Annotated in this window: 47 protein-coding genes and 4 pseudogenes (2 of these 51 cut by a window edge); 9 read left to right on the top strand and 42 right to left on the bottom strand. The window is 37.1% G+C overall.

All coding sequences use genetic code 11. The annotated features are described in order from the left end of the window. Positions 1 to 350: the 5' portion of an MFS transporter gene (locus M3225_RS19115; RefSeq protein ID WP_251396279.1), read on the bottom strand. The gene continues 961 nt to the left of window position 1, outside the view; 350 of the gene's 1,311 nt are visible here — the first part of the coding sequence; it begins with the start codon at positions 348 to 350; the stop codon falls past the left edge of the window. A 193-nt stretch (positions 351 to 543) separates the two neighbouring features. Then, positions 544 to 1,101 (bottom strand): YdhK family protein, encoded by a 558-nt coding sequence (locus M3225_RS19110; RefSeq protein WP_251396278.1) that lies wholly within the window; start codon positions 1,099 to 1,101, stop codon positions 544 to 546. A gap of 229 nt (positions 1,102 to 1,330) precedes the next feature. Here M3225_RS19110 and M3225_RS19105 point away from each other — a divergent pair, with 229 nt between their 5' ends. Continuing rightward, positions 1,331 to 1,759, top strand: a complete 429-nt coding sequence (locus tag M3225_RS19105; RefSeq protein ID WP_251396277.1) for a hypothetical protein — start codon at positions 1,331 to 1,333, stop codon at positions 1,757 to 1,759. Between the two features lie 138 nt (positions 1,760 to 1,897). Here M3225_RS19105 and M3225_RS19100 read toward each other — a convergent pair whose 3' ends face one another. From M3225_RS19100 to uxaC, 16 genes and pseudogenes are all read right to left on the bottom strand, one after another. Then, entirely contained in the window at positions 1,898 to 4,315 is a 2,418-nt protein-coding gene (locus M3225_RS19100) for a heavy metal translocating P-type ATPase (RefSeq protein WP_251396275.1), read from the bottom strand. Between the two features lie 85 nt (positions 4,316 to 4,400). Then, the gene (copZ, locus tag M3225_RS19095; protein WP_251396273.1) at positions 4,401 to 4,607 is read right to left on the bottom strand and encodes a copper chaperone CopZ; all 207 of its coding nucleotides are present in this window, start codon (positions 4,605 to 4,607) and stop codon (positions 4,401 to 4,403) included. Positions 4,608 to 4,621: 14 nt separating this feature from the next. Continuing rightward, positions 4,622 to 4,954, bottom strand: a complete 333-nt coding sequence (locus M3225_RS19090) for a metal-sensitive transcriptional regulator (protein WP_013056612.1) — start codon at positions 4,952 to 4,954, stop codon at positions 4,622 to 4,624. Positions 4,955 to 5,072: 118 nt separating this feature from the next. Further along, complete coding sequence (locus tag M3225_RS19085) at positions 5,073 to 5,753, bottom strand: response regulator transcription factor (RefSeq protein WP_251396271.1); 681 nt, start codon at positions 5,751 to 5,753, stop codon at positions 5,073 to 5,075. A gap of 1 nt (position 5,754) precedes the next feature. Continuing rightward, a complete protein-coding gene (locus M3225_RS19080) occupies positions 5,755 to 7,131 on the bottom strand; it encodes a sensor histidine kinase (RefSeq protein WP_251396269.1) in 1,377 nt (458 codons plus the stop codon). 224 nt (positions 7,132 to 7,355) lie between these two features. Beyond that, positions 7,356 to 7,775 carry a universal stress protein gene (locus tag M3225_RS19075; protein WP_251396268.1) on the bottom strand — a complete coding sequence of 140 codons (420 nt, stop codon included), beginning with the start codon at positions 7,773 to 7,775 and terminating at the stop codon, positions 7,356 to 7,358. Between the two features lie 226 nt (positions 7,776 to 8,001). Beyond that, positions 8,002 to 8,199, bottom strand: coding sequence for an IDEAL domain-containing protein (locus M3225_RS19070; protein WP_013082792.1), 198 nt, complete (start codon positions 8,197 to 8,199; stop codon positions 8,002 to 8,004). Positions 8,200 to 8,488: 289 nt separating this feature from the next. Then, positions 8,489 to 8,734 carry a DUF2164 domain-containing protein gene (locus M3225_RS19065; RefSeq protein ID WP_251396267.1) on the bottom strand — a complete coding sequence of 82 codons (246 nt, stop codon included), beginning with the start codon at positions 8,732 to 8,734 and terminating at the stop codon, positions 8,489 to 8,491. Positions 8,735 to 8,851: 117 nt separating this feature from the next. Then, a complete protein-coding gene (locus M3225_RS19060; protein WP_251396266.1) occupies positions 8,852 to 10,216 on the bottom strand; it encodes a glycoside-pentoside-hexuronide (GPH):cation symporter in 1,365 nt (454 codons plus the stop codon). 84 nt (positions 10,217 to 10,300) lie between these two features. Then, a pseudogene (locus M3225_RS19050) lies at positions 10,301 to 11,041 on the bottom strand (beta-galactosidase trimerization domain-containing protein). Positions 11,042 to 11,698: 657 nt separating this feature from the next. Continuing rightward, positions 11,699 to 13,096 (bottom strand): glycoside hydrolase family 28 protein, encoded by a 1,398-nt coding sequence (locus M3225_RS19045; protein ID WP_251396265.1) that lies wholly within the window; start codon positions 13,094 to 13,096, stop codon positions 11,699 to 11,701. 42 nt (positions 13,097 to 13,138) lie between these two features. Beyond that, positions 13,139 to 14,629 (bottom strand): UxaA family hydrolase, encoded by a 1,491-nt coding sequence (locus tag M3225_RS19040; RefSeq protein WP_251396264.1) that lies wholly within the window; start codon positions 14,627 to 14,629, stop codon positions 13,139 to 13,141. Positions 14,630 to 14,641: 12 nt separating this feature from the next. Continuing rightward, positions 14,642 to 16,105, bottom strand: coding sequence for a tagaturonate reductase (locus tag M3225_RS19035; protein WP_251396263.1), 1,464 nt, complete (start codon positions 16,103 to 16,105; stop codon positions 14,642 to 14,644). A 116-nt stretch (positions 16,106 to 16,221) separates the two neighbouring features. After that, positions 16,222 to 17,235 (bottom strand): LacI family DNA-binding transcriptional regulator, encoded by a 1,014-nt coding sequence (locus M3225_RS19030; protein WP_251396262.1) that lies wholly within the window; start codon positions 17,233 to 17,235, stop codon positions 16,222 to 16,224. Positions 17,236 to 17,337: 102 nt separating this feature from the next. Further along, entirely contained in the window at positions 17,338 to 18,720 is a 1,383-nt protein-coding gene (locus M3225_RS19025; protein ID WP_251396261.1) for a glycoside-pentoside-hexuronide (GPH):cation symporter, read from the bottom strand. Positions 18,721 to 18,767: 47 nt separating this feature from the next. Further along, positions 18,768 to 20,189 (bottom strand): glucuronate isomerase, encoded by a 1,422-nt coding sequence (uxaC, locus tag M3225_RS19020; protein ID WP_251396260.1) that lies wholly within the window; start codon positions 20,187 to 20,189, stop codon positions 18,768 to 18,770. Positions 20,190 to 20,718: 529 nt separating this feature from the next. Here uxaC and M3225_RS19015 point away from each other — a divergent pair. Together M3225_RS19015 and M3225_RS19010 are read left to right on the top strand one after the other, a co-directional pair. Further along, complete coding sequence (locus tag M3225_RS19015; protein ID WP_251396259.1) at positions 20,719 to 20,913, top strand: twin-arginine translocase TatA/TatE family subunit; 195 nt, start codon at positions 20,719 to 20,721, stop codon at positions 20,911 to 20,913. 110 nt (positions 20,914 to 21,023) lie between these two features. Next, entirely contained in the window at positions 21,024 to 22,115 is a 1,092-nt protein-coding gene (locus tag M3225_RS19010) for an AI-2E family transporter (protein WP_251396258.1), read from the top strand. Between the two features lie 56 nt (positions 22,116 to 22,171). Here the strand turns inward: M3225_RS19010 and M3225_RS19005 are convergent, their stop codons facing one another. Continuing rightward, complete coding sequence (locus tag M3225_RS19005) at positions 22,172 to 22,522, bottom strand: VOC family protein (protein ID WP_251396257.1); 351 nt, start codon at positions 22,520 to 22,522, stop codon at positions 22,172 to 22,174. A 450-nt stretch (positions 22,523 to 22,972) separates the two neighbouring features. Here M3225_RS19005 and M3225_RS19000 point away from each other — a divergent pair, with 450 nt between their 5' ends. Both M3225_RS19000 and M3225_RS18995 read left to right on the top strand, forming a co-directional pair. Further along, positions 22,973 to 24,403 (top strand): hypothetical protein, encoded by a 1,431-nt coding sequence (locus M3225_RS19000; protein WP_251396256.1) that lies wholly within the window; start codon positions 22,973 to 22,975, stop codon positions 24,401 to 24,403. An 899-nt stretch (positions 24,404 to 25,302) separates the two neighbouring features. Continuing rightward, on the top strand, positions 25,303 to 26,442 hold the full coding sequence (locus M3225_RS18995; protein WP_251396255.1) for a hypothetical protein: 1,140 nt from the start codon (positions 25,303 to 25,305) through the stop codon (positions 26,440 to 26,442). 574 nt (positions 26,443 to 27,016) lie between these two features. Here the strand turns inward: M3225_RS18995 and M3225_RS18990 are convergent. The 6 genes from M3225_RS18990 to M3225_RS18965 form a co-directional block, all read right to left on the bottom strand. Beyond that, the gene (locus M3225_RS18990; protein WP_251396253.1) at positions 27,017 to 27,721 is read right to left on the bottom strand and encodes a FadR/GntR family transcriptional regulator; all 705 of its coding nucleotides are present in this window, start codon (positions 27,719 to 27,721) and stop codon (positions 27,017 to 27,019) included. A 221-nt stretch (positions 27,722 to 27,942) separates the two neighbouring features. Further along, entirely contained in the window at positions 27,943 to 29,316 is a 1,374-nt protein-coding gene (gudD, locus tag M3225_RS18985; RefSeq protein ID WP_251396252.1) for a glucarate dehydratase, read from the bottom strand. A gap of 36 nt (positions 29,317 to 29,352) precedes the next feature. Further along, positions 29,353 to 30,726: an MFS transporter gene (locus tag M3225_RS18980; RefSeq protein ID WP_251396862.1), complete on the bottom strand. Its 1,374-nt coding sequence runs from the start codon at positions 30,724 to 30,726 to the stop codon at positions 29,353 to 29,355. A 119-nt stretch (positions 30,727 to 30,845) separates the two neighbouring features. Beyond that, positions 30,846 to 32,312, bottom strand: a complete 1,467-nt coding sequence (gene gucD, locus M3225_RS18975) for an alpha-ketoglutaric semialdehyde dehydrogenase GucD (RefSeq protein WP_251396251.1) — start codon at positions 32,310 to 32,312, stop codon at positions 30,846 to 30,848. Between the two features lie 40 nt (positions 32,313 to 32,352). Further along, on the bottom strand, positions 32,353 to 33,285 hold the full coding sequence (gene kdgD, locus M3225_RS18970) for a 5-dehydro-4-deoxyglucarate dehydratase (protein ID WP_251396250.1): 933 nt from the start codon (positions 33,283 to 33,285) through the stop codon (positions 32,353 to 32,355). 156 nt (positions 33,286 to 33,441) lie between these two features. Then, positions 33,442 to 35,361 (bottom strand): sigma 54-interacting transcriptional regulator, encoded by a 1,920-nt coding sequence (locus M3225_RS18965; RefSeq protein WP_251396249.1) that lies wholly within the window; start codon positions 35,359 to 35,361, stop codon positions 33,442 to 33,444. A 214-nt stretch (positions 35,362 to 35,575) separates the two neighbouring features. Here M3225_RS18965 and garD point away from each other — a divergent pair, with 214 nt between their 5' ends. Further along, entirely contained in the window at positions 35,576 to 37,120 is a 1,545-nt protein-coding gene (garD, locus tag M3225_RS18960; protein ID WP_374109841.1) for a galactarate dehydratase, read from the top strand. Positions 37,121 to 37,431: 311 nt separating this feature from the next. Here the strand turns inward: garD and M3225_RS18955 are convergent, their stop codons facing one another. The 8 genes and pseudogenes from M3225_RS18955 to M3225_RS18920 form a co-directional block, all read right to left on the bottom strand. Further along, the gene (locus M3225_RS18955; RefSeq protein ID WP_251396248.1) at positions 37,432 to 38,004 is read right to left on the bottom strand and encodes an HTH-type transcriptional regulator Hpr; all 573 of its coding nucleotides are present in this window, start codon (positions 38,002 to 38,004) and stop codon (positions 37,432 to 37,434) included. 149 nt (positions 38,005 to 38,153) lie between these two features. After that, positions 38,154 to 39,355: pseudogene (locus M3225_RS18950) on the bottom strand (cystathionine gamma-synthase family protein). A gap of 159 nt (positions 39,356 to 39,514) precedes the next feature. After that, complete coding sequence (locus tag M3225_RS18945; protein WP_251396247.1) at positions 39,515 to 40,564, bottom strand: 2,3-butanediol dehydrogenase; 1,050 nt, start codon at positions 40,562 to 40,564, stop codon at positions 39,515 to 39,517. 54 nt (positions 40,565 to 40,618) lie between these two features. After that, positions 40,619 to 42,496: a sigma-54-dependent Fis family transcriptional regulator gene (locus M3225_RS18940; RefSeq protein ID WP_251396246.1), complete on the bottom strand. Its 1,878-nt coding sequence runs from the start codon at positions 42,494 to 42,496 to the stop codon at positions 40,619 to 40,621. Positions 42,497 to 42,763: 267 nt separating this feature from the next. Next, positions 42,764 to 44,143, bottom strand: coding sequence for a dihydrolipoyl dehydrogenase (lpdA, locus tag M3225_RS18935; RefSeq protein WP_251396244.1), 1,380 nt, complete (start codon positions 44,141 to 44,143; stop codon positions 42,764 to 42,766). Between the two features lie 16 nt (positions 44,144 to 44,159). Beyond that, a complete protein-coding gene (locus tag M3225_RS18930) occupies positions 44,160 to 45,389 on the bottom strand; it encodes a dihydrolipoamide acetyltransferase family protein (RefSeq protein ID WP_251396242.1) in 1,230 nt (409 codons plus the stop codon). Between the two features lie 25 nt (positions 45,390 to 45,414). Next, entirely contained in the window at positions 45,415 to 46,449 is a 1,035-nt protein-coding gene (locus M3225_RS18925) for an alpha-ketoacid dehydrogenase subunit beta (RefSeq protein ID WP_013082775.1), read from the bottom strand. 18 nt (positions 46,450 to 46,467) lie between these two features. Continuing rightward, entirely contained in the window at positions 46,468 to 47,460 is a 993-nt protein-coding gene (locus M3225_RS18920) for a thiamine pyrophosphate-dependent dehydrogenase E1 component subunit alpha (protein ID WP_374109840.1), read from the bottom strand. 475 nt (positions 47,461 to 47,935) lie between these two features. On the opposite strand from M3225_RS18920, the gene M3225_RS18915 reads away from it, so the two are divergent. Beyond that, entirely contained in the window at positions 47,936 to 49,270 is a 1,335-nt protein-coding gene (locus M3225_RS18915; protein WP_251396853.1) for an ArsB/NhaD family transporter, read from the top strand. An 80-nt stretch (positions 49,271 to 49,350) separates the two neighbouring features. Here the strand turns inward: M3225_RS18915 and M3225_RS18910 are convergent, their stop codons facing one another. From M3225_RS18910 to M3225_RS18900, 3 genes are all read right to left on the bottom strand, one after another. Next, positions 49,351 to 50,727 (bottom strand): NCS2 family permease, encoded by a 1,377-nt coding sequence (locus M3225_RS18910; RefSeq protein WP_251396240.1) that lies wholly within the window; start codon positions 50,725 to 50,727, stop codon positions 49,351 to 49,353. 260 nt (positions 50,728 to 50,987) lie between these two features. Continuing rightward, positions 50,988 to 51,314: a Na-translocating system protein MpsC family protein gene (locus M3225_RS18905; protein WP_013056580.1), complete on the bottom strand. Its 327-nt coding sequence runs from the start codon at positions 51,312 to 51,314 to the stop codon at positions 50,988 to 50,990. Between the two features lie 37 nt (positions 51,315 to 51,351). Further along, complete coding sequence (locus M3225_RS18900; protein WP_251396238.1) at positions 51,352 to 52,788, bottom strand: NAD(P)-binding domain-containing protein; 1,437 nt, start codon at positions 52,786 to 52,788, stop codon at positions 51,352 to 51,354. Between the two features lie 389 nt (positions 52,789 to 53,177). Here M3225_RS18900 and M3225_RS18895 point away from each other — a divergent pair, with 389 nt between their 5' ends. Continuing rightward, positions 53,178 to 54,080 carry a COX15/CtaA family protein gene (locus tag M3225_RS18895; RefSeq protein ID WP_251396237.1) on the top strand — a complete coding sequence of 301 codons (903 nt, stop codon included), beginning with the start codon at positions 53,178 to 53,180 and terminating at the stop codon, positions 54,078 to 54,080. A 59-nt stretch (positions 54,081 to 54,139) separates the two neighbouring features. Here M3225_RS18895 and M3225_RS18890 read toward each other — a convergent pair whose 3' ends face one another. From M3225_RS18890 to M3225_RS18870, 5 genes and pseudogenes are all read right to left on the bottom strand, one after another. Beyond that, positions 54,140 to 55,024, bottom strand: coding sequence for an SDR family oxidoreductase (locus M3225_RS18890; RefSeq protein WP_251396236.1), 885 nt, complete (start codon positions 55,022 to 55,024; stop codon positions 54,140 to 54,142). A gap of 171 nt (positions 55,025 to 55,195) precedes the next feature. After that, positions 55,196 to 55,375, bottom strand: coding sequence for a hypothetical protein (locus M3225_RS18885; protein WP_251396235.1), 180 nt, complete (start codon positions 55,373 to 55,375; stop codon positions 55,196 to 55,198). A 209-nt stretch (positions 55,376 to 55,584) separates the two neighbouring features. Next, complete coding sequence (locus M3225_RS18880; RefSeq protein ID WP_251396234.1) at positions 55,585 to 56,079, bottom strand: universal stress protein; 495 nt, start codon at positions 56,077 to 56,079, stop codon at positions 55,585 to 55,587. A gap of 144 nt (positions 56,080 to 56,223) precedes the next feature. Then, complete coding sequence (gene cyoD, locus M3225_RS18875) at positions 56,224 to 56,520, bottom strand: cytochrome o ubiquinol oxidase subunit IV (protein WP_025751946.1); 297 nt, start codon at positions 56,518 to 56,520, stop codon at positions 56,224 to 56,226. Next, positions 56,521 to 56,853 (bottom strand): annotated as a pseudogene (locus M3225_RS18870) (cytochrome c oxidase subunit 3); the annotation flags it as partial. Between the two features lie 27 nt (positions 56,854 to 56,880). Here M3225_RS18870 and M3225_RS18865 point away from each other — a divergent pair. Beyond that, positions 56,881 to 57,180 (top strand): annotated as a pseudogene (locus M3225_RS18865) (ROK family protein); the annotation flags it as partial. A 268-nt stretch (positions 57,181 to 57,448) separates the two neighbouring features. On the opposite strand, the gene M3225_RS18860 reads toward M3225_RS18865, so the two are convergent. Then, a protein-coding gene (locus M3225_RS18860) for a TetR/AcrR family transcriptional regulator (RefSeq protein ID WP_251396233.1) crosses the window boundary here: on the bottom strand, positions 57,449 to 57,671 show its 3' portion. Its footprint extends 674 nt past the window's final position; the window shows 223 of its 897 coding nt (coding positions 675-897); the start codon falls outside the window, past its right edge; its stop codon occupies positions 57,449 to 57,451.

Genomic DNA, 57,671 nt, shown 5'->3' with positions numbered 1-57,671 from the left:
CTCATTATTCCTATTAAAAACCGGACGATATAGAGAAGAAGTTTTCCTTGCAAAAAAGCCATCGACATCGTTAATAAACTCCAAATCACCATACCAACTCTTGTCACCCATGCTACTCCGAACCGATCAAGCAAGCTTCCGGCAGGTATTTGCATGAGCGTATAAGAATACGTATAAATAGAAAAGACAATTCCGAGCTCTGTTCCCGTTAAGTGAAATGCATCTTGTATTGCAGGAGCGGCCACTGACACCGCTACACGATCAAAATAATTTAAAATAATCATACTGCTTAACAAAGATGAAATGAACCATCGTGTGCGTCCTGTTCGCTTTACTGTATGTTCACTCATAACTAGCTCCTTTCATCAGTAGTTTGGTCGTTTTATTACCGTAGCATTCTACTTAATACCACAACTTCTGTTGAAAGAAACATGAGTTTTCTTCATACATCATGTAAGAAATTCATCATTATAAAACATAAAACAAGAAGCAAACAAAAAAGCCTAAGAATAAATCTATTCCTAGGCTTTTCTCGCTAACAGTCTATTTGGTTGAAAGTTCACTTTCGGTTACCCACTTGTGATTTTTCATTTTCTCTCCGCCTGTAGTCGGTGTATAGTCTACCATATATACCGTTGTTTTTTCGGCTGAATCAATCGTTGCTTTTGCGCCTTTCATACCTTTCATATGATCTGCTTCAAGCGTTACTTCGCTACCTGGCTTTAACTGCTTGTTACCCGCACCTTTTATTTCTTCTTGAATAACCCACTTATGATTTTTTACTTTTTTTCCATCAGTCTTTGGCGTATACGAAACGGTATAAGCCGTAGTGTCGTAAGCACCAACAATCGTTGCTTCAGCCCCGTTCATGCCTTTCATATGATCAGCTTTCATAACGGCTTTATCCCCAACTTTATATGTTGGATTCTCAGCTTTCTTTAATCCTTTTGGAACCTCTCCTGAACTAGAGTGATTCATCTCTGAGTGGTCATGCATGGATTCGTTTTTGTCAGCTGAAGGCTTTTCATGACTAGAATCGTTTCCGCATCCGCTTAGTCCAATAATGACAGATGCACCAAGAATAAATAGCTGTTTTTTCATGACAGTCCCTCTTTTCCACATAATAAATTTTAAAATGAAGAATCATTTAATCCTTAGAAACAACTTATCTTTGCATACTCTTCTTCTTTTCTTTATTGTAGCCACACTTTGTGCAGATTTTGTGAAGATGAGGGTAATTTGGTACGAAGAATTCCTGTGCCTAAAAAAGGCCTTCGTATGAAACACTTACTACAAGGAAAAAGTATAAAAATAAAAGGAGGAAAGAAACATGCCAAAAATACGCTTTGCTCTATCCTCACGCTTACTTGTAGTTAGCTTGGTGATTGGAGCTCCTTTTGCTTCCGCACACTCCCCGCTCTCACCTAACGTACAAAAGATAGAAGTAACGTCCATTAAAATGAAAACGCTCAAAACTTTTATCGATGAACAAGATATGAATGCATTCACCAACAGTATAAAAAAAGCACAGCGCATGAAACTTCTCTTGGATGAAGAATCTGCTGGGAGCATTGATTGCAAAATGACCATTACCTATGGAGACGGTTCTAGCCGTCGTTATTTCATTTGGATTATGGATGATGGACGAGATGTGTTAATTGCTCATCAAAAGCATCCCGAGGACCTTCATCTTAAAGGGTATGAATTAAACCAAAAAAATTCCTTGCACCTAACAAAGCTGCTAAAGAATATTCTTTAGCAGCTTTGTTTTTACATCACTTTCACCGAAAATGGCTTGGTGACTCCAATATTTTTCACTTTATATTTCCCACACAGCATATACTGCTATTACTGTAAGCACGTACAAAATAGCTGAAATGATCCACTTTTTCATACCTTATAGCCTCACTCTCTGCAATCGCAGTGCATTTAATACAACGGATACAGAACTAAAAGCCATCGCTGCTCCAGCAACCCAAGGTGCTAACAGCCCAACTGCTGCAATTGGAATACCGAGCGTGTTGTAACCCATTGCCCAGAATAAGTTTTTTTTGATATTAGAGATCGTTTTTCTACTCATTTCAATTGCATCTGCAATGCTCATCAAGTCTCCTCGCATCAGCGTAATATCAGCGGCTTCCATCGCTACATCCGTTCCTGTTCCGATGGCCATTCCAATATCAGCTAACGCAAGTGCAGGAGCATCATTAATACCGTCTCCTACCATTGCGACTTTTTTACCTTGCTGCTGAAGCTTTTTCACTTCTTCTGCTTTGCCTTCTGGTAATACTTCTGCTATAACGTGCTCAATACCGGCTTGCATCGCAATAGCCTGAGCTGTTTGACGATTATCTCCTGTAATCATCATCACTTCTAAGCCCATCTCTTTCAACCTAGAAACTGCTTCTTTAGAAGTCGCTTTAATGGTGTCTGCAACAGCAAGCATGCCGGCATATTTTCCGTCAAGAGCAACGAGCATAGCCGTTTTTCCTTCTCGTTCTAAATTTGTCATTTCTTCTAAAGCTGCATCAATGTTCACTTTATGTTGGTTCATAAGCTTTCTTGTTCCCACTAACAGCTCTCGTTCTTGTACAGTTGCTTTTACTCCATACCCTGGAATAGCTTCAAAAGATAAAGGATCTTGAACCTCTATACCTTTATTTTTTATACCTGCTACGAGTGCTTGAGCTAGAGGATGCTCTGATAAACGCTCAGCCGATGCAACTAACTGTAATAGCTCATTTTCTTTATACCCTTGTGCAATACGTACATCAGTTAACTCGGGAGTTCCATTTGTAACAGTTCCCGTTTTATCTAAAAGAACCGTATCGATTTTATGCGTTGCTTCTAAATGCTCGCCGCCTTTGAACAAAATACCAAATTCTGCGGCGCGGCCCGACCCGGCCATAATGGAAGTTGGAGTAGCTAAGCCTAACGCGCATGGACATGCAATTACTAATACGGCAATAAGCTTCTCTAAAGCCGGTGTAAATTCGCCAGGCACAATCCAAATATACCAAACAAAGAAAGTAAGAAGAGCAATTCCAACCACAATTGGCACGAATATACCTGAAATATAGTCAGCTAATCGCTGAATAGGCGCTTTAGAACCCTGCGCTTCTTCTACTACTTTAATAATTTGCGCAAGCGCCGTCTCTCTTCCAACGTTCGTAGCTTTTATTTTTAGAAAACCATTTTTATTGAGTGTGGCTCCAATTACTTTATCTCCAATGTTTTTATCTACTGGTACGCTTTCACCTGTCAGCATGGACTCATCTAAAGCCGATTGTCCTTCAATAATCTCTCCATCTACAGGTACTTTTTCACCAGGTTTAATAAAAATAACTTCGCCTTTTTGCACTTCTTCCACTGGAATTTCAACTTCCGCTCCGTCCCTTACTACAACAGCCGTTTTAGCTTGTAAACCCATCATCTTTTTAATTGCTTCTGAAGAACGGCCTTTGGCATTTGCTTCAAATAATTTTCCTAAAAGAATCAGCGTAATTAATATAGCGCTCGTTTCATAGTAAAGCTGATCCGTATGAGCAGATGAGCCAAGCGATTTAAGAGAAGAGTATAAACTATAGAAATAAGCTGCGCTTGTGCCTAGTGCTACTAAAACATCCATGTTGGCACTTTTGTTACGCAGAGCTTTAAATGCACCTACATAAAATTGCTTCCCTACCACGAATTGAACAGGCGTAGCTAAAGCGAGCTGAACCCATGGATTCATCAGCATATGAGGTAAAGGAATAAACGATGTAAACGTAAAATGGCTAACCATTGCCCATAATAACGGTACGCTTAAAATAAACGAAAACCAAAACTTCCCTTTTTGTTTACTCAGTTCTTTTTCTCGGTAGCTTTGCTCTTCTTCTTTTTCTTCCGACTTTAGCTTTGCTCCGTATCCAAGTTTTTCAACTCGCTGCGTTATATCTTGGGAAGCTATTTGAGAAGGGCTGTATTCAACAGAAGCCGTTTCTAAAGCAAGGTTAACTGTTGCCTTTGTCACGCCTTCTAATTTGTTTAACCCTTTTTCAATACGAGTCGAACAAGCGGCGCACGTCATGCCCGTAATAGTAAATTCCGCTTTTTCGCTTACAACTCCGTACCCAAGCTTTTCGATTTTTTCTTCAAAGGCCTGTGGATTTGTTTTAGCCGGATCAAATATGATAGTAGATCTTTCTAAAGCCAAATTCACGCTTGCTTCTTTTACACCTTCTATTTTTTTTAATCCTTTTTCAATTCGGTTAGAACACGCTGCACATGTCATACCCGTAATTTGCAAGGTGGCTTCTTTTTGTTTATCACTCATCACGTTTCGCCTCCTGTTATATACCTGTAAGGGGTATATATTTTTCCTAAATCAAGCGTGCGAAGGTATTCGCACGCGATGCTGTTTATGCTACGTCATAACCTTGGTCATCAATAGCTTCTTTAATATCTTCGACCGTTACTTGACTTGGATCAAATGCAACTGTTACTTTTGCATCTTCTAAGCTTACTTTTACGCTTTTAACGCCATTAAGTTCACCTACGCCTCCTTCAACAGCTTTGACGCAATGACCGCAAGACATTCCTTGTACTGATAATGTTACGTTTTCCATTTCTAGCATCTCCTTTATTTCATTAATCGTTTAATAGTTGTTAATAATTCATCCACTACTTCTTCATCACCATCTTGCACACGTTCTACAATGCAATGCTTCAAGTGACCTTCAAGCAAAATTTTACTTACACTATTTAAAGCAGACTGCGCAGCTGCGATTTGAGTAATCACGTCGTCACAATACGTATCTTTTTCAATTAATCCTTTAATTCCTCGAATTTGTCCTTCAATTCGATTTAATCGGCTTGTTAGATTTTTTTTCACTTCTGGAGAATGGTGACTTTTTCTTTCACTATTTATCGTACAACATTTTTCTTCACTATTCATGTGATTCGCTTCGACCATCTAACATCCTCCCTTCATGACTCCATCATACTATACCCCCCTACCCTATGTAAAGAGAAAAGGTCACTTCTGCTTACTTATCTTTTCACCAATTTCGATAGCTATGCTCATATCATTTTCAACTAACATCAACCCACTTATAGCCTATTCCCCATACGGTTTGCAAGTATTCGTCTACAGGAAAGCCCGCTTTTCTAAGCTTATCCCGAACATTTCGCACATGAGAGTCAATAGTACGGTCTCCAATCTCCGCCTCATATCCCCACACTAACACAAGCAAGTCGTCTCGGCTGAACACACGGTTTAAATGCTGAAGAAGTAACCCCACTAATTCAAACTCTTTAGGCGTCACTTGAATCTGCTGATTTTTATATTGTAATACGTGGTCTGCCTTGCTCCATGCTACCCCTTTGTAGGTGATTTCGTGTTTTTCCTTTAACGAACGTCTAAGAACCGCACTGATGCGTGCAACCAATTCTTCTTCGCTAAACGGTTTAGTAATATAGTCGTCTGCCCCTATATTTAACCCTTTTACTACATCTAATGTTTGGCTGCGGGCTGTGAGCATAATGACCGGTAGATCAGACATTTTCCTTACTTCTTGGCAAATCTCCCACCCATCTCTGCTTGGCATCATAATATCTAATAACATCAAATCTGCTTTGTTACCTTCATAAAGATAGCGTAGCGCTTCTGTGCCTGTTTCAAATTTTATACATGTAAATCCATTTGGCAGTAGATAAAGTTCTAGTAAATCTAGCATCCTTACTTCATCATCCACTAATAAAATGGTTGTCATCCTATCCATCCTCTCTTAATACAATCTCTACAGTCGTTCCTTTTCCGGTCTCGCTTGTGATTGTTATTTCCCCTCCATGAGCTTCTACAATCTCTTTTACAATTGATAAGCCTAATCCGTATCCTCCGCTTTTTCTCGAGCGGGATTTTTCTACTCGATACAGCTTGTCAAATATATAGGGTAGATCTTTTTCTGGAATACCTATCCCTTGATCTTTAAGGGTTATTGTCAATGATCTAGCTGATTTTTTTACAATTAAATCAATTTTGGTCCCTTCTTTTGAATATTTCATTGCATTATCAAGTAAATTGATAATCACTTGCTTAAATCTTTCAGGATCTAGTGGAATGTAAAGGCCTTGAGGGCAGCTTATGTCCAGCTCCATCTCTTTTTCTTTTAAAGCTAAATTAAAGTGCGCGCATATGGTGTGCAAATATGTAGCTAGTTCTACTTTTTGTTTTTGAATAAAAAATGTATGCTGATCCAGCTGCGCCAGCTGAAACAAATCTTTGACTAACTGTGAAATTCTTTCCGCTTCTTCTTCCACAATAGCAAGGTATTTATCACGTTCTTCCGGTCGATTAGAAGGTCGTTTTGCTACGTCCGCATAGCCCTTTAAATACATCAAAGGAGTTTGAAGTTCATGTGAAATGCTGCCTAAAAATTCATTTCTCTCTTTTCTTAACCGCTGCAGCTCATTAGCTAGCAACTGAATGGACATTCCTAATTGTCCGAGTTCATCTCTTGAATGAGCACCCAGTTTCACAGACAAATCTCCTTGACTCAGCTTCTCTGTTGCTTTTTTCATCTTGATCAAAGGAGCGGTTATAAATTTAGACAGGGCAAAAATAGTCACAATCGAAAATAAAATGGAAACAGCTCCCGCTACGTAAAAATGATGCTGAAGCCTCGCAATCATTTCGTGAATATCATTTGTGTTTTTGAACATATAAACCGTTCCGAACTGCTGATGGCCTTTTTTAATAGGTGATGCTGTGGCGATATAAGGTTTACTTTTCCAATCGCCTTGCATAATTTCACCTTTGTATGTAAGAGACTTTCCTTTCCATTCTTCTACTGCTTTTCTTGCACCTCGAATTAAAGGCCTAGACGAACTAATAATTTTCCCTGATTTATCTGTTATGACAACATCAGTTTCTGCTTCAGATTCCATCAGTGCAACATGGTTAAGCGTAGCCGAATCATGATGCTTTTCCAATACTTCACGGTGACTGTTTCCTCTTAGACGCAAGCTTTGTAGTTCCTCTGAAATTCTTGTATTGGCAAGACCGCTATATAAGTAAAAAAAGAGAGCGGCTTCAATTAGTAAAATGAACATTAAAAACAAGAGTCCAAGCTTAATAGAAATTCTATTCATTTATTCACATCCCTTGCTTTAATTATAGAAGTAATAATTGAAGAAACTGTGCAGAATAAAACATACATGATTAAATAACCATTATTCTCTGACAGTTTACCACAGGTATCTGACAGCGTAGCGTATGAAGTACATTTATCACACAGCAAATTTCCAATTTACTAAGCGCGCAGCACTACATGATCCAAAAGCAAAAAGCATGTTCTCGTAGGAGAACATGCTTTTTATTTAACAATAATAACAGGACATTCTGCTGATTGAGCCACTTCGTGACTTACACTGCCTAAAAATGTCTCTTTAACAAAGCCCTTTCCTTGACTTCCTATTACAATGACGTCTTGTTGATTGTCATGTGCGTATTCGATAATTTTCTTTGAAGCTGTGCCTTCTAAACCGTATGCCTCATACGGAATACCTGATTGAGTTAAATGATTGTGAGCTTCAGATAAAATATCGCGGTTTTCTTCTTCTATCAGTGCGTCTAAGTCAACGCTAAAAACAGGCTGCTGCAAGTGAATTCTTTCCTTAATATGTACAATTGTCAGCTTATTAGCATTTACGCTTTTAGCTAGTTTACTTGCATGTTGAAGAGCACGAATAGAAGGTGCGGAACCATCAAAGGCGACTAAGATTTTTTTATACATATAAAGAACCCTCTCTCTTTTTGTTCTTTCATGATGCGTTACCATCTAGATGCTGTAGATGATAAAGCAAAAAATAATAAAGTAAGAGACTTCTTGATTTTTGCTTTATCATCCATACTATACTTTTACCGCTTTCAGAAGAAACAAAACATTTATCCGTTTTTTTCCATATAAAAAGCCTTTGCTCACTAAAAGCAAAGGCTGATTGTTTATTTTGGTAGATTATTTAACAAACTTCTTTTAACTCTTCAGTTAAACGTAAAAAAGTTTCTTTATCTCTTTTTTCTAAAGACTGATCGATCTGCAGTAAAAGCTGTGCTTTTTTAAAGTCACGAAGAGATTTATTTAATACTAATTGAGCTGCTGTCGCATCTGATACTTTTACTTCTTCTCGTGTCATTTTGCGGGACGTATAGTTTTCCATTACAAGTCAACTCCTCATCCTTTTCGTTATTATATAAGAAATCATATAATTATTCAAATATTTTTTCTTATCTTTCATTTTAAATTTGACCCACAAAAAAACGGCAGCCAATCTATAAAGATTGATTGCCGCTTGTCATTATAACCACTCTGGGCGTGAAGAACCTCGAGGGACCAGAACCGTCGTATATCACTTGTGCGAACAAATAATTTGTTTCATAGACGAACAAAAGCGCTTTATGTTTTTTACATAAAACGCTCTTGTCCTACTTCTTATTTTCTTTTTTGAACTACTTTTCGACTGGTTTTTTTAATGCATGTAAATTTTCTTCTGCAGAAAGCATGACTTGGTTCATAATATCTTCTGCATCTTTAATTGCTTGATTATAAAAGTAAGGGCCGATATGCTCTTTAATAAACTCTAATACATTTTCCGCTGCAAATTCACTTATTTCTTCATCTCGTTCGTTATAAAAGAACGTTTGAATTTCATCCAGCATTTTATCTTTGTCTTCTTTTGAAAAATTAATAAACATAACCAAAACTCCTCTTTACATTGATATCTGTCTATCTGACATCATAGCAAGAGGAGCCGAGAAAATGCAGTCTTTTTTTCTCATTGTTTTTGTGTACAATGTTTATGCTAATTTAAATCAGCTAGAAACTCTCATAGCCGTTTTTTCTTTTATACCGCTTGAGCGCTTTTTCATATCCTGTAAAATCTCTAGATATCTCTTCTCAGTTAACTCATATTTTGCGAGTGGAACAAGTGATAACAAGCAGAGAATACCCGGAATCATCGTAAAGATTAAAGCGATCCAAATGAGTGTGCTATGGGACTGGATTTGATTTGGCACATATCCTACTGCTGAAAGAATATACCCACCTACTGCTCCTCCCATTGCTGAAGCAACCTTCGTTTTGAAGATATTCGTAGAAAATACCATTCCTTCTGCTCGGTTCCCGGTTTTCCATTCGCCGTATTCTACACAGTCAGCAAGCATAGATGTTTGAGCAATGTTGCTAACTCCACCGCCGAAAGAAGCTAAAAAGCTTAAAACCATCACCGGCATAACGTGAAAACCAGTTACAAACATTGTGATAGTGGCTACAGCATTTAGCGCAATTCCCCATATCGCTGCGCGTTTCTTTCCAAATTTATTTGAAATAAAAGGAGACGCGATCGCTCCTAAAATTTGTGCTGTAAAAAATAAGGTTAAATAAAGAGACGCGATATTCTCTGCATTTAAATTATATTTAAAATAGTAAATAGAAAAAGTAGTTCGAATCGTTAAAATCGTTTCTACTAAAAGCATCGAGAAGATCAGATAGCGCAGCGGTTTATTTTGAATAAATAAGTTCCAAACTGCTTTTGGCGTCTGCTTTTCCTGTCTTTTTACAGTATAGGTTTCTTTTACTCCTGAAAATGTAATAATCATTGTAATCATTAAGATACACGCATAAATAAGACTAAGTATAAACCAATTTCCGAAATAATGAGCTAATGGAAGAGTTAATAAACTAGCAAACAAAGAGCCTACTGCTGCAATTGTTCTAGGGAAAGCTACTACTTTATTTCGTTCTTTTACATCTTGTGTAATGGTTGCCGAAAGCGACCAATAGGGAATATCCATGATGGCAAAACTTGTTCCCCATGCGATATAGGTGATATAGGCATAAATTAATTTTCCTGTATGAGAAAGATCTGGACTAATAAAACAAGCGACTGTAGCAACGGCTGCAAAAAATCCGCCTATTAAAAGATAAGGCCTAAACTTACCAAATCTCGTTTCTGTATTATCAACAATCATTCCAATAATAATGTCTGCAATTCCATCCCATATCCTAGCGATAAGAAATAAAGTTCCTACAGCTGCGGCATTTAATCCTACACTATCTGTATAAAAAATCATTAAATATGTACTTGTTAATGCATAAATAATATTGTTTCCAAAACTCCCCATTCCGTATGATAATACGGTTTTCAGAGAAACTTTTGACTGTACCCCCATGCTCATATAACCTAACTCCCTTCTCCTATAAAACGCTTTCATATCATTGGTGTCTAGAATCTCAGTATTTCATGAGATTCTAGTCTTCTGTTACTGATGCCTATTTTCCACAACGCGACTTTCGTAAGGCTGCAGGACAATATCTTTAAATACTTTTACTTCTTGGGTATGATTCATTAGAAAGTAGTAACTCTTCTCTCCCAGCTTTCGAGGATATACTTCAATTCCCTCTTCACTTTCTGTATGCTCAATATGCTGTTGTTTCACAATATCAAGCGCAATTTTTTCAAAAGTCTGTTCCTCAATTCCACAGCCTACATAATAAACCGTTCCGCGACCAAACTGATTTTTTGTTACAGCCGCTTGATTATAAAATGGATTATCATATTCATACAGCACTTCAGCTGTTACAGGCGTGATAATATCTCTTCACACGGAGGCACTTGCTTGTTCTCCTTCATACTGTCCTTTTCCTTTAATGGATGCTTTTTGAGTAGAAGACAGTGCTTCCACTTCATGAATTTCAATCTCTGTCTTTTCTTTTACGTATCCCGGCAGCGTCTGTTTAAAATGAATATTATTTTGTTTGTCTTTCATACCGGTTCTGAAAGTAAAAATGATTACGCCGCCGTTTTCTGTAAATTCAGTAAATCTATCACCTAGTTCTTCATCAATTATTTGCAAAGCCGGAAAAGTTGCAGTAGGAGTACCAAATATAACATCAATATTCTGTTTTTTGAGCTTTTTGATAACGCTATCAAAAAAGGAAAAGTCATATTTCCCTTCTTTAGGCTCCATAAGATGCCAAGCGAACTCTCCTATTCTCACCATGTTTGATCCCAACTCTTTAATGCCTTGGATATCTTCTTCTATCATATTCTCTGCCAATGTTCAGGGTAATAATTGACACCGATGTACATTTTTCTCTACTCCTATCTATTCTTTTATTTCATTACATGAACGATTTGCTGCTAATTGTTAAGGTATCCTCGGAAACAGTGATCAAAAGCAAAAAAATCACATTTTCTTTCTTCATAAATAAATCTCTATCTAACTTTCGACATACATATTTCTCAATCTTATAAAACGCTTACAAGTTTATTTTATGAACTTTATTTAAAATATTCAATGGTAAAAAAATAGAGAAAAATATCCTTTTTTTGCTCTTTATTAAAATAAAGAATAAAACGCTTACAAAGATAAATGTTTTTATAATTCTTTTATGTACCTTCCCTCGCACCTCTCATATCCACATTTAGGTAATAAATTGCTAAGAAAAAAATCGTCAAAAGCCATTTTTTCACCCACGTTATCTATCAATTAGTAAGAATCATTTGACTCATCTATAAAATAGCAAAAATTCCAGAGCAGGTTTTTACCATTATTAACACACGGACATATCATTTATGTATATTTTTTGAAGCCTCAACATCAAAAAAAAAGCCCAGTAAGGGCTTTTTTGCTTGCAGCTGATTATGAACACATCTTTTAATGGTTGGTATTCATGCAGCTTCCATTTATACAAAACTCTTCAAACACAGGATTCTTTACATTTTCCATTAACAATGGTGTTGCAACATGTTGAAAATTAGAATGACGAATCGTTAGGTTTGTGACAGGAGAACGTTCGTAGGCTCGGATCCATACACCATATTTGCCTCCATTGCTTTGCAAATTTTCTATGTTGATATTACGAACTACGGGTGTGAAATTCTCAGTGTCTCCCTCTTCATAGTACATGTCTATTTGAATCACTTCGCTACCAACGCTTTTGACCGTATTATCGCTAAAGTCGATATCTTCAATAGTACCGCCGCGAACTGAATTTGTTTTAATCCGCAGCGCTCGGTCTAGATTGGGACTGTCCATGACATTATGCTGAGCAAATACGTTCCGAACGCTGCCTGATATTTCGCTACCGATCACAACACCCCCGTGGCCATCTTTCATTTCGTTTCCTTCAATAATAATATTTTCACTTGGTACGTTGATTCTTCTTCCGTCTGCATTACGCCCCGACTTAATCGCAATACAATCATCTCCATTATCAAAATAAGAATCTTTAATAAGCACATTTTTACTCGATTCAGGATCTACTCCATCATTATTCGGACCGTGACCTATAATTTTTACATCATCAATTAAAATGTTCTCGCTTAAGACTGGATTGATTTGCCACATTGGCGAATTTAAAATGGTTACGCCTTTTATGATGATATTTTTGCTGTGATAAGGCTGAATAAAACTAGGCCGCAAATAGTGCCCTTTGCCAAATACACGCTCTTTAACAGGTATTTTTTCTTCTGCCATTTTAAACAGCAAATCGCGATCTTGCTGTTGATTCGGCTCTCCTTCTTTCCATCCAAATTCCTGTTTTCCTTTCCACGGCCACCAATGTTCGTTATCACCCTGTCCATCTAACGTTCCTTCTCCTGTAATCGCAATATTTTTTTCGTTATAAGCATAGATAAGCGGTGAATAATTATATAGCTCCACACCTTCCCATCTGGTTAAAACAGCAGGCAAGTATTTGTCAGGATTTTGACTAAACTTAATCGTAGCTTTTTTCATTATATGAAGATTTACGTTGCTTTTTAAATAAATCGCACCGGTAACGTAAGTTCCTGGTGGAACAACAACGCGCCCTCCTCCTGCTTTGTTAGCCGCTTCGATTGCTTTTTTAAAAGCAGCGGTTGAGTCAGACTTTCCATTTCCTACTGCTCCATACCGCTTAATATTAAACGTACGGTTTGGAAATGAGGGAGGCTGAAGTTGTTCTTTAATTGCCGTTATTTTTTCATTTGCTGAAAGAGCTTCCCCTTGTGCAGAGAAAGGTAAAACAAGCATAAGAGTCATCACAAACAAAGAAAACACATATTTTTTCACTAGCTTTTCTCCTTTCGCTCAACAATCTAGTAACCGCCTTATTTATAAAGTAACGCCTGTTTTAAAAATGGCCATTTCTCTAAAATCATTTTTCTCGTTATTTACAAGCTCTCCACTAGAAACTCCGATCATGTACTGAATAAAGCTTTCTAACGTAGCTTCTTCTGTGTCACCTTCAACCAGCACTCCTCCATTAAAATCAACCCAGTGGGGCTTCTTGTTATAAAGAGCGGTGTTTGTGGAAATTTTCACAGTGGGCACAAATGTTCCAAATGGCGTGCCTCTTCCCGTTGTAAACAATACAATATGACACCCTGAAGCGGCCAAGGCAGTGGAGGCAACTAAATCATTTCCAGGAGCACTCAGCAAATTTAAACCGCTAATTTGTAAGGGGTCTCCGTACTTCAGCACATCTACGACTGGGGCTGTGCCTGCTTTTTGAGTACAGCCAAGTGATTTATCTTCTAACGTCGTAATGCCGCCTGCTTTATTACCGGGAGAGGGATTTTCATATACCGGCTGGTTATGATTGAGAAAGTACGTTTTAAAGTCATTAACAAGATTAACAATTTTATTAAATGTTTGGTCATCAACTGCTCTTTCCATCAGCAAGGTCTCCGCTCCAAACATTTCAGGCACTTCCGTTAAAACCGTTGTGCCTCCTTGAACAATAAGCCAGTCAGAGAATTTGCCGAGCAGCGGATTTGCTGTAATACCTGATAATCCATCTGAACCCCCGCATTTAAGACCTACTTTCAGCCTGGAAATATCAACGTCCTCTCTTTTATCGTCTTTAGCAGCATCATAAATTTCTTTTAACAAAGTGACTCCTGCCTCAATTTCATCCGTAACATCTTGAGATTGTAAAAACTTCACTCTGCTTTCATCAATTGTACCTAGCGCTTGTTTAAATTCTTCTAAGCTATTATTCTCACACCCAAGGCCTAATACTAATACTCCACCGGCATTGGGATGCTGTACCATTCTCGTAAGCATGGTTCTTGTATTACGGTGATCATCACCGAGCTGAGAACATCCATAATTGTGTTTTAAAACCGTCACATGTTCAAAAGGTGAAAGATCCTCTATTTCTTTTTGAAACTGTTTAATCATTTGTTCGGCTATACCATTCACGCACCCTACCGTTGGAACAATCCAAAGCTCATTTCTAATTCCAACATTTCCATTTTTGCGGCGATATCCTTTAAACGTTAGCGATTGCTTTTTTTCTTTAGGAGCTGCTAACTTTTGGTGAAATTCATATTCGTTAATTCTATTTAAATTTGTTTTTGTGTTATGCGTATGCACCCATTCACCAGGTGAAATAGAGTGAGTCGCATGCCCGATTGGAAAACCATATTTTATAATGTTGTTACCGGCTGAAATTGGCGTAATAGCTATTTTATGGCCCCGTTTCACTTCTTCTTTTAGAGAAACTTCCTTTCCATTAACCATAAAGTTCTCTTGTGCTAAAAAGTCTCGTAAAGCTACTGCTACATTATCTTCCTGATGAATACGAATTACTTCTTTCATATGCTTCACCTCTTACTGTTTAGTTTCGGATACATAGAGAATTTCTTTAATTGCCTGTTTCATTCCGAAAGTTTCAATGGCTAAGACTCCATTTGTTACGGATTTTGTTAAGCTAGGAATCATATTTAAATCCTCTCCCCAATGCTGTTTATATCCGAGCACTTCTTTTACAATGTAAGAAATACTTTTTTCAGTACCGTCATACGTATTCCAAAGAGATTCATACATCTCTAGAACTGCAGAGTCATCTGATAGCCCAATTTTTTCTCCTCCTCTTTTCCCTTTATAAAAAGAAATGAGGGCACTTAGAGAGAATGTAAGTAACTCGGGCAGCGCTCCTTGTTTTTCAACGTATTCTTTAAGGGTTGGGATATTTCGCGTTTTAAACTTTGTCATGCTGTTTAAAGAGATGCTCATTAATTCGTGGTGGATAAATGGATTTTGAAAGCGTTCTAATGCAGATTTAGCAAATGACAAAGACTCTTCTTCCGAAACTGGTAAACTAGGAATAATTTCTTCATACAGACATTTTCGAATAAACGCTCCGATTACTTCATCTTCCACTGCTTCTCTTACCGTATTGAATTCCGCTAAATACGCAACAGGCATCATAGCAGTATGAATACCGTTTAAAATTCTTACTTTCTGCAGCGCATATGGTGCAATGTCGTTCACAAATTTCACATGTAAACCAGCTTCCTCCGCGGGAAACTCCTCTTTCACCCACTCTGGTCCCTCAATAACCCATAAGTAAAATGGCTCTGCGATAACAAAAAAATCATCTTCATAACTCAGTTCATTGAGTTTATTTTCATCGCTTGGATAACCTGGCACAATTCGATCAACAAGCGTGCAGCAAAAAGCGTTTGCTTCGTGTATCCACTCGATAAACTTCTCTTCTAAATTCCATTTGTCGGCATAGCGTAATACCATTTTCTTTAACAAGTCCCCGTTTCGCTCCACTAATTCACACGGAAGGATAATAAGTCCCTTTGTTGGATCTCCTTGAAAAGCTTTAAACCTCTTATATAGAAAGGCCGTGACCTTACCTGGAAAACTCTTTTGCGGAGCATGGTCCAAGCGATCTTCTTCTAAAAATGCGATGCCTGCCTCTGTTGTATTAGAAATGAGAAATCTTAACTCTTCTTTCTCCGCTAATTGAATATACGCTTCATAGTCTTCATATGGATTTAGCCCGCGGCTAATGGATTCAATTACTTCGTGTTCTTTGATTGCTTTACCGTCTTGAATTCCTTGAAGAGAAACCGTAAATAAACCGTCTTGCTTATTCAATTTACCTGCATTTCCTGTGATTCTTGGATTGACGGCTACTATACTGCCTTTAAATGCAGTTCGTTTGTTCATTTGATGAATTTGCCAATCAGCAAACCCTCTTAGAAATACGCCTTCTCCAAACTGCAGAATTTTTTCTGGATATATACGTGTGTTAACTTGCATCTGACGGTTTAACTTCATGTTAGCATCTCCTTTTTGCACACATTAACATTATTATTTATATATTGTTTTATATTAGTTTAATTCAAAAAAATGTTAACGTTAACATTTTTGGGCCGGTTATAGTAAATAACCGGCTACATAGATGAGCGTGACTTTACAGACTGGCGAACCATTAATTCGGTATTAATTAAGACTTTATTTTGCAGCATATTCTTGTCATCTTTGTTCATTAGTGATAAAACCGCTTCTGCTCCAGTCATGCTGATTTTCTCGATTGGTCTTTTAATGGTTGTTAATGAAGGAGTGGTGTATTTGGCTAATTCAATATCATCAAATCCAATAATCGAGATATCATTAGGTACGTGTAGCCCAGACTCGAATGCAGCATTCATAGCACCGATCGCCATATCATCATTTGAACAAAAAACAGCAGTAGGCGGCTGCTTCAAACTTAATAGTGCTTTCATTCCTTCATATCCGCTTTGCATATCATAATTTCCCTGAATCATATACTCTTGTCGAATGGAAACATTATGGTCAATTAACGAGTTAAGAAATCCTTCCTTACGCTGCTGAGTTGATTTAAAGCCTTCTATTCCTTCTATGATCGCAATATGTCTGTGACCTAATTCAATTAAATACTCGCCGGCTTTGTAGGCTCCTTCTTTGTCATTTGACAAAATATTAATAATGGATGAATCGTCAACTTGGCGGTTGAGTACAATCAACGGGATGCCTTTTTCTACTACGTTGTATATAAAGGTGTTATCACGATCGCTTTGACTCATTAAAATAATGGCATCAAAACGTTTATTATTGATGTACGTATAATCATCATAATCGTCAATGCCTCTTACAAATAAATTATACTGAACATCAATCACTTTACTTACCCCTCTAATACTATCTACTAAAAAACTTGGCGACGTACCGTTGGCCATGCTTGTAAAAAATAATCCAATTGTATGAGATTTTTGAAGAACTAAATTTTTAGCATGATAATCAGGAATATAGTTAAGCGTATTTGCAATATCTAAAATTTTCTTTTTTGTTTTTTCTTTAATAAGCGGACTATTGTTTAATGCACGTGAAACCGTTGTATGTGATACGTTTGCTAGTTTTGCAATATCCTTAATTGTAACACCCATTTCATTTACCTTCCTTTAATGAATCAGTATCGATTTTTATTATAAGGATATCACAACTTAGTAGGAATAATAAGCAAATGGTGAATGTTATGACAGTTTTGACTAAGACCTAGCATGAATATCGTGGACAATCTCCGCATGTTTTTTATCCGTTAGCTTATACATAAAACCAATAATCACTGCAGCAATGGATAAAGCAATAGCAGGATATAGTAATAGCAAACTTTTAATCCCAACTAATGTACCTGCCTTTTGTGCCACGTTTGGGATATACCCAACTAACCCTAAACCGATGCCGGATAAGAAGCCGGATAGCGACTGAGCGAGCTTTCGAGAAAAGTTGAACAGAGAATACGTTGTGCCTTCTTTTCTTTCGCCTGTTTTCCATTCACCGTAATCAATAATATCTGATACAAATGCCCATGTAATCCCGTTAGGAATGCTGATACCTATAAAAGCAATACTTGCTAAAATCGTAAAAATGACGACGTTAGAAGGCATAAAGAAATTTACTGTGTCCGCTGCGATACTGATTCCTAAACCAATCATTGCTGCTTGTTTTTTTCCAAATCGGCTAACAAGCTTTGGCAGCATAATAACTCCTAGAAAGGATGAACCAATAATAATAAAGTTCATATAGGCCATCAATTTAACATTTCCTAAATTATATTGTGCAAAGTAAATAAGCATAGCTGATTTAATATTGTAAGCTGAAATGGTAAATACCGTCATAAAAACTAAAATTAAAAGAGGTTTATTGCTTACAAACGTTTTAAAAATAGACTTGACTGATAATTTTTCTTTTGGACTTTCTTTTACGACAATTCGTTCTTTGCAATTGCGATAACACACATAAAAAGCAATGATTCCAATGACAGACATAATTCCCATGACAACGGGATAACCGACTTTTTCATTTGGAAATAACAGAATAAGCGGTACAACAGCAATGCTTGTTACAAACAGTGCACCTAATGATCCTGTTTGACGAAAAGCAGCAAGAGACGTACGATCGGAAGTATTTTGAGTCATGGATGCGCCTAGCGATCCGTACGGAATATTGACGAATGAATAGCCAATTCCCCAAATCATATAAGAAGCGTAAGCATAAATTAATTTACCCGCTGGTGAAAGGTTTGGCGAAATAAACGTGAGTACGGTTAAAATGGCCAACACCATACTTCCGAATAATAAATACGGTCGGAATTTCCCTTTAGCTCCTATATTTTTACGGTAATCAATGGACGAACCAACAATTGGGTCGCAAACTGCCGCAAATAGCTTACTTACTAGAAAAATCCCCCCCGCAGCCGCGGCAGGAATTCCTGCCACATCTGTAAAGAACTTCAACAAATATAACTGCCCTAAATCAAACATGAAACCGTTACCAAAATCACCCATACCATAAGATATTTTTTCTTTTACACTAAGATTTTTCTCTTCTACCTTTATTTCAACCTTTCTTTCTGTTGCCACAACACTCATGGTAATCCCCCTTCTCCCCTTGCAATCTTTTACACTATTTTGCGCCTTTAATTTTGCAGCGTATAGGCTGGGAAGCTAAAGTAGTCTTTAGCATTTTCATAACATATTCCTTTTACAATTCGCTCAAGCAACTGTTGGTCATTAGGTACTTCCCCTTCTTCTACCCACGTACCAATTAAGCTGCATACTAATCTTCGGAAATATTCATGCCTTGTATATGAAAGAAAACTTCGGGAATCTGTCAACATACCGATAAACCTGCTAAACAAACCAATATTTGATAACGCTTTCATTTGTTCTAACATACCTTCTCTTTGATCATTAAACCACCAAGCCGTGCCCAGCTGCAGTTTGCCGGGAATTCCGTCTCCTTGAAAGCTGCCAATTATACTTGCTAATACATAATTATCTTTTGGATTTAACGAATATAAAATCGTCTTTGGCAAACTATTTTGTACATCCATTTGATCAAGAAGCTGTACGAGAGGCTCTGCCACTTGTCCATCATACATCGAGTCATAACCTGTATCCGGACCTAACTGGCGAAACATTTTTGTGTTATTGTTTCTAAGAGCATGAAGGTGAAATTGCATTGTCCAACCTAGCTCATTATATAGCTTCCCTAAAAAGGTTAACGTATATGACTTGTATTTACTTTCTTCTTCAGCACTTACACCTTCACCTTTTAAGGCTTTTAAGAAAATCTCCGAAACTTCTTCTTTTGAAGTCTTAGTATATACCATTTTATTTAGTGCATGATCAGATAAACGCCCTCCCATGGAATGGAAAAAACGAGCTCGACTTTTAAGAGCTTTTAACAAATCATCATAGGTGTGAATGGAGTGATGTGAACAATCTTGCAGCTTTGCAATCCAGCTTTTAAACCCTTCTTGATTGATTTCAAGCCCTTTATCTGGACGAAAGCTTGGGAGTACTTGGGTCTCAAAATCTTGGACATCTCTTAGTTTCATATGATAATCTAATGAATCTGTCGGGTCATCGGTTGTACAAATAACTTTTACGTTAGAACGTGTAATAAGATCTCGTGCACCAAACTTACCGCTGCGTAATTTCTCGTTTGCTTTTTCCCAAATGAACGGTGCTGTCTGTTCATTTAATATCTCATCAATATCAAAAAAACGTTTTAACTCTAGATGCGCCCAATGATATAGCGGATTCCCAATTGTCATTGGAACTGTTTTAGCCCACGCGAGAAATTTTTCATAATCACTCGCTGATCCTGTTATCTTTTCTTCTTCAATCCCGTTGGCTCTCATCAGTCTCCATTTATAATGATCTCCATCTAGCCAAACGTTAGTTAACGTTTTAAACTGTTTATTCTCATAAATTTCCTGTGGGTTTAAGTGGCAATGATAATCAATAATTGGCATATCTTTTGCGTAAGTATTATACAAATGTGCTGATGTTTCATTTGTTAATAAAAAATCGTCATCCATAAACTTTTTCATTTCCATCTACTCCTTTACTTTTTTGTTAACGTTAACAAAATTAAGGAATCTACTAAACACTCTTGTTAACAAACAATAATATTAAGAAGATGTAACCTTATAACTCAAAAATGTTAACGTTAACATTTTATTTAATTCTATTACTTATTTCTAAATTTTACAACAATTTATCTTTATATTTTTCAATTTTTTTCTTTCTTTATTCTTGCATATTGATTCTTCATTTTTAAGAATAGGATTTATTACTTGATTTTATAAGAATTAAAGGAGATTTTTTTATATAGAGCTTACATAAGGTTACTAAGGCAAATGGCTGTTTTTAATGCTATAATTAGCTTCGTATGCAAAAGAGAAAAGTATGACCACAAGCATTTAAATCCTATATGTCATACATAGCCGCTGCACTCCATTTTCGTATTACTTAAAATAAAGGAATTTCGAAGAGAAAAGTGAATAGTATAAACATGCACTTTATTTACTATCTCTTTTTAATTTTTATATATTCATTGCTTTTAAAGGAGAGGATATCATGCCAGGAGCCACAAGCATGGTCGTAATCGGGATTACTGCCTTAATTGTATTTGGGCCAAGTAAATTGCCGGACATAGGACGAGCATTTGGACATTCCTTGCGAGAATTTAAAAATGCGGCAGAAGGAATTATACAGGATGACGACAAACAAACTCCAGAGAATACCACTAGAGATAAAGAGGAAAAATCCTAATTTTTATGTGAATGAAAGTTATAAAAGACTAAAAAGCCCACTTTTAACGTGCAGTGGGTTTCTTTTTTGATGTATGATAGTAAAAAATAGTAAAGAAAGAAGGTAACTTTTTGTTTAAATCGAAACTGCATTTTTGGACATTAGAACTATTAATGATTGCTTTATTGATCTACATTTGTAAACATATTTCGTTTGTTTTTCTACCAATCGGTGTGTTTATCTCCACTTTGTTTTTCCCTATTCTTGTAGCTGGTTTTCTTTTCTTTTTATTCGAACCAATTGTGTCATTTCTCACAAGAAAAAAAGTGCCAAAAACAGTGGCCATTTTACTTTTATACATTGTTTTTATCGGCGTAATTGCTTCTATTGTGGGCGGTGTGGGACCTACTTTATCTAAACAATTAACTGATTTGGCTAAGAATATTCCGTCTTACATTGTAGAAACGAGAGAGTTTATAAATTATTTATCTAACTCAAGATGGTTTAACTGGCTTATTGAACAAAAATATGTGTCACTCGATCATATTGAAGAGTCACTTTTAAACTATGCTTCTACTTTACCTACGAATCTCACAAACAGCATTTCATCTGTTTTAAGCGTCGTAACAAATATTACACTTACGGTTGTAACCGTTCCTTTCATTCTTTTTTATATGCTTAAAGACAGCCATAAACTTCGTAAAAATACGTTACGTATGGTTCCTGCTTCTTACCGAAAAGAAACTTTACGTACAATGAAAGAAACAACAAATACGCTAGCTACTTATATTCAAGGCCAAATGCTCGTTTGTTTGTTTGTCGGTATTAGTACATTCATTGGTTACCTTATCATCGGGTTGCCCTACGCATTAATACTTGCACTCATAGGAGCCCTTACTAATATTATCCCGTACGTCGGCCCTTTTATTGGCGTAGCCCCAGCTTTAATCGTAGGTTTATTATACTCTCCTACAAAAGCGATATTAGTGATTATAGTCGTCGTAATCGTTCAACAGCTCGATGGGAACATCATTTCTCCGCTGGTAATCGGAAAGAAATTAAACACTCACCCTTTAACGATTATTATCTTATTACTTGTTGCGGGCAATATTGCAGGGATACTCGGAATGATTTTAGCGATTCCGGCTTATGCTGTAACAAAAACGATTGTGATAAATATCGTAAGAATGATTCAATTCAGAAACAAATCTATCAAGTTGTAAAACGCAAAGGCAATAAAAGGACCTTCTCTTGAAGGTCCTTTTATTATTCAATAGGTTCAGCACTGACACACCATAAGATGATTTCCATCCGGGTCTTTAAATGTAAACCAATGATTGTGTTCAATTTCTGTCGTTAACTCTACTTTTTTCTTTATCATATATTTATAGGCTTGTTTAATATCGTTTGTATTCAAATGAAAAGCTGCCGTTTTAAAAAGCGTATTTTTTGAATAAGTTTTACTATCTAATACAATTCCTGTTCCATTCATAGGTATCACATATAAATGACCGTATAAAATGTCTCCATCTGCTGGCAAACCTAGCATGTCACAATACCAATCTCGTGCTTTTTTTATGTCCTTTACAGGAATAAAAATTGTGCCTACTTCATTTAATATATGGTTCATTTATGACCTCCGGAATGAATTTAGTAATTTTCACAAAGTATTCGCTTCTAATCGTTGATATCCTTCTATTTTTGAGATACTTTCTATCAGTCCAGTAGACTCGGTAGCAGAATTACTCGTCTCGCGAACACAGCTACCCCCACTACATATACTACACAGCTTGCGGGACTTTTCTATTTTATCTTCTCCTGCTTTTCTCTAAACCAAAACGAAAAACATTTATCTCCCTATAACTATAGATACTTCCTGACCAAATTTAGATTACTAAAAAAGAAAATAAGAAAATCTCCCCCTTCGTCTGCTTCGCACGTGTATAATGAAAAATAGACTATAGATAGTAGCCGTCTTTTGGTTGAAGCGTCGAACTTTAGTACATTACAATAAATTTAAAGCTACTATCCAACTAAGAATTAAAAATGACTAACTTAAGATTAAGGAGGTTAGATGTGTATGGATTATTCATCTTTACTCATACGCGAAGTCATTGATAGAGTATCTAAATTACGCCTCTTATCTGTTTATAATGAAAGTATAAAAGGTGATTTAGAGAGCACCATCCTCCCTCTTTATCAGCAGCACTTTGAAAATAAAGATGTAAACGAAGCGTTGAGGATTTTAAAAAAAGACTTTCTCAATCGTACAAAACGCAGATGGTTAGATGCTGCTATACGGGACTATGAGCAAAAAAAGCCTAAGAAGAATAAAGAGCTGATTGGAGAATACAAAGCGCTAACAGCTTATTATAAAACAAATGGAAAAGAACTCTTTTGCAAACAGTTTGAAAACATATCGTCTCCGGAAGAAGTAATTAATAAACGAATTGATATTCTACGTGAATGGAGTCAAGAAGATAGCTTCTTCTTAACGGATTATCCTTATATTCATCAAAAAACTAAAACACAGCGAGAAAAAGCGATCCACACGGATATATCCATTATTATTGGACTGACTATATTGGATCCAAGCTTCCAAAACGGAAATCATAGTATTATTGAAAGCCCTTTTTCAACTGTAGAGAACCCTTTTTTCTCTAACTCAAGAGCAAAGCTTCTCGTCGAGCAACCCCTATTAGAGAAAGAAGGAAAAGAGTATTTCTTAAGCACTTATAACTCTGAAGACGGGACAGATTACGAATTGTTAATAGAAAAAGAATACGCTGAAGAAAATGGAAATAAAATTAGTGATTTAGATCGGTTTGATTATAAAGTGTTTTTAGAGATCATGAGCCAACGCGACGAGTTGTTCGCTACACAAAAAATCATTAACGTAAAAATTGGTGATCTTGTGAAAGCACTTTATAAAACAGACAGTAAGCGCAACTATCAGATGATAGAAGAAAGAATTACGAAAATGAAGCACTACAGTATGACAAAAGTACAGCATAATAAGAAAATTGCCTATGGTATTTTTGACTTTGTGGATATTACTACGATGCCAAACGGAACGCGAATTGCTGAAATTCACGTCAATGAAGTCATATATAGAGACTATATTCAACGCCAAACGGTGCGCATTTACAAAAATAAAGTAGAAAAATTAAGTTTAGACGCCGCTTATCATTTGCTATTCGTTATGCAAAAAGAGCGTCTCATTTGCTATGAAACAAAATCTTCATACAATGTCACAAGAGATTATTTATATTTTTCGACAAGAGTCCGCTTTCGAAAAAGACGAAAAAAAGAAAACCTTGTCGAAATTGAAACAGCCTTAGATGAGCTAGTCGAACAAAAACTAGCTGTCCAATCTTATAAAAGAGTGGGCCAAGTGTTTCAAATTACCTTTATTCCTGTGGGAGAAAGTGAAGTAAAAGACTTATTAGCCGGTGATTACGAATATGCTCCCCTTTCTATTTATCAAAACGTAACAAGTTCTATAGGCTAAAAAAGAATGCTCTTATAATCTTTATAAGAGCATTCTTTTTATCTATCTACCATTATTCACTGCATTTTTTGCTCCACATTTCCGTGCAAAAGTGTTTTTTTGCTCCACATCTTCGTGTAAACATATTATTTCCCCTGCTAATATAGCAGTTAAACTTCACTTCTCCTCTCATTTTGTGAACTTTTCATGTCTAAAAAGAATGTTAAAAGTACTTTTTGCTCCAGATTTCCGTACAAATGTGTCGTTTTTCTTTATATACTGCATTTATTATAAGTTTGGCTCCAATCCTCCGTGCAAATATGCCACTTTTACATAAAATTTCTTGTGACAGCGACTTTTCTCCTTCGTTTTCTACAATTTTTGCTCCACATCTCCGTGCAAAAGTGTTTTTTGCTCCAGATTTCCGTGCAAACATGCCAATCTCTTAAAAAATCGCTATTTTTACTGCAAATGTTCATTTATCTTCTCTGAAAATGTGAACTTTTCGTGTCCAAAAAAGGGCATTTTTCTTTTTTTTGTCCCTATTTTCCGTGCAAATGTGTCACTTCCTCACCTAAATCTTTACTTTTATCATTTTTGCTCCTATTCTCCGTGCAAATATGTCATTTTTACATAAAAATTTTTTTTGGATTTGTCGCATTTTGTGTATTTCATCCGTCATAATACGACATTTGTCTTAAGAATACTGTTTTATCAACGTTTATAAAATATAACGCTATTTTTGCTCCACATCTCCGTGCAAATATGTCACCGGGTAAATAGACGTCTCGTCCCTTGATATCACTAGTCTTTTAAAAAAATGCACCAATTTCCCGTGCAAATATGTCATTTTACAGCCTATATGACTGTGTCTATACTGTAAAAGACGACGTATATAGTTTTAGAAAGGAGGTAACTACATGAGTATACAAAAGCTGTCACTAAAACGGCACACCCTTCTAGCAAACAAGCTGCTGATTGTCATGAGTGGCTTAAATAGAAAAACTAAACGAGACGACAGCTATTACTATGAAAAACATTCATTTGGTCTAGCGAAAAACTTTGTAGACATAAAGTGGACGGGTTCTCTGATGAAGCAAATTTTAGCTTACGTAGCCAAATGTAACAGCCAAGGTCATATTTCAATTATTTCTGAGCAAGAACTTGCTAATACGATCCAATGTTCCGTTCGGACCGTTCAAAATAATAATAAGCTTTTAGAAGACTATGACATCATTCGCTGGGATCGTTTATGGGGAGACTATATTCAAGTTTCTTTAAACAACTATTTAGAGGATTTTCTAGATTTACATATAAAAGAAGCTGCTGATGTTCAAAACATATCATATAATCCTGAAATACTCGATAAAGATCTGAATACATATACTTCAAAAAGTGGTTATACTTCTGTTTCGATGGAAGTGATTTATCAATTGCTGGCCATCAAAAATATTAACATGCTACGTCTGGCTTTACGTGCTTTGTATGTATATGAATCTGATGTAAACGTAAAGAAAGATTCAGAAGCACTTTTATCTTACACTGAAGTAAAACACATTCTTCCAAAATATATTGGCTATAAAGCTGCTATTAAAGAAATGGCTAGTAAGCTGAGTACAATTTTTCGTATCGATGTACTAGAAAAAGATGATTGCGTCAAAACATTATTAGAAGAAAAGCAGCCAAGAAAATCAATTATTGAAAAAATCAAGGATGGCTTTATTTTAAGCTTTAATTTAACTGGTGCTCATGATAGTAAAAAACAAAAAGAAATCGAAAAAATCCGTGGAGAGCATGCATTTGCTCAGTTTAAGAATTTCTTTAAATCTTTTGGTCATTATTCAATTAAAAAAGAAGATATTCATTCCGTTGTGCATGAGTTCGGTTTAGATATAATTGAAAAATCATTAACGTCCGTTCAGAGTTACTTACAACGTGCTTACATAGAAGAAAGTATGGATGCATTTCGCCCTCTTGTGCATGAAATGGAGTCCAATTTCTTTACGTATATACGAAAAATTGCCAACGGGTATTATCAGGCAAAAATTAACGCTCTATAATACTCTTTTTTGTTATGCCTTTTTTTACTCATTTCTACTCTATTTTCCTCATATTCTTCTTTTCTCTTTAACTTACTAAAACATATTTGTCTATCAACTCTAATGAACCTTTCTAAATGATAATGATTTTCGTTTTCATGAAAAAAATCAACTAAATGAACAAAAAATACAATAAATAAACGTTATTTTCCGAACTACTGCGTAAAAAATATGGCTAGTATAAAAAAATCCTATATTTTTTCGTGAAAATTCTTGTAGCAAACTGCAATTTTTTTGATTGCTTAATTCCCTTTAATCTCAGTCAGCAGAAGGCTTTTACCAATATAAGTTTTAACAATGTTTTTAATTTCTTTAATTTCTTTTTAATCTCTTATAAATGTATAGTAATTTCTCTAAAATAAAGGGCAGCAAATAAATAGCATTTTTATATCTGAATACATTAAAATAAAATATATAACTCACTGAAAAAAGCGCTCCTATACAATAGAAACGCTCTTTCTTACTTTAGGCATATGTATACTTTCATAAAAAAACACACAAAACAAAATCATTACATCTGCTTTGTGTGCTTTTTTTATTTATTAGGATTATATAATTTAAGAACTTTATCACGTACATATTTAAGATGATGATACATTTGTTTGAATGCATCATCGGGGTCATGATTAGCTAAAGCATTATAAATAGCGGTATGATGTTCTACAGTAAGTTCTGGTTCTCTAAAGGTAATTTCATTATCTGTTTTTTCGTGAGTGAAGAGCAGGGAATTAATCATTCCTTCTACCACTGGATTATCAGCACTTACAGCAATAATTCGATGGAACTCCTTATCCGCAGCACCATAATTGTTATCTGTGCTCTTTTTTATTTCCTCGATTGTTTCCTTTAACTGTCTTAATTGATCATCGTTTATTTTTTCAGCCGCCATGGTTACTAGGCCTAGTTCGAGTGCCATGCGAGCTTCCACTACTGCAGGTAAATTATCCATTGATAACGCTAACATAACTGAAAACGGATGCGCTCCTATTTTGTTATTAAAATATGTACCTCCGCGGGTTTTTCGTGTAATTACACCAAGTACTTCTAATGCACTTAAGGCTTCTCTCAATACAGGGCGACTTACATTCAGGACGTCTAATAACTCCATTTCAGTTGGCAGTTTATCTCCTGGCTTTAATTGCCCGCTGACCAATAACTGAATAATACGGTCGACTACTTGTTTTGCTAGCGTATTACGATTAACGGATTCAAATGACACTTTTTTAGTCGAACCACTCATCTTCATCCACCCTTTTCTAAATATTGTTTATTTGTAAGACTAATTATATCATATAGAATTACTTTATGTATTACCAATCCCTACTTCTTAACTATTCTTATCTCTTATCTACATAGAGTTATTTATTAGAATGTTCGTTATTCTAAAACAGAAGCTCGAACAAAGGCGTAGAAATGTCCGAGCTAAAAGCATACTGTAATTAATTTAAAAAACTTTATTTTTTAACGTACTAAACAAGGACGTTTATTATCAAAGCTCCAATTTTTAATTAAATACTGCATAGCTTTTGAATCATCACGTGCTCCTAATTGCATCTTCTTATATAACTGATGCGCTTGTTCAATTCGTTCTAAGTCTAGCTCTATTCCAAGCCCTGGCTTTTTAGGTACTGCTACGATTCCTCCCTCAATTTTAAAAGGGTCTTTTGTCAATCGCTGACCATCTTGCCAAATCCAATGCGTATCAATAGCGGTAATTTTTCCAGGAGCAGCTGCCGCCACGTGGGTAAACATTGCCAGTGAAATGTCAAAATGATTATTTGAATGTGATCCCCATGTAAGCCCCCATTCATGACACATTTGAGCCACACGAATCGAGCCTTGCATAGTCCAAAAATGCGGATCTGCTAGAGGGATATCCACCGCGTTTAACTGAATAGCATGCCCCATTTGTCGCCAATCTGTAGCAATCATATTCGTAGCGGTCGGCAGTCCAGTTACTCTGCGAAATTCAGCCATTGTCTCTCTTGCTGAATATTCATTTTCACTTCCACAAGGGTCCTCTGCGTAGGCCAATACATGATGTTGATTTTTACATAATTGGATAGCTTCTTCTAAAGACCAAGCTCCGTTAGGATCTAGGGTAATTCGAGCATCTGGAAATTTTTCAGCTAACGCTGCTACAGCTTCTATTTCTTGCTCACCTTGAAGGACCCCGCCTTTTAGTTTAAAATCATTAAATCCATACTGCTGATGAGCTGCCTGTGCGAGTTTTACGATTGATTCAGGAGTCAGAGCTTCTTCATGACGAAGTCGAAACCAATCCACTTTTTCATTTTCACCACTTAGATAGTCTAAGTCGGTTTTTTTGCGATCTCCAATATAAAATAAATAACCTAGCATTTCCACATGTTCTCTTTGTTGTCCTTCTCCTAATAATGCTGCAACTGGTACATCAAGAAATTTTCCTACTAAATCTAATAACGCTGCCTCCAATGCGGTAACGGCATGAATAGTCGTCCGTAAATCGAATGTTTGAAGTCCTCTCCCTGCCATATCTCGGTCTCCAAATTGTTTACGCACTGTATTTAAGATGTTATTGTAATTTCCAATTGATTGACCTACTACAAATGTCTTTGCATCTTCAAGCGTTTGACGAATGTTTTCGCCTCCCGGTACTTCTCCTACTCCTGTGCTTCCAGTACTATCTTTTAAAATAAGAATATTTCGAGTGAAGAAAGGACTGTGAGCTCCGCTGAGATTAAGCAGCATACTATCATGTCCAGCCACAGGTATGACCTGCATATCTATAATTTGAGGCGTAGACGATTTTTTTTCGTTTTGAATTTCACTATTTGTAAGGACATAATTGTTCATAATTTCCACTCCTAATTTAGGTTTTGATGTATCCGCTTACATATTGAACGTACTTTCATCCTTTGAGGGAATATTCTTTAGTTCTACTCGTTTAATCTCTCCCACTAAAAGAAGATAACAGAGAATAGCTACAAGAGCGTTAGCGCCCACAAAAACCAATGCTCCATTAAAAGATCCTGTTGCATTGACAATGTACCCAATAATAATAGGTGTTGTAATAGAAGCAATGTTTCCAAATGTATTAAAAAGCCCGCCGCTTAAACCGGCTATTTCTTTAGGTGAAGTATCAGCAACAACAGCCCACCCTAATGCTCCAAAACCTTTTCCAAAAAAAGCAAGTGACATAATTACTACGACAATCCATTCAGCATCTACATAATTGCAAGCAATCATACTGCAGGAAAGCAACATGCCAATAACGATAGGTGTTTTACGTGCAAACGTTAATGAACGGCCTCTTTTCAATAAGAAATCAGATACAATTCCCCCTAACAAGCCTCCCAAAAATCCGCATATGGCAGGTAAAGAAGCGATAAATCCAGCCTCTAAAATAGACATCCCGCGCGCTTGAACTAAATAAACAGGAAACCATGTTAAAAAGAAATATGTGAGAGTCGTAATACAATACTGCCCAATGTAAACACCTAACAGCATTCTGCTTTTAAGTAGTTGTTTAATTTGATTCCATCCGGGGCCAGCATTTTTCTTTGTTTCTACTTTTTTATCATCCATATCAATGAGCCCGCCGCCCTGCTGGATATAATTCACTTCTTCTCTTGTAATGCGAGGATGTTTACTTGGACTATAGATCACTTTTATCCAAACAGCAGCCAAGATGACCCCTAAGACACCCATAATAATGAACACAAAATGCCAGCCGAATCTGTGAGTGAGCCATGCCATAATGGGCGAAAATAATACTAATGCAAAATACTGAGCCGAGTTAAAAATTGCAGAGGCTGTCCCACGCTCAGATTTTGGAAACCAGGCCGCTACAATACGGCTATTTCCTGGAAAAGAAGGGGCTTCAGCTAACCCAACCATAAAACGAAGCGTAAATAAGATAATTATAGCAGCACCTCCACTAAAAAAGCCGATAAATCCTTGAAAAAAGGTAAAAAGAGACCAAAAAAATACACTGCATGCGATGATTGTTTTTGATCCAAATTTATCTAAGAACCAACCTCCAGGAAGCTGACCAATTACATAAGCCCATCCAAATGCTGAGAAAACATACCCCATTGAAACTGAATTTAAGCCTAATTCTTTTTGAACAGAATCCCCTACAATGGACAGCGTTGCTCTATCTGCATAATTAATCGTTGTCAAAACAAAAAGCATAAATACGACAAACCAGCGTACTTGACTTTTCTTGCCGTTTCCTGCTTCCAATTTTGGTTTAGCTTGCATAATCACCTATTCCATCCCCCTCTTATCGTTCCGTTCTTCTCCTTTGTTTACATCTCTTAAAAAGGAGAGATTTCCCTCCTTTTTAAGAGAATAAAAGGTTAATAATAAAATAAAGGCATTTAACTTTTTATAAAAACAGTTTTAATAGCTGTGAAAAACTCCTTAGCAGCCTCCCCTTGTTCTCTGGAGTGGGAACTTGATTGTTTCATACCTCCAAAAGGTGCCTGAAGTTCAACGCCTGCACTTTCTGAGTTAATTCGAATAAGTCCAGCATCCATTTCATTAATAAAAGAAAGCATATGAGAAATATTTGTAGTGAAAATAGAAGCACTTAGTCCATATTGAACGTCGTTAGCTAGTGCTAATGCTTCCTCGATAGATTCTACTTTCATCAGCGCTATTACAGGACCAAAAATTTCTTCTTGTGAAATCGTCATATGTGATTCTACGTTTTCGAAAATAGTAGGTTCTACGTAAAATCCATTTTCGTATTCTCCGTCAGTTAACTGATGTCCTCCGTATAAAAGAGTTGCACCTTCATTTTTTCCTTTTTCAATATAAGACAATACGGTCTGTAACTGATTTTCACTTGCACATGGTCCCATCCACGTGTCTTCGTTTAACCCTTCTCCAACGGTAATTTCTTTCGTTTTTGCTAATAGCTTTTGTTTGAATTTTTCATATACCTCATGCTCAACAATTACCCGACTGGTCGCAGTACATTTTTGACCAGTTGAACGGAATGCCCCACTGATTGTACCTTCTACTGCTAGATCTAAATCTGCATCCGCCGCTACAATTACAGGGTTCTTCCCCCCCATTTCTAACTGATATTTAGCTCCTCGAACGAAAGCCTGTTGGCCAATTTGTTTGCCTACTCGATCAGATCCTGTAAATGTAATAGCATTAATTTCTGGGTGTTCAGCAATAGCTTGACCAATGATTGATCCAGATCCCGTAATCATGTTTACTACACCTGCTGGAATTTCTGCTTCTTCAAAACATTCGATAATCTTGGCACATGTAATAGCTGTTTCAGTAGCTGGCTTAATTATGACAGTGTTTCCGTAAACAAGTGCCGGAGCTATTTTCCATATAGGAATAGCAATAGGAAAGTTCCATGGAGTAATAACTCCAACAACGCCTAACGGCACTCGAGATGTAAACATCAATGCTTCAGCATCGGTAGAAGGAATTACATCTCCCATTTTTCTCATACCTTCCCCCGCATAGTATCGAAGAATAGCTATTCCCCGAGCTGTTTCTCCTTTTGTTTCAGCCAAGGTTTTTCCCATTTCACGTGTAGCACATTCCGCAATTTCATCTAGTCTATTTTCCATAATATCCGCAGCTTTGTGAAGGTACTGTCCGCGTACTGCGCCTGATAAGCGTTTCCAATTTTCTTGAGCTTGTTTAGCTGCTTTTACCGCTAGATTTAAATCTTCAAGAGTTGATTTTTGTACATACCCTACGGCTTCTTTCTTATTGGCTGGATTTAGACTTTCCATCATCTCTTGAGACAATGATGGCACACCTTTTCCGTTAATAAAATTTAAATATTGTTTGTTTTGAACACTAATTGTCATATGAACTCTCCTTTTTTATAAAGCGTTTACATTTTATTGGTTAAGATAAAACTTGTTTAGATGATTTAGGATATTGATCAAATGCTTGTGTTAAAATCTTTTCGAGCTGTGTGTAATGTTCTTTGTCTACTGAAACAATAGGAGGCCTTACTGTATCTGTAACAGGTAAACCTATAATTTCCATCCCTGCTTTAATTAATGAAACAGCATATCCTTTTTTTTGCTTGCGAATATCGTTAATTGGAAGAATTATATTTTGGTAGAGTTCATTTAGTAACTCTTGATCATGACTTAATAAAGCGTTGTAAAACATCCTTGAGATGTGCGGGATATAGTTAGATATTGCTGACGAATAAGAATCAAATCCAATTGGAGCGTATACTGGCATCGTTACTTCAGCCATAGGCATCCCGTTTAGCCAACCTAATCGTTTCCTTAAAGACTGGGTTAATTCTATATTTAATTCCATATTTCCATATCCATCTTTTAACCCTACTAGTTGGTTTAATTCTGTGAGCTTTTCTAAAGTTGACAACTGCAAAATGGCATTATCCCTTTGATAAACAATTGCGTTTAAGCTTGTATGCTCAATGATTGCTTTTAGATAGTTGTAAAGGCCCTCTTGTTCGCCTTCAATTAAGTATGGAGGTAAAATTAAATATCCATCTGCCTCTTTTTCCTCTGAAATACGAGCCCATTCTAAAGCTGTAGAAAGATTACCGCCTACACCTGTGTAAACAGGAACTTTTCCATTGACGACAGATATAGCTACTTCTAACATTGCTGTATATTCTTTTGTATTTAAGGATTGAAATTCCCCTGAACCGCAAGCGATGAAGATAGCCTCTAACCCTTCGTCTAATAAAAATTGAATATTTGTTTCTAAAGCTTTTTCATCTAATTTTCCTTGAATATTAAGGGGAGCAACGGGAAAACCTAAAATTCCTGTAGGTGCTTTTCTATTCATATTCACATGCATATCCTCCTATAAATTTTCAGATAATTTTCACATTTTTATTGTAAGACAAATTAAATTGTTTGTCAATAAAATAAATAAGCTTAAATTATAAAATAAAGGATTTGAAAATAGAAACAAAAAACACCTCTAAGAAAGAGGTGTTTTTTGTTTCTATTTATACGCCTTTTTTATTTCAATCCCGTAGTTTCTCAGCTTACGGTAAAGTGTACTTCGATCAATTTCTAACAATTTAGCTGCTTGAGATATATTGGAATGGGTTTCCGTTAAAGCGAGTAAAATTTGCTCTTTTTCAGATTGCAGACGATTGTTGGTTTCCGCTTCTCCGCCGCTGTAATTTGTTTCAAAAGCATTTTCATTTAGCTGCTCTTTCATATCCTGATCCGAAACTACATTATTTTTACTAATTACTACTAACCTTTCAATAAAATGCATTAATTCTCTTACATTTCCTTTCCATTCATAGGTAGTTAATTGTGAATAAGCTTTTTCTGTAATCTCTATATTTTTCTTTTGATAAAGGTTCATATAATAGACTAAAAAATGCTGAGCAAGGTAACGAATATCACCTTTTCTTTTACGGAGCGGTGGAATATTAATTGTTAAGACCTTAAGCCTGTAAAGTAAATCTTCTCGAAATTCGCCTTTTTCTACGCCTTTTAATAAATTTTTGTTAGTTGCTGCAATAACTCTTACATCTACAGGAATATATTTGTTATCACCTAAACGCATAACCTGTTTTTCTTGTAAAACTCTAAGCAAACGGGATTGTCCATATGTATCCATCTCTGATATTTCATCCAGAAAAATCGTTCCCCGGTGCGCCATTTCAAACAGACCTTGCTTTCCTTTCCTTGTTGCCCCAGTAAATGCCCCTTCTACATATCCAAATAACTCACTTTCCAGTAAATTAGGCGGAATGGCTGCACAATTAACAGCAACAAAAGGACCGTTTTTTCGCAAACTTTCTGCATGAATACTCTGAGCAAATAATTCTTTCCCAGTACCGGATTCACCATAAATTAGAACGGTTGCATTTACAGAAGACACTGTCTGTCCAATCCGTTTGGCTTCACAAATCTCCTTAGAATGCCCTAAAATATCAGAAAATGTGTAACGTGTTTCAAACTTTCTCGACAGTACTTCTCCTCTAATTTTAACTTCCATTTCCTGGATACTTGTAATATCTTGAAAAGTTATCATTGCTCCGATAGTGTCTTCCTCCACCCTGATTGGGGCAATATTAAATATTAAACTCTTGTTTTTAAGTTTTTTGATTATACCTAAATGCTCTTCTCCTTCAAAACAATCTTTAATAGGCAAAAAAGGCATAACAGTATCGATCTGCTTTCCTAGCACTTCTTGCCTTTTTAATTCTAGTAAATGCTCAGCAGCATGATTAAATACTTCTACTGTTTTATTCCGATTAATACTAATAATTCCTTGTATAGAATAATCAATAAGGGCTTTAACTGTTTGAGATCGCTCTTTTTCAATTTTTCTTCCTAAAGAAATTTTTTTAGCTTCTAAAAACGCTGTTCGAACAGCAGAATTTCCAGATTCAATAGGAATTGCCTTAAAGCCTTTTCTAAGCGATAAAGTAGTTGTTTTCATTCCCCCAATAACAATATCTGTTTCTACTGAAGAAAGTTGCTCAATACAAGTCGGAATATCTTCAACTGAATCAAGAGGATAAATAGAAAGGTTGATACCCAAAATATCTGCTAAAATTTCCACATCATTTTTCATATTCTGAAAAGCTAGCATTGCCACTTTAGGATTCTCTATGTTTGTTACCTGCTTGCTTTTATAAAATACATGAGCTAAATCTTGCCCTGTAATAGGAATTTCAACTACAGGAATTCTGATTACAGAATCAGTAATCAGCCTGGCAGTTCCTCCTCTGCAAACGATAACATCACAAGTGCATTCTAATTTATTGGCGAGTTTTACGGCGCGATTTAACCTTGCAAGATAGATTTCAACCTCTCCTTGTAATCCTAGCTCTTGAATTACTTTTTTTCCTTGTAAAAATAGTTGTTTATCTGGAGCAATAAAAGCAATTTTTGCCATATCCGTTGCCTCCTAACTAGTTAGAATATTCTATTTATTATAACGTATTGGCACAACAATTGTTGCTTTACGTACAACAATTGTTGTATATTTCATCACTTCTATTTGATATAAAGGCTTTTTTTACGCGCTAAAATTATTGGCATGTTTATTGCAATAAATAAGGATGAACATGTTTTGAAAGAAACTAAAAATGATTAAGGAGAGATGAATCATGTCTTTGCATATCAATCAAATCAATCAATCGGAAAAACCCCTTTATATCAAAGTGAATGAAAAAGATAATGTGGCTACGGTTGTAAACTCAAAAGGATTATCCAAAGGAACTGTGTTTCCATCTGGGTTAGAGCTAAAAGAATATATCCCCCAAGGGCATAAAGTTTCATTAAAAAAATTTAAGAAAGGTGACAAAATTATTCGCTATGGAGAAATTATTGGATTCGCTTCTTCACCAATTTCTCAAGGAACTTGGGTGAAAGAATCATATGTTACCCTACCTAGCCCCCCTATTTTAGAAAAGCTGCCTTTGGCAACTAAAGTTTCCGCCCCTTTACCTCCTGTAGAAGGATACACATTTGAAGGCTATAAAAATACAAATGGAAGTGTTGGAACAAAAAACATACTTGGGATTGCGACAAGTGTTCAATGTGTAGTAGGAGTACTTGATTATGCGGTCAAAAAAATCAAAACAGAGCTTCTTCCATCTTATCCAAATGTAGATGACGTAGTAGCTTTAACTCATAATTATGGCTGCGGAGTTGCCATTAATGCACCGGACGCCGCCATTCCGATTCGTACATTGCAAAATCTTTCTACTCATCCAAATTTCGGCGGTGAAGTTCTAGTAGTTGGCTTAGGGTGTGAAAAGCTGCTTCCTGAACGTTTGAATCCACAGGAGGGTTCAGAAAATATAACACGTTTGCAAGACCAGGCCGGTTTTAAGCAAATGATTGCTACGATTATGGAGATGGCAGAAGAAAAATTAATTAAACTAAATAACCGGACGCGTGTAACCTGCCCCATATCTGACTTAATGGTAGGTTTACAATGCGGAGGAAGCGATGCCTTTTCCGGTGTTACTGCCAATCCAGCAGTTGGGTATGCGGCAGATTTACTAGTAAGAGCAGGCGCTACTGTTTTATTTTCTGAAGTTACTGAAGTTCGAGATGCTATGCACTTGTTAACGCCACGAACAATTAATGAAGAAGTCGGTCAATCTCTGATTAAAGAAATGAAGTGGTATGATCAATATTTAAAAAGAGGCGAAGCAGATAGAAGTGCAAATCCTTCACCTGGCAATAAAAAAGGCGGACTTGTAAACGTAGTAGAAAAAGCACTTGGTTCCATAGCTAAAGCCGGAACAACTCCAATTGTCGAAGTTTTGTCACCTGGAGAAAAACCGACTAAAAAAGGATTAATCTATGCAGCAACTCCGGCGAGTGATTTTGTATGCGGAACATTACAGTTAGCTTCTGGAATGAACATGCATATTTTTACAACAGGGAGAGGAACTCCATATGGTCTGGCAATGGCACCTGTCATTAAAGTGTCTACTAGAAGTTCGTTAACTGAGCAATGGCATGATTTAATAGATTTAGATGCCGGAAGAGTAGCACAAGGAGAAGCAAGCATTGAGGAGGTTGGATGGGAGCTCTTTCACTTAATTATAGAAATTGCAAGCGGAAACAAAAAAACGTGGAGTGATTATTGGGGATTGCATAATGACTTATGCCTGTTTAACCCTGCTCCGTTAACCTAACGAGATAACGAGAACCTGCACTATTTTTAAACAGGTTCTCATTATTTTATGGCAAGTTGTTTAATTAGTTGGAGTTTAAATGCTCTCTATCTACGGCTTCTGGTGGTGTTTCCATCCATCCGTTCTCCATCATAATGCGGCATCCTTTACAAACTTTGAGATGTTTGTCATTGATTTTCCATATAACAGCGCCAAATCATACCTTCCATTTACGGCTACTGAAAAAGAGCTGTTTTATACGTCATATTTCTCACGTATAAAACAGCTTGGCTTGTTATTCACTTATTTTCACGAAGCCCTATTCACTACGTTCAATTACTAGTTAGCTGGACTTCTTTCTTATCTTCATTTTCTTCTATTCCCGCTTTTTCTATATTCACAAAAGGTTGATCAGCAACGGTCACGAGCTCGCCGCCGCAAACGTGGCGAACAACGGTTACTAGCTCTGGAAAAGCGGGAAACTTGCCGTATAACGTTTTTAAAGGAAGTGCGCCTTTACATATCTTACTGTTATGTGGTTCATACCCTTTGAGCGTATCAAGCAATAATTGTTCTCCGTTTTCAGTCAATTTGATGTAGGTATTTCTTTTATCATTTTCTCTTTTAGATAAATGCAGGTATCCTTGATTTTCTAATTTTTTCGAAAAATTAAACGCTGTAGAGATATGCATAGCTCCTAAATTAGCTAACTCTGACATAGAGATTTCTCCCGTGTTACTAGCTAAACATAAAATATGATGCTCATTTACATTCAGACCATAAGGTTTCACCCATTGCTCCCAGTCATCTTCCGCAGCTCTCCAGATGGCTTTACTTACCTGCATTAATTTTAATCCAAACAATGATGCATCTTTCATTGTGTATTCACTTTCTTGTTTCGACATACTATCATTCCTTATTTGTAGGCTATTGTAAGTTAGTTTATTTTTAAAGCGCGTAAAAACATTTTTATTTCATCTAATTTATCAGTATATCTACAAAATCAGACGAAAAAATACACGTGCAGCTTAATTTTTTAACTTTGTCTTTCTTTTTAATTGATAATAGATGATGCAGATTCTACGTGAGCAAATGCTTGTTCTAAATCTGCAATTAAATCTTCCGTATCTTCAATTCCTACAGATATGCGAACCAGTCCCTCAGATATTCCAAGGTCTTTACGCTCTTCAAGCGTACATTCTACGTGACTAGTCGTTCTTGCTGGGCCATAAATCGTTTCAACCGCTCCTAAATTACCGGCTTTATTTGCATACGTTAACTTTGGCAGCAAAATCTTAATAGCTTCCATTTCTCCTTTTAAAACAAAGCTTAATATTCCGCCAAAGCCTTTCATTTGTTTTTTGGCAATATGATGATGGGGGTGTGTTTCCAATCCAGGATAATAGACGGCTTCAACAGATTCTTTCTTTTGAAGAAATTTAGCAATTTCCAAAGCGCTTCGTTCTTGTTGACGTATACGTAATTTTAATGTCTTCATTCCTCTTAAAATAAGATACGCTGACATGGGGTCCATGGTCGCGCCATTGATCTCACGGTAGTGATATACACTTTAGAACCACATACTACCCCGCCTAAAGCATCCGCATGTCCGCTTAAAAATTTTGTGGCGCTGTGAATGACAAGATCTACTCCTAATTGAAAAGGGTTTTGATTAATTGGTGTCGCAAACGTATTATCAATAATGACGACTGCCCCTGCCGATTTTCCTGCTTTTGCTATTCTTTCAATATCAATAATTTTCATCGTAGGATTTGTAGGTGACTCTAAATATAGCACTTTACACCCTTTATTTACTTCCGCTTCAATTTCTTCATGGTTCCCCGTATTACATAAGGTTACATCAACTCCAATGTTAGGAAGGAACTCAGTGAAGATTTTATTTGTTCCTCCATATGTATCTTTTACCGATACGACGCGGTCTCCCGGTTTCAAAAAAGTGTATAATGTGCTGCTAATAACCGCCATTCCGGAGGAAAATGCGACCGCTTCTTCTGCTTCTTCAAGTATTCTTACTTTTTCTTCAAAAGCTCTAACCGTAGGATTACTCATGCGATTATACGTATAGCCTAATTTGTTTCCTAACGCAACTTCTTGCCATTCGTCTACATCATCATAATTATAAGCTACGCTGAAGACGACGGGAACTTGAGTGGCATTATAAGCAAGCGATTCTTTTTCTCCTGCCCATACCGCTTTTGTTCCGTCTTGTACATTTCTAAACTGTTTGTCTGTCATTCACTCATCACCTCTGGTTTTGTTAATTAGATATTGATTAGATTATATATTGTATACAATATACGGTGTATAGTACAGAATAATCTGATAATAAAAAACCTCATATATACCTCATTGAATTTAAAAAGCTTATACCCACTAAAGGTATAAGCTCATTTTTTATTCGGCTTTCACCAAAATTTTCACCTGTTCTCTTTCTTTTAATAATGTCTCAAAACCTTCTTCAATCACATTTTCTAGCTTGATACGTTTTGTCACCAATTTATCAGCCGAAAAATATCCTTTTGCCATTAAACTAATAACCGCTGGAAATACATCGCGATAGCCAATAATACCTGTTACTGTACGCTCTTGTAAAACAATTGTTTGGGGATGAATGGACGCTTCTTTTTCAAATATACTAACAATCATTGCCTCTCCGCCAGTTTTGGTAGAATTAATGGCTTGAGTTAAAACTAAAGGAACACCCGTAACTTCATAGGAAACGTCTACACCTCCGCCTGTACGCTTATGTACTTCTGCTACGGGATCATATTCTTGTGGGTTAATGACAATCGCCCCAAGTTCTTCAGCTTTCCTTCTGCGCTGCTCCGATAGTTCAATGGCATAAATTTCAGATGCACCTGATGCTTTTAACGCTTCAATCACTAACAAACCGATTGGCCCCGTCCCAAATACAGCGGCTTTATCCCCTACCTTCAACTTGCTTTGGCGCACAGCATGAAGAGCCACAGCTGAAGGCTCTACAAGAGCTCCTTGCTCGTAAGATACCATTTCCGGTATTTTATGAATCATTTCTACGGGTATGGAGGCATACTCAGAAAAACCTCCGCCTCCTCCTGCAAGACCATAAAACCCCATTTTATTACAAAGATTATACTTTCCTTGTTTACAGCCTTCACACTCTCCGCATGCATAGATAGGTTCTACCACTACTCTGTCTCCGACTTTTACATTCGTAATACCTTCTCCGACTTCTACAACTTGTCCAGAAAACTCATGCCCCAGCACAACGGGTGCTTTATCTTTGCTTAATGGATGGGGTTCTTCTGTAGGAATAAAGATTGGTCCTGCCGTGTACTCATGCAAATCACTTCCGCAAATTCCACACCATTCTACTTTAATTTTCACTTTCCCTTGAGAGACGGTAGGTTCTGCAATATGTTCTAACCTTACATCTTTAACGCCATGCCATCTTAATGCTTTCATTCTACTCAGCCCCTATCCTTATTTAAAAATTTAAAACAGCTACGAACTCTCCGCTTACAAATTGAATTTTTTTAATCTGTTATAAAATGTACTTCTTGGTATATCTAACAGCTTAGCGGCAAGTGACACATTTCCCTGTGTTTTACGTAAAGCATCCATCATTAAGTCTTTTTGAACTTTTTCACGAAATGTGAGTGCGGGTAAGGGCGTAAAATCATTTTCTTCTATTTCTTGTGAAGTATCAGAGTGAGAGATGTTCTTCTGGCCACCAAGATTTAAAGAACTCAAATAATTCAATATCTTCTCTTTTTCTGCTTCTGTTTTAAGCGAGATCTTCAAGCGTTCAAGTACATTAAATAATTCTCGAATGTTTCCGGGCCACTGGTAATCTATCAATTTATCTACTAATTCCTTAGGGAAATTAATATTCCAAGTATTCTTTTGACAAAAGTAGCGCACCAGATGTGGAATATCCTCTTTCCTTTCTCGCAAAGCGGGAACATGTACAGGATACACGTGAAGTCGGTAATATAAATCTTCTCGAAACTTTCCTTCACTGACAAGTTGATGAAGATCTCGATGAGTAGCGGTAATAATTCGGATGTCTACCGGAATTTCCTGATTGCTTCCAACAGGCGTTACCTTGCGTTCTTGCAATACTCTTAACAAAGAAACTTGCATAGGATGAGGAAGCTCACCTATTTCATCAAGAAAAATTGTGCCATGATTAGCTTGCTCAAACTTTCCTCGATATCCTTGACGCCGTGCTCCTGTAAATGCTCCTTCCGCATAGCCAAATAATTCACTTTCCATGAGTTCCTTCGGAATGGCACCGCAATTAAGAGCAATAAAAGGCCCGTTTTTACGCGAACTGTTTTCATGAATCGTTCGGGCTATCACTTCTTTTCCAGTACCTGTTTCCCCTAAAATATAAACTGTTGTATCCGTAGGCGCTGCATGCTTTATTTCTTCAAGTGTTCGCTGAAAGGAACGGCTTATGCCCGCTTCTCCTTTAAAACAAAATGATTGAGCAGGGATCTGCTTATTTGTTTGATTATGATGTGCTTCTTCTGATAAATAAATAATCTTTCCAATAGAATTACCGTGTCTTTTTGAACATACAGGCACTTCCATCACTATACGAAACCCCTGTTGTACAATTGTATTTAACTGCATACCTGACCATTTAGGTATACATTCTCGAACGGTTTTACTTGCTCCTACAATTACTTCTTTGTAATTGCAAAGAAGCAAGAGCTGCTTGCTATCGATAAAATTCATAGAAGCATGAACCAACTCAATTTCGTCTTTGTGCATTCGAATGCTTAACTCCCGTTCGATTGTATATGCAATTGACGTAACCATTCCAAGCATATAAGGGTGAGCTCTGTTTACAGGACAAGAAATATTAATAATCCCAATTAAATTTCCGTCGTCATTTCGAACAGGCGCTGCCGAACAGCTCCATTGATGCGAAGCAATGGAATAATGTTCTGTCCCTGTTATCATAATTGGCTCTTCCGTTTGTAGAGCTGTACCGATTGCATTTGTTCCTACTTCTTTCTCTGTCCAACAGGCTCCTTCCACAAAATTAATTTTCCTTGCTTCATTAAGTGTAAGTCTATTTCCTGTAATAGATAAAATATAGCCTTCTGGGTCAATTAGTAGAGCAACCATTCCTAAATCCGCCGTTGATTGTTTTATTCTTTCTAAGTGCGGCAAAGCCGTATCAAGAAACAAAGAGTTCATTTGTTTTCGAGACTGAAAAGCTTCATTTCTTAAAATCGATCTGCCTTTATCTAGGTAAGGATTAACATCTGCGCTTTTACAACGATGCCATGATTTTATAATAATGTCGTTTAACCTTGAAGATTCAAGTGCCCCTTCGTTTACAAAACGTTTCCATGTGTTTAAAGAAAGTGTAGATTCCATTCTATACCTCTCCCCTATAAACTTGATTGAATATAGTAAATCAAGGCTTGTTAACATTATTATAAATCACAAAGAAAGCGTTATCATTATCAAAGATAAATTTTTAAACTCACCCTATGTAAAAATTAATAGAAAAACTAGACGAGGATGCGGGAAAAAACACCTATACCTCTTCCACAATTCCTTCCTCCTCTAGCTTATCTTTTTAAATCATTCATTTTTTACTTTGCATTTTTAAAAAGTTTAATAACTTAGGCACTTGTATAATTAGGAGTGAACGGCCTGACCCGCTGAATGCAAAAGAGCCTCATGAATCGCTTCGGATAATGTAGGATGAGCCGCGATAAAGTCTTCCATTACATCTGTGGTCAATTCTCCGTGCAGCATGACTGTTCCTTGTCCAATTAATTCTGTGGCATGTGAACCTATAATAGAAAGCCCGATAATTTCATTAAACTGTGGTTCTACTATTACTTTTACTTTTCCAATGGGCTCATTTGTAATCATCGCTTTGCCGTTTGCCGTAAACGAAAATTCTCCGATACGAACATCGCCGTATTCTTGTCGGGCCTGTTTTTCTGTCATACCGACACTTGCAATTTCAGGGTGAGTATAGATGCAGCGTGGTACAGCTCGGTAATTCACGTTCTTATCTTTTCCACATGCGTCCAAAGCAGCAACTGTGCCTTCATGAAAGGCTACATGAGCAAGCTGAATTCCGCCAACTACATCTCCACAAGCATAGATATTAGGTACATTCGTTTGCATATGCTCATTAACATCAATTCCTTGTTTTGAAAAATGTACGCCGATTTTTTCCAAACCTAAACCTAGCACTCTAGGTTTTCTTCCAATTGAAATTAATGCGTAGTCAACTTGCAGTTCATGTAGCTCTTCTTTATGTTTAAATAGAGCCGTTTTATATTCTGGCTGCATTTCTGTTAGCGAAGCGGATGTATAAATCGCTACTCCTTTTTTCTCTAACTCTTCTTGTAACGTAAATGCGATGTCGGCATCTTCACCAGGAAGCAGCTGGTCCGCAGCTTCCACAATCGTTACTTTTGCTCCCATTTGACTGTAAATGCTTGCAAATTCACATCCAATTACACCTCCTCCTACTATTAAAAGAGATGAGGGAATAGCAGGCAGCGACATGGCTTGTCCACTGTGAATGATCCACTTTCCATCAAAAGGAGCAAATGGCAGGCTAGCAGGTTCTGAACCCGAAGCGATAATAAACTGTTCAGCCTCTACCTCTTCTACCTGGTTTTCGTTTTGTACGGCTAGACGATGATTTGTCAAAAACGAAGCTTCACCTTTCATGACTTTAATTTTGTTCTTTTTCATCAAATAGCCAATTCCCTGAACCAGTTTTTTAACAATGGTTGTTTTATGATGCTGAACGCCATCCCAGTTAATTTTCACTTGTTCCAAAGGAAGAGTGATGCCGAATTGCTCAGCTTGCTTGATTTTCTCGTAGGCTTCCGCGCTTGCTAATAATGACTTTGTTGGCATACAGCCCTCATTTAAACAGGTTCCACCTAAATCTTTTTGTTCGATTAACGTAACTTGTTTCCCTTGCCGGGCAGCGGTAATGGCCGCCACATATCCTGCAGGGCCGCCGCCAATGACAACTAAAGGTTTCACGGAATGCACCATCTTTCTATAAGAGTAGTAAAATAGGTTGTTCTAAGTATTGTTTGATGGTTCCAAGGAAATTGGCTGCAGGTGCTCCGTCCAGTACGCGATGATCAAACGTTAGGCTTAAAGGCAGCACACTCCTTCTTTGTAATTCATCTCCTTTATATATCGGTACATCTTCAGTAGCTCCAACACCAAGAATTCCTGTTTCTGGGGGATTTAATACAGGTGTAAAATACTCTACTCCGTAAGCACCTAGATTAGTAATAGTAAATGTTGAACCTTGCATTCTATCAGTGCCTAGTTGGCCTTGCCGAGCATCGGCTGCTCGTGTTTTAATCTCTGCTGCTAATTCAACTAACGACATCTTTTCAGCATGTTGCATAACAAGAACAACTAATCCATTTTCTAAAGCTACGGCCATTCCAAGGTGAATATGGTGATAGAGGTGAATTTCGTTATCCATATAGGCACTGTTCATTTGTTTGTGTTCTTGAAGTGAAAGAACAACAGCGCGAGCAATAAAATCGGTTAGAGAGATTTTTACCTCATGGCGTTGGTGGATCACATCTTTGATCTCTCGCTGAAGAGAAAGTAAATCTGTCACGTCAGCTTTCATATTGATCGTTAATTGGGCACTGTTTAATAAACTATTATGCATTCGACCTGCAATGACTTTCCTCATGCCCGCTACTGGAAGCGTTTCTTTTTTTATAGAGGAAGTATCTATTTCTGAGGGTGAATAACTCGCTTCTGAAGCTCTTTCCGTCAGCACTTTCTCTACATCTGCTTTTGTGATTCTTCCTTTTGGTCCTGTGCCTTTAATCGTTTCAATATTAATATTTTCAGATTCTGCTATTTTCTTCGCAATTGGTGAAATGCGCACAGTTTCTTTGCTTTTTTTGGATGGAGTCGCGTTTACAGGCGGCTCTTCTAAAGAGATAGTGGCTGCTACCTCGTTTTTAGGAGCTTGAAGCTCATTTGCTGAACGGCTCTGCTCAGTGAGCTGCTCGTTTGGATTTCCAACATAACAGATAATAGTTCCAGGAGGCACTCCTACATCTTCTTGCACAAGAATATCAAGAATTACACCGTCCTGCGGAGCTTCAATTTCCATTTCTATTTTTTCAGAATTAATGCTTGCAATCATATCTCCTTTTGAAACGGAGTCTCCAACTTTTTTGTTCCACGTCGAAACAGTTCCTTCTTTCATTGCCAGTCCTAATTTTGGCATTACAACCTCTGCAGCCATTTGCTTCCTCCTCCTTTTTCTTTAGTTACACGCTTAGAAGCGATTTATCTCCTAGCAACTCCGATACAACTTCAATTACTTTTTGTGGTGTTGGCAGATAAATATCTTCTAATGGGGGTGAAAACGGCACAGGCGTATGTGGTGCTGTAATTCGTTTAATAGGTGCATCAAGCATGTCAAATCCTTTATCTGCAACTAGCGCAGCAATATCCGTTGCTATGCTGCATCTTGGGTTGGCTTCATCAATGACAATTAATCGATTCGTTTTTTCTACAGAAGAAAGAATCGTCTCTTCATCAAAAGGTGATAAACTTCGTGGATCGACTACTTCTACGTCAATTCCTTTGTGAGACAGTTGATCTGCTGCCGTAAGCGCAGTATTTACTTGTTTTCCAATTGCTACAATCGTTAAATCCGTTCCTTCGCGTTTCACATCAGCTTTCCCTAACGGAATTGTATAGTAGCCTTCCGGAACCTCTCCTTTCATGTTATACAATGTTTTATCTTCAAAAAAGATAACAGGATCATTGTCTTCGATTGCTGCTAACAATAACCCTTTTGCATCGTAAGGGTTAGAAGGCACCACTACTTTAATGCCAGGAATACTAGTGAACAAAGCGTACAAACTCTGAGAATGCTGAGCTGCAGCCCTAAATCCAGCTCCATGAGTCGTTCGAATCGTGACTGGCACTTCTGCTTTTCCTCCGAACATGTATCTGAATTTTGCGCCTTGATTCAGCACTTGGTCCAAGCAGCAGCCAATAAAGTCGTTAAACATTAATTCTGCAACCGGTCTTAACCCCGTGGCTGCGGCTCCCATTGCAGCTCCTATATAAGCTGCTTCTGAAATAGGCGTATCAAGAATTCTTTCCCGTCCAAATTCTTGTACAAGCCCCTTCGTAACTCCAAGGACCCCGCCCCACGCCTCATCATCTTGCAGGTGGTCAATTTCCGCTCCGCCAGCTACATCCTCTCCCAAAAGAATCACATTTTCATCTTTTCGCATCGCCAGTTTCATAGCTTCATTAATGGCTTCAGACATGCTTAATTTTCTAGTCATCTTCTTTTCCCCCTTTAATTAGTAAGATACATAAACATCTGTTAATAGTTCCGAAGCATCAGGATAATCGCTTGTTTCTGCTAGCTCAACTGCGCGTTTTACTGCTTTTTCTACATTACCATCAATATCTCTGAGCTCTTTTTCTGTTACTATTTGTTCTGAAAGCAAATAGTTTTCAAACAGAGCAATAGCATCTTTTTCCTGAAGATGTTCTTTCTTTTCGTTTCCTAATTTGTACGTTTGTGCGTCGCCTTCGAAATGTCCGTAATTTCGGTATGTTACACATTCAATTAACGTTGGGCCTTCCCCTCTGCGAGCTCGTTGAATAGCTTCTGCAGCTGCTTCATAAACAGCCATCACGTCTTTTCCATCCACTCGTACGCCTGGAATGTTATAAGATGCGGCACGGTCTGCAATCGCGTTGCAGCTTGAAGCATAAGAAAATGGAGTTGCCTCTCCGTAGCCATTATTCTCAGCAACAAAAACAACCGGCAGTTTCCAAATGGCTGCTAAGTTAATTCCTTCATGAAACGTCCCTTCATTGCCCGCTCCGTCTCCAAAAAAGCAAACGCTTACATATTTTGTCTTTTTATACTTAGCAGTTAAAGCAGAACCGCATGCAAGCGGAAAGCCTCCTCCTACAATTCCATTTGCTCCTAAAATTCCTTTATCTAAATCCGCGATATGCATGGATCCGCCTTTTCCCTTGCCTAACCCGGTTACCTTTCCGAAAAGTTCAGCCATCATTCCATCTAAATCGCCACCTTTAGCAATACAATGGCCGTGTCCGCGATGAGTGCTTGTAATACTGTCGCTGTCATTAAGATGAGCACACATTCCAACCGCTACTGCTTCTTCACCCGCATACAGATGAACAAAACCAGGCAGTACCCCTTTTGCGAAAATTTGATGTACTTCATCTTCAAACTTTCGAATTTCTACCATTTTCTGATACATCCAGCTGGCTTTTTCTTTCGTAAGCTTTTCTGTTTTATTTTGAGCAGTTTTCATTATGGTAAGCCTCCTCATTTGATTTCTAGCCTTCACTTAACTACATCTTGCAAGTACCGTGCCAACATTAAAACCGCTTTATACTAGCAATCTATTGTTTTATTTCGCCTTATGAAATTAGACAAAATTGGACACTATTCCAACTCTGTCTAACTTTGTCCAAACTTAGACAAATAAATCATGCAAACTGAATTTAAGGTACATAATAAGCGTGCGGGAGGAAAACCACATTGAATAATCAAGAAGAAAGCTTTTATGTAAATATGATATAATGCTGAAGGAATCATCTTAATTTTGAAGAATACTAAAGCTCTTAAAGGAGGTTCGTTAAATTAAAACGGTTTTTATAGAAGTTTCACCGTAAAGTTGGATGTAAATTAAACGATGAAAGATGAGGTGAAAACCTGGAAAACATCCAAAGTTTGCGTTATCTACACTTCGTGACGTCTAGATGACATATCGCCAGGTTACTGTTATGCACAATGCAATTCAACACATTACAAGTTTTCATGTATACGCAGCCATTATTATATTTATCATTACATATTTTTTGATTATGACCGAAAAGATCAATCGCGCTTCAGCAGCTCTTTTAGGTGCTATATTAATGATTCTTTTAGGCATTGTTGATTTTAATAATGCTATTACCGAACACATTCAGTGGGAAACGATTGTACTTCTTATGGGTATGATGATTTTAGTTGGTATCACAAATAAAACAGGCGTGTTCCAATACGCAGCCATCAAGTCTGCTAAAATCGCTAAAGGTGATCCAGTTCGAATCTTAGTTATTTTATCGATTTTAACAGGCGTCGGGTCCGCTTTTTTAGACAATGTAACAACTGTTTTATTAATTGTTCCCGTTACCTTTTCGATTACTACTATTTTAAATATTAATCCTTTTCCATTTCTTATATCAGAAGTGCTATTTTCAAATATTGGAGGAACGGCAACTTTAATAGGCGACCCGCCCAATATCATGATCGGGGCAGCGAATCCTCACCTTGATTTTAATGCTTTTTTATTAAATTTAACTCCTGCAGTACTGATTATCGGTGTTGTGACGCTGGGGATTCTTGTCCTTATCTATCGTAAAAAGTTAAAAGTAGAAGATTGTAAAAAGCAAGAGTTAATGAGTTTAAATGAAAAAGATTATATTCAAGATTCCGTTTTAATGAAAAAATCGTTAACTGTATTAGTATTAACTATTCTAGGTTTTACGCTGCATTCCGTTTTACATATCGATGCCGCTATGGTAGCCATTACTGGTGCTGCTGTACTATTGGTAATTGGATTAAGAAGTCATGATGAAGTAGAAAGCGCGTTTGATTCTGTTGAATGGACAACTATTATTTTCTTTGCAGGTTTGTTTGTTCTTGTCGGAGGATTAATTGATGTAGGCATTATTAAAAAGCTGGCTGCTGGCGCTTTAAACGTTACAGACGGCAATATAGCACTGTCAGCTTATCTGATTTTGTGGATTAGTGGAATTGCCTCAGCTGTTATTGACAATATTCCTTTTGTTGCTACAATGATTCCACTTATTCAAGATATGGCTCACGGAATGGGAATGAGCCCTGATTCTGCTCAAATCAATGTACTATGGTGGTCATTGGCACTAGGAGCATGTTTGGGAGGAAACGGTACGTTAATTGGAGCGTCTGCCAATGTAATTGTAGCTGGCATGGCTGTGAAAAAAGGACATAAATTTTCGTTTATGGATTTTTTGAAAATTGGAGCTCCAATTACGCTCGTATCTCTTTTGATTTCAACGTTATATATCTTCCTTCGCTACCTTTTATTCCTGTAAGGAAAGAGCAATTGAAATTTACATGAACGGTTAAAAAGACTTCTCAGTTGAGAAGTCTTTTTTACTGTAGATATATGCACTCAAGCAGCCCAAACGAAGTTGATAATAAAAGCGGCGCTAATGATGTACATAATCCAGTGAATTTCCTTCGCTCTGCCTGCTAACAATTTAACGAAAGTATAAGATAAAAACCCTAACGCTAAGCCTTCGCCGATACTAAACGTTAACGGCATCAAAATAATAGTACAAAAAGCAGGCACAGCATCTGTTATCTCGTCTAAAGGAATGTTTTTTATTTCTGTTAACATGAGAGCCCCAACCATAATTAAAATAGGTGCTGTAGCAAAAGAAGGAATAATACTAATTAATGGAGTAAATAAGATACTCACTAAAAACAATATGGCAACGATCAGTGCTTTAAGGCCCGTTTTGCCTCCTTCTGCAATTCCCACAGCATTTTCTACATATGCGTTCATCGCGGTAGATCCCATAGCAGCACTGGCTACAGTCGCAAGTGAATCTGCCATAAGAGCTTTATCTAATCCTTTAATTTCTCCTTTTTCATCCATTAATCCAGCTTTTTTAGATAGCCCAATCATCGATCCTAAATTATCAAATAGCTCCACAAGTGTAAATGAAAAAATAATAGAGAAAAGACCGTAATGGAGAGCAGGTTTAATATCCATTTGTAAAAAAGTTTCTGACATGCTCGGCATTGAAAACGACACAACGCTGCTGATGCTTTTAGGTGCTTCTACTATGCCCACCATCACTCCGGCAATTGATACTAGTAAAATACTAATTAGGGCAGCTCCTTTGATTTTTCGAGCAGTTAATACAGTTACGGCGATAAAACCTAATAAAGCAAGTAATGGGCCCGGTTTTGTAAGTTGGCCAAGTGCTACCAAATTTTCTTTGTTGCTTACAATAATTCCTGCTTGCTTAAAGCCGATAAAAGCAATAAATAGACCGATTCCAACAGAAATAGCACTTTTTAAAATAGCGGGTATCCCTTCAATAATCTTCTTGCGTAAGCCTGTTATCGTTAAAATAAAAAACACAACGCCTGAAATAAATACGGCTCCTAAACCTGTTTGCCACGTTAATCCTTCACCCAATACTACTGTATACGTAAAAAAAGCGTTTAGTCCCATTCCGGGTGCTACTGCAATAGGCATGTTCGCCCACAACGCAAACAAAAGAGTTGCAAAGACAGTGGCAAAAATCGTAGCCGCAATTGCTGCTTCTTTTGGAATGCCTGCATCTGATAAAATCGTCGGATTAACAAAGATAATATAGCTCATTGTCACAAAAGTAGTAATTCCAGCAAGAATTTCTGTTTTTACATCTGTTTTGCGTTCGGTTAAATGAAACAGCTTATCTAACCATGAAGGATTAGGTGCTGACTTTTTTGTTAGTTCCATATGCTGAGCTTCCATTTTTTCATTCATCGCCACTTGCTTTTCACTCCTTTAATTATCGATTGGATTTTCTTTTAACTAGTTTTTACAGCCCCTTTATTAACAAGTGTATATTTAGCCATTTTTCCACTCCTTTTTTATGAAAATATCTATAAAAAAAGCCGTGAAAACAGAAGGGAATCCTTCTATCTTCACGGCTCTTTGCTTCTGTAAACAGAAGATAAGCATCCGTCTTTTACCTGTTTTGCAAAACAAACGATTCCATCGAACGTTTTGCAATTTATATGGAGAAGAAGTTACTTAAAGCAAATAACCGTACAAGAATTCTCTGTAACAGGATCATAATCTCTAAATAAAGAAGTGACCTGGATATCAAATAAAAGCTCCACTTTTTGCTTTAGCATTTTTTTATATTTAGTCGACAAAGCGGCATCAAGAGACATCACTAATTCTCTATATTCTTCACTGAGGGCTTCTAGAGCTGGCATTCTTTTTGATTGAGCTAGAATAAGAATTTTATTATCAATAATATCTATTTTTTGAGTATTCACGCCTACATTAAAAATCTCTTGGCTAATTTGAGTATACAAAGTAGCTATCTTCTTTTTAGAGATCGGCTCCATATGCTTCACCTTTTTCATTGTTAAAAATATGTTTTTGTTATATTGTTTTCACTTGATTATCGTCCTTTGACCAGTTGCCAACAAATTCAGGCTCATCATAGTCAAAGAAATTGGTTAAATTCTCATGGCGGTTATCAATAAAAAGCTGATTGGCGACTTCTGATACGAGCTTCGGTATCGCATATTTTAGACCTGAAAGAGCGGAAGCAGAAATTCCACAGCTAATTAAAGCGGAATAATTAAAAGCAAAAAGACCATATACCATTTTTTGACCTTCTTTATCGCGATTTAAAAAAGCAAAGCCGTTACTAAGGTAAGGATGGGCATCTAATACTAGGTTGGCGATTTCATGTGGTGCTTTGTAATGATCGCTCCAGCGGGCGATGTGTCTTTCAACAAGTCGTAATTCTGGACGCAGAGCCGGATCTGTTAGAAGCCCTGTGCTAATAATTAAATAGTCAAACGCAAACGTTCCCTGAGGAGTTGTTACAACTGCTTTGTCCTGCTTTTCCTCGACATCGAGCCATGGGGCATGTACGTGCAAATGAAAGCCTGGCCATGAGGAAGCGCGTCCGAATGTATCATTAGTAGGCGGCTGATTGTATTCGAAAAAATGAGCCATCACTTCATATTTTTCATCATCTGATAGAGCATGGAAACGTTCAATCATTCCTGAAGTTTCCATTTGTCTGATTGGATTAATACGCGGAAGTTCTTTTCGTCGAACAAATACATGAGCTTCAGCAACCCCTTCGGAAAGCGCATAGTTGGCGTTATCAAACGCGGAAGCTCCTCCTCCTAAAACAGCTACTTTTTTGTTTTTTAACGTAGTAAAATCAATGGTTTGTGAAGTGTGAGAATAAAGGTGAGGCGGCAATTTTTCAGAAATCATAGGCGGGACATGCCACTCTCCTCCTCCTTGAATTCCTGTAGCTAGTATAACTTTACGTGCCATCAGTGTAGGACACGCAGCTCCATTTCCTTTAATATGCAAGCGATGAATACCTGTTTCTGTAGGCTCAATTAACGTTAATTTTATTTCATTTGCCACAGGAAGGTTAAGAATATTCCGATACCAGCGCAAATAATTCATCCACTCTCCTCTTGGGATTTTGTCAAGAGCTTCCCAGCCTTCTGAGCCAAATTGTGCTTCCCACCACGCTTGAAACGTAAGCGAAGGCATACCTAAATCGATAGATGTTAAGTTTTTGGGCGTTCTCAGGGTGATCATTCGTGCATATGTTTCCCACGGACCTTCTAAACCCGAACGGTTTTCGTCAATAACAAGAATATTTGACACGCGTTCTCGCAGCAAACCAAAGGCCGTTCCTAAACCGCTTTGACCTCCTCCAATAATGATTACATCATATACGTGTTCATTCCTAGGAATGATTGGCTGTACTTCTGTTGGTTTCCTAAAGGAAAGGTAAGAAAGATCGGTTTCTACTCTTTTATTTAAAGCTTCTAAGCTCATCGTTATCTCTCCTTTCAATAAAGTTTCTCCGTGATAAAAAGTTTTTTATATCTCACATAAAATGATAGGTTTTGTAACATCGTTTGATTTATATTTATATTATCACTTTTGGAATATGATTGTATCTCCATTCTCTCTAAAGTTTTTTTTACGAATTGTGTAAAATCACTAATATAATTTTTTTACATCTTATGTATGGAACCATATTTACATCGTTTAAAATGAAAAAGCCCTTTCAAAGTTTAATGAAGAAAGCTTTTCTGACATCAATCTTAAGGAGAGCGTGTGTAAGTTTGTGACAGTTATTTGTTAATTACGCTCTACTACTTGACTATCGTATTCATCAAATCTATAGTCATAATTAGTAACTCAGCAAAGGGAGTCAACGTATGAGAAATTTATTTAAAATAACAGCTATATTTACAACGATTGTCATGTTTATTTTGATGATTGCCGGCAGCCTTGTAACAACTACAGGATCTGGATTAGGATGCGGAAACGAGTGGCCATTGTGTAACGGGCAGTTAATACCCGAATACGCAGTAGCAACAATGATTGAATATACGCATCGTTTGATTACCGCATTTGCAGGTCTTCTTGTTTTAGCATTTTCTATTTGGGCTTGGATTCGTTATCGCAGAAAACGTGAAGTGAAAATTTTAGCGATTATGAGTATTGCATTTATCGTTATCGAGTCATTACTCGGAGCTTCTGCAGTTATCTGGCCTCAGTCAGCTGAAGCGCTAGCACTGCATTTCGGTCTTTCGCTTATTGCGTTTACCGGTGTATTTTTACTTTCAATGTTTGTTATTCAAAAGGACCGTTCGGACCATTTTATTAAAGGAGCGGTCACGGGCAAATTTAAATGGCTCGCATGGTTTACGCTTCTGTTTACTTACTGCGATATTTATTTAGGTGCATATGTGCGTCACAAAGGTGCAAGCTTAGCGTGTACAAGCTTTCCTGCTTGTTATGGCAATACTCTTATTCCAAAGCTTTCAGGAACAACAGGCATTCACTTTGCCCACCGATTTGCTGCTCTTGTGCTGTTTGTTCTTATCATTTGGATCATGGTGTCTGCCATCAAACAGTATAAAGAAACTCGCCGTGATATTTACTATGCGTCCATCATTGCGGTTGCTTTAACCATTGCTCAAATATTTAGCGGTATATTTGTTGTAATGTCTCGCTTAAATGTCTTTGCTACACTGTCTCACTCGGCATTCATTACAGCTTTATTCGCTACGCTTAGCTACATTTGTGTACAGACTTTAAAAGGAAAAAGACAATAAAACAGAAATAACTCTACAAAAAAACACGTGCAGTTCATAACTGCACGTGTTTTTTTGAGTTAAGCTAATTCTATTCCGCCTGTAATGCCATAAACTTGAGCTGTTACGTAGCTTGCATCCGTTGAAGCTAAAAATACGTATACATTTGCTAGCTCTACCGGCTGACCAGCACGCTGCAAAGGTGTATCTTGTCCAAAGGCTGGAATAGCATCGCTTGGCTGCCCTCCAGAAATTTGCAGCGGCGTCCAGATAGGTCCTGGAGCAACGGAGTTGACGCGAATACCTTTTGGAGCTAATTGCTTGGCTAGTCCGCGAGTGAATCCGTTAATAGCAAACTTTGTAGCTGCATAATCTAATAAATTAGGACTTGGGCTATAGCCCTGTACAGAACTTGTTGTGATAATAGAAGCACCTGCTGGTAAATAAGGCAGCGCTGCTTTTACGGTCCAATATAAAGAGAACACATTCACTTCAAAGGTTTTGCGCAGTTGGTCCGTTTCTAAATCAGCAAGGTCTTCTACTGCCTGCTGTTTACCTGCTACGAGCGCTAAAACGTCTAATCCATCTAACTCTTTATAAGCTTTTTCTACTAGCTCTTTGCAAAAAGATTCTTCGCCTACATCACCAGGTATGAGCACAGCTTTTCTTCCTTCTGCTTCGATAAGCTTTTGTACTTCTTCTGCATCCGCTTGCTCTTGTGGCAAGTAATTAAGCGCAACGTCTGCGCCTTCTCTTGCGTAAGCAATCGCTGCTGCTCGGCCGATACCTGAATCTCCACCTGTCACAAGAGCTTTTCTGCCTTTTAATTTACCTGCACCTATGTAACTGTTCTCCCCGCAGTCTGGGATGACGTTCATTTCTTTCTGTACACCAGGCGGTTCTTGATACTGTTTTGGATAGTTTTCATGGAAATATTGAGTTAATGGATTATTTAATTTTGACATATTCGTCACTCCTTTATAAATCAACCTTAACCAACTAAGGAAAAGTTTTCTATACCCTTGTTCTTCCCGTCTTCTTCTTCAGTAAACATGTTTAATATGCTCTACTATCATTACCGTCCTTCCATTACTACGCATAAAAAAGAGGTTGAGACATAACTACATCAATCCAATCTAACGACGAACAAATTGGATACATGAGCCAGTATGGATCGCTTGGTACACCGCTGTTGATTTCCGTGCAAGGCTTCGCTTTCCGCGGGCGGCTGGTGAGCCTCCTCGTCGCTTACGCTCCTGTGGGGTCTCACCTATTCCGCTTTTCCCGCAGGAGTCTTCCCCTTGCCCTCCAATCAACAGCTAGAAGCAACTATATACATGAAACCTATGTTCACCATCACACTGAAAAAATCCGAACGAGTTGGATTCTCCATCAAGAATCTCGATTCATCGTTCGGATCTTCTTTCAACTAAACTACTTTTGTCCCAGCCTCTTTAGATAAATGGTGAGGGCTTTACATTTCTGCTGCGAACAATAAGCTTCATTTCTTTCTCTTCTGTGACTGCTACTCTGTCAGTTCCACTTGCAAAGGCTTTAATTCCTCTTCAGCTTCTTTAGGGGTGCGAACGATTAACACATCACATTTGGCATAGCGTAAAATATGCTGAGATACACTTCCGATTAAGATGCGCTCTACTGCGTTTAACCCAGTTGCACCGCATACAATTAAATCAACGTGCTTTTCTGGTGCAATTTTTTTAGATATTTTTGTTTTAGGAGAGCCATGTTCAATTAATGTCTCGACTTTCGTTACTCCAGCCTTTATCGCTAGCTTACTATAGTTGGTTAAAAGTTCTTCAGCAAATTTCTCTGCATCTTGAAAGCGTGTATCCGTATAGAATGCATAAGGTGATGGACTTAGCACCTGTATGTCGATAACGTGACAAAGTATCAAATGAGCGTTATTTTTTTTCGCACTGTTAACTGCTTTTTTGAATGCCCACTCTGCTTCTACAGAACCGTCTACTGCTACGAGTATATTACGATAAATATTCATCATAATCTCTCCTTTATCTTTCGTTTATAAAGAACTTTCCTGGCTACACTTTTATTCTACTTCTGGTGCAAACGAAAGTATGTGATATTTATCACAATATAGAGAAGTTAATAAAAATAGAGCCGTGCACTACACACGGCTCCATTTTCATTGAACTTGAGAGTTAAAAGTCATTATCCAAATAGATCCTGCTACAATCGTAATAACAAAAACAATTCCAAGTATTAAAGCCATCACATTATAACGAGGCTTCTCTCCATCTTTAATATGCATGAAGAAAAACAATTGAACGAAAAATTGAAGCACGGCCATTCCTAGAATGCTAGCTAGCAATATATTTTTAGCAAGTACGTGGTTTAATACCAGCAGCAAAGGAATAACAGTTAAGATAATCGAGAAAATAAATCCTATTGTATAAGCTTTTAACGACCCATGGTTCTCCATCTACATCACCCCCATTAAATACACGACCGTGTAAAGGAAGATCCAAACAACATCAAGGAAATGCCAGTATAAGCTGATAATCGTGACTTTTCGCTTTGTTACAGAGGTAATTCCGTATCGTTTTAATTGAATTGTAATTGAAATCATCCAAATGATTCCGATAGAAACGTGCAGCCCATGCGTACTAACTAGCGTATAGAAAGCTGTAAAAAATGCGCTCGTAGAAATGGTTGCTCCTTCATGAACCATTGTTTGAAATTCATGAATTTCAAGGCCAACAAAGCACACACCTAAAAGCAGAGTTACGATTAGCCACCCAATTAAAGGCTTTATATTTCTCGAAAAGAAATTGTTGAACGCGCCAATAAAAATGATGTAGAAATGTTAAATGCACTTCAAAACTTTGGCTTTTATATCGGCATTGGATTAACCAATATTCTCAATACATTTGATGTAGAGGCTGTTATCTTGAGAAATCATATAATTGAATCTCATCCCATTGTTTTAAATACCATTAAAAATGAAGTTTCTTCTAGGGTCCATTCTTATTTAGAAAATAAATGTGAACTACTGCCTTCTTCGTTAGGAAAAAATGCACCTGCTTTAGGAGCTGTTTCCATCGTTATTGATTCTTTCTTAAGTGTTAGTCCTATAAGTTAGTTAAGTGAACGCAAAGGTTAGTAAACTATATCACGTTTGATTTTAAGAATGAAGCAGCTATTTTCGATTAATAGATTTTCTATCAAAAGGAAAGAATTTAAACAGTTTTAACAAGAGTATTATGCCTGTTTCCACCCTCACCTTTTTCATCCCATGCAGCCAGTCACCTATCATAACGGCAACTGGCTGTTTATATGTTATAGGCAACCTGCTCTTTCATGGACTACGCAGAGCCTTGCCTGTTAGTTTAGCTTATCTGCTTTTTAAATTATGAAGCATGTCTTGTCAGAGTAGTTATGACTTCCTTATATTCTTCTAGCTCTTTGCTCTGTGCAAGAGTATTGATTTTCTCTAGCGATAAAAGAGAGCTCTGAATAATAAATGTGCGAGGCTCCGTATCATTTTGCAGTAATTCATCAGATATAAACGTAACAAATTCTAGACTTTTTTTCCGCTCCTCTTCGTTTGTTAGTTTATTTTCAATCACCCGT

Origin of the sequence: Priestia aryabhattai (assembly GCF_023715685.1) — a bacterium.
Classification (GTDB): Bacteria; Bacillota; Bacilli; order Bacillales; family Bacillaceae_H; genus Priestia; species Priestia aryabhattai_B.
Note: the sequence above shows the minus strand (reverse complement) of the source record. Positions and strands in the feature narration are given on the sequence as shown.

What these genes read in the sequence shown, in the direction of transcription:
- M3225_RS19110 (WP_251396278.1), bottom strand. Translation starts at nt 1,101, where the DNA reads ATGAAAAAACAGCTATTTATTCTTGGTGCATCTGTCATTATTGGACTA.
- M3225_RS19105 (WP_251396277.1), top strand. Translation starts at nt 1,331, where the DNA reads ATGCCAAAAATACGCTTTGCTCTATCCTCACGCTTACTTGTAGTTAGC.
- M3225_RS19100 (WP_251396275.1), bottom strand. Translation starts at nt 4,315, where the DNA reads ATGAGTGATAAACAAAAAGAAGCCACCTTGCAAATTACGGGTATGACA.
- copZ (WP_251396273.1), bottom strand. Translation starts at nt 4,607, where the DNA reads ATGGAAAACGTAACATTATCAGTACAAGGAATGTCTTGCGGTCATTGC.
- M3225_RS19090 (WP_013056612.1), bottom strand. Translation starts at nt 4,954, where the DNA reads ATGGTCGAAGCGAATCACATGAATAGTGAAGAAAAATGTTGTACGATA.
- M3225_RS19085 (WP_251396271.1), bottom strand. Translation starts at nt 5,753, where the DNA reads ATGACAACCATTTTATTAGTGGATGATGAAGTAAGGATGCTAGATTTA.
- M3225_RS19080 (WP_251396269.1), bottom strand. Translation starts at nt 7,131, where the DNA reads ATGAATAGAATTTCTATTAAGCTTGGACTCTTGTTTTTAATGTTCATT.
- M3225_RS19075 (WP_251396268.1), bottom strand. Translation starts at nt 7,775, where the DNA reads ATGTATAAAAAAATCTTAGTCGCCTTTGATGGTTCCGCACCTTCTATT.
- M3225_RS19070 (WP_013082792.1), bottom strand. Translation starts at nt 8,199, where the DNA reads ATGGAAAACTATACGTCCCGCAAAATGACACGAGAAGAAGTAAAAGTA.
- M3225_RS19065 (WP_251396267.1), bottom strand. Translation starts at nt 8,734, where the DNA reads ATGTTTATTAATTTTTCAAAAGAAGACAAAGATAAAATGCTGGATGAA.
- M3225_RS19060 (WP_251396266.1), bottom strand. Translation starts at nt 10,216, where the DNA reads ATGAGCATGGGGGTACAGTCAAAAGTTTCTCTGAAAACCGTATTATCA.
- M3225_RS19040 (WP_251396264.1), bottom strand. Translation starts at nt 14,629, where the DNA reads ATGAAAGAAGTAATTCGTATTCATCAGGAAGATAATGTAGCAGTAGCT.
- M3225_RS19035 (WP_251396263.1), bottom strand. Translation starts at nt 16,105, where the DNA reads ATGAAGTTAAACCGTCAGATGCAAGTTAACACACGTATATATCCAGAA.
- M3225_RS19030 (WP_251396262.1), bottom strand. Translation starts at nt 17,235, where the DNA reads ATGGGTGTTACAATTAAGGATATTGCAAAACTAGCAAACGTATCACAT.
- M3225_RS19025 (WP_251396261.1), bottom strand. Translation starts at nt 18,720, where the DNA reads ATGAGTGTTGTGGCAACAGAAAGAAAGGTTGAAATAAAGGTAGAAGAG.
- uxaC (WP_251396260.1), bottom strand. Translation starts at nt 20,189, where the DNA reads ATGAAAAAGTTTATGGATGACGATTTTTTATTAACAAATGAAACATCA.
- M3225_RS19015 (WP_251396259.1), top strand. Translation starts at nt 20,719, where the DNA reads ATGCCAGGAGCCACAAGCATGGTCGTAATCGGGATTACTGCCTTAATT.
- M3225_RS19005 (WP_251396257.1), bottom strand. Translation starts at nt 22,522, where the DNA reads ATGAACCATATATTAAATGAAGTAGGCACAATTTTTATTCCTGTAAAG.
- M3225_RS19000 (WP_251396256.1), top strand. Translation starts at nt 22,973, where the DNA reads ATGGATTATTCATCTTTACTCATACGCGAAGTCATTGATAGAGTATCT.
- M3225_RS18995 (WP_251396255.1), top strand. Translation starts at nt 25,303, where the DNA reads ATGAGTATACAAAAGCTGTCACTAAAACGGCACACCCTTCTAGCAAAC.
- M3225_RS18990 (WP_251396253.1), bottom strand. Translation starts at nt 27,721, where the DNA reads ATGAGTGGTTCGACTAAAAAAGTGTCATTTGAATCCGTTAATCGTAAT.
- gudD (WP_251396252.1), bottom strand. Translation starts at nt 29,316, where the DNA reads ATGAACAATTATGTCCTTACAAATAGTGAAATTCAAAACGAAAAAAAA.
- M3225_RS18980 (WP_251396862.1), bottom strand. Translation starts at nt 30,726, where the DNA reads ATGCAAGCTAAACCAAAATTGGAAGCAGGAAACGGCAAGAAAAGTCAA.
- gucD (WP_251396251.1), bottom strand. Translation starts at nt 32,312, where the DNA reads ATGACAATTAGTGTTCAAAACAAACAATATTTAAATTTTATTAACGGA.
- M3225_RS18965 (WP_251396249.1), bottom strand. Translation starts at nt 35,361, where the DNA reads ATGGCAAAAATTGCTTTTATTGCTCCAGATAAACAACTATTTTTACAA.
- garD (WP_374109841.1), top strand. Translation starts at nt 35,576, where the DNA reads ATGTCTTTGCATATCAATCAAATCAATCAATCGGAAAAACCCCTTTAT.
- M3225_RS18955 (WP_251396248.1), bottom strand. Translation starts at nt 38,004, where the DNA reads ATGTCGAAACAAGAAAGTGAATACACAATGAAAGATGCATCATTGTTT.
- M3225_RS18945 (WP_251396247.1), bottom strand. Translation starts at nt 40,564, where the DNA reads ATGAAAGCATTAAGATGGCATGGCGTTAAAGATGTAAGGTTAGAACAT.
- M3225_RS18940 (WP_251396246.1), bottom strand. Translation starts at nt 42,496, where the DNA reads ATGGAATCTACACTTTCTTTAAACACATGGAAACGTTTTGTAAACGAA.
- M3225_RS18930 (WP_251396242.1), bottom strand. Translation starts at nt 45,389, where the DNA reads ATGGCTGCAGAGGTTGTAATGCCAAAATTAGGACTGGCAATGAAAGAA.
- M3225_RS18925 (WP_013082775.1), bottom strand. Translation starts at nt 46,449, where the DNA reads ATGACTAGAAAATTAAGCATGTCTGAAGCCATTAATGAAGCTATGAAA.
- M3225_RS18920 (WP_374109840.1), bottom strand. Translation starts at nt 47,460, where the DNA reads ATGAAAACTGCTCAAAATAAAACAGAAAAGCTTACGAAAGAAAAAGCC.
- M3225_RS18915 (WP_251396853.1), top strand. Translation starts at nt 47,936, where the DNA reads ATGCACAATGCAATTCAACACATTACAAGTTTTCATGTATACGCAGCC.
- M3225_RS18905 (WP_013056580.1), bottom strand. Translation starts at nt 51,314, where the DNA reads ATGGAGCCGATCTCTAAAAAGAAGATAGCTACTTTGTATACTCAAATT.
- M3225_RS18900 (WP_251396238.1), bottom strand. Translation starts at nt 52,788, where the DNA reads ATGAGCTTAGAAGCTTTAAATAAAAGAGTAGAAACCGATCTTTCTTAC.
- M3225_RS18895 (WP_251396237.1), top strand. Translation starts at nt 53,178, where the DNA reads ATGAGAAATTTATTTAAAATAACAGCTATATTTACAACGATTGTCATG.
- M3225_RS18890 (WP_251396236.1), bottom strand. Translation starts at nt 55,024, where the DNA reads ATGTCAAAATTAAATAATCCATTAACTCAATATTTCCATGAAAACTAT.
- M3225_RS18880 (WP_251396234.1), bottom strand. Translation starts at nt 56,079, where the DNA reads ATGATGAATATTTATCGTAATATACTCGTAGCAGTAGACGGTTCTGTA.
- cyoD (WP_025751946.1), bottom strand. Translation starts at nt 56,520, where the DNA reads ATGGAGAACCATGGGTCGTTAAAAGCTTATACAATAGGATTTATTTTC.